37 protein-coding genes (1 of these 37 running past the window's edge) are annotated in these 57671 nt (G+C 54.1%); 22 read left to right on the top strand and 15 right to left on the bottom strand.

The features are described from left to right. The 7 genes from ACFE7X_RS12205 to ACFE7X_RS12175 all read left to right on the top strand — a co-directional run. On the top strand, window positions 1-2221 hold the 3' portion of the coding sequence (locus ACFE7X_RS12205) for a glycosyl hydrolase (RefSeq protein ID WP_375435951.1). The gene continues 1154 nt to the left of window position 1, outside the view; only the last 2221 of its 3375 coding nucleotides appear in the window; the start codon falls outside the window, past its left edge; its stop codon occupies window positions 2219-2221. Then, window positions 2218-3525: an acetylxylan esterase gene (locus ACFE7X_RS12200; protein WP_375435950.1), complete on the top strand. Its 1308-nt coding sequence runs from the start codon at window positions 2218-2220 to the stop codon at window positions 3523-3525. Before ACFE7X_RS12205 ends, ACFE7X_RS12200 begins: the two co-directional genes overlap by 4 nt. 155 nt (window positions 3526-3680) lie before the next feature. After that, complete coding sequence (locus ACFE7X_RS12195) at window positions 3681-4274, top strand: DUF4202 domain-containing protein (RefSeq protein ID WP_375435949.1); 594 nt, start codon at window positions 3681-3683, stop codon at window positions 4272-4274. 337 nt (window positions 4275-4611) lie between these two features. Beyond that, on the top strand, window positions 4612-5043 hold the full coding sequence (locus tag ACFE7X_RS12190) for a hypothetical protein (protein ID WP_375435948.1): 432 nt from the start codon (window positions 4612-4614) through the stop codon (window positions 5041-5043). Between the two features lie 299 nt (window positions 5044-5342). Continuing rightward, window positions 5343-7922 carry a glycoside hydrolase family 2 protein gene (locus tag ACFE7X_RS12185; RefSeq protein WP_375435947.1) on the top strand — a complete coding sequence of 860 codons (2580 nt, stop codon included), beginning with the start codon at window positions 5343-5345 and terminating at the stop codon, window positions 7920-7922. A 1301-nt stretch (window positions 7923-9223) separates the two neighbouring features. Beyond that, window positions 9224-11476 carry a hypothetical protein gene (locus ACFE7X_RS12180; protein ID WP_375435946.1) on the top strand — a complete coding sequence of 751 codons (2253 nt, stop codon included), beginning with the start codon at window positions 9224-9226 and terminating at the stop codon, window positions 11474-11476. Between the two features lie 295 nt (window positions 11477-11771). Then, complete coding sequence (locus ACFE7X_RS12175; protein ID WP_375435945.1) at window positions 11772-12446, top strand: hypothetical protein; 675 nt, start codon at window positions 11772-11774, stop codon at window positions 12444-12446. A 287-nt stretch (window positions 12447-12733) separates the two neighbouring features. Here the strand turns inward: ACFE7X_RS12175 and ACFE7X_RS12170 are convergent, their stop codons facing one another. Next, entirely contained in the window at window positions 12734-13951 is a 1218-nt protein-coding gene (locus ACFE7X_RS12170) for a replication initiation protein (RefSeq protein WP_375435944.1), read from the bottom strand. A 1700-nt stretch (window positions 13952-15651) separates the two neighbouring features. Here ACFE7X_RS12170 and ACFE7X_RS12165 point away from each other — a divergent pair. The 3 genes from ACFE7X_RS12165 (at window position 15652) to ACFE7X_RS12155 (ending at window position 18958) form a co-directional block, all read left to right on the top strand. Next, on the top strand, window positions 15652-16884 hold the full coding sequence (locus tag ACFE7X_RS12165; RefSeq protein ID WP_375435943.1) for a replication initiation protein: 1233 nt from the start codon (window positions 15652-15654) through the stop codon (window positions 16882-16884). An 816-nt stretch (window positions 16885-17700) separates the two neighbouring features. Beyond that, complete coding sequence (locus tag ACFE7X_RS12160; RefSeq protein ID WP_375435942.1) at window positions 17701-18489, top strand: ParA family protein; 789 nt, start codon at window positions 17701-17703, stop codon at window positions 18487-18489. Continuing rightward, entirely contained in the window at window positions 18479-18958 is a 480-nt protein-coding gene (locus ACFE7X_RS12155) for a hypothetical protein (RefSeq protein ID WP_375435941.1), read from the top strand. Before ACFE7X_RS12160 ends, ACFE7X_RS12155 begins: the two co-directional genes overlap by 11 nt. Window positions 18959-19318: 360 nt before the next feature. On the opposite strand, the gene ACFE7X_RS12150 is transcribed toward ACFE7X_RS12155, so the two are convergent. Together ACFE7X_RS12150 and ACFE7X_RS12145 are read right to left on the bottom strand one after the other, a co-directional pair. Beyond that, a complete protein-coding gene (locus tag ACFE7X_RS12150) occupies window positions 19319-19567 on the bottom strand; it encodes a hypothetical protein (protein ID WP_375435940.1) in 249 nt (82 codons plus the stop codon). 1516 nt (window positions 19568-21083) lie between these two features. Further along, window positions 21084-21794 (bottom strand): GAF domain-containing protein, encoded by a 711-nt coding sequence (locus ACFE7X_RS12145; protein WP_375435939.1) that lies wholly within the window; start codon window positions 21792-21794, stop codon window positions 21084-21086. 439 nt (window positions 21795-22233) lie between these two features. Between ACFE7X_RS12145 and ACFE7X_RS12140 the strand changes: the two genes are divergently transcribed. Further along, on the top strand, window positions 22234-22446 hold the full coding sequence (locus ACFE7X_RS12140) for a hypothetical protein (protein WP_375435938.1): 213 nt from the start codon (window positions 22234-22236) through the stop codon (window positions 22444-22446). Between the two features lie 647 nt (window positions 22447-23093). On the opposite strand, the gene ACFE7X_RS12135 is transcribed toward ACFE7X_RS12140, so the two are convergent. From ACFE7X_RS12135 to ACFE7X_RS12120, 4 genes are all read right to left on the bottom strand, one after another. Continuing rightward, window positions 23094-23834 (bottom strand): TIGR00297 family protein, encoded by a 741-nt coding sequence (locus ACFE7X_RS12135; protein ID WP_375435937.1) that lies wholly within the window; start codon window positions 23832-23834, stop codon window positions 23094-23096. A 386-nt stretch (window positions 23835-24220) separates the two neighbouring features. After that, the gene (locus ACFE7X_RS12130) at window positions 24221-24445 is read right to left on the bottom strand and encodes an antitoxin VbhA family protein (RefSeq protein ID WP_375435936.1); all 225 of its coding nucleotides are present in this window, start codon (window positions 24443-24445) and stop codon (window positions 24221-24223) included. A 506-nt stretch (window positions 24446-24951) separates the two neighbouring features. Continuing rightward, window positions 24952-26052 (bottom strand): ATP-binding protein, encoded by a 1101-nt coding sequence (locus ACFE7X_RS12125; RefSeq protein ID WP_375435935.1) that lies wholly within the window; start codon window positions 26050-26052, stop codon window positions 24952-24954. 289 nt (window positions 26053-26341) lie between these two features. Continuing rightward, entirely contained in the window at window positions 26342-26968 is a 627-nt protein-coding gene (locus tag ACFE7X_RS12120; RefSeq protein ID WP_375435934.1) for a CatA-like O-acetyltransferase, read from the bottom strand. 396 nt (window positions 26969-27364) lie between these two features. On the opposite strand from ACFE7X_RS12120, the gene ACFE7X_RS12115 reads away from it, so the two are divergent. The 8 genes from ACFE7X_RS12115 (at window position 27365) to ACFE7X_RS12080 (ending at window position 42288) form a co-directional block, all read left to right on the top strand. Further along, the gene (locus ACFE7X_RS12115; RefSeq protein ID WP_375435933.1) at window positions 27365-30127 is read left to right on the top strand and encodes a substrate-binding domain-containing protein; all 2763 of its coding nucleotides are present in this window, start codon (window positions 27365-27367) and stop codon (window positions 30125-30127) included. A 182-nt stretch (window positions 30128-30309) separates the two neighbouring features. Further along, entirely contained in the window at window positions 30310-31161 is an 852-nt protein-coding gene (locus ACFE7X_RS12110) for a PfkB family carbohydrate kinase (protein WP_375435932.1), read from the top strand. 107 nt (window positions 31162-31268) lie between these two features. Continuing rightward, on the top strand, window positions 31269-34334 hold the full coding sequence (locus ACFE7X_RS12105; RefSeq protein WP_375435931.1) for a SusC/RagA family TonB-linked outer membrane protein: 3066 nt from the start codon (window positions 31269-31271) through the stop codon (window positions 34332-34334). A gap of 32 nt (window positions 34335-34366) precedes the next feature. Further along, window positions 34367-35785 (top strand): RagB/SusD family nutrient uptake outer membrane protein, encoded by a 1419-nt coding sequence (locus ACFE7X_RS12100; RefSeq protein WP_375435930.1) that lies wholly within the window; start codon window positions 34367-34369, stop codon window positions 35783-35785. Beyond that, a complete protein-coding gene (locus ACFE7X_RS12095; RefSeq protein ID WP_375435929.1) occupies window positions 35785-36984 on the top strand; it encodes an alginate lyase family protein in 1200 nt (399 codons plus the stop codon). The genes ACFE7X_RS12100 and ACFE7X_RS12095 overlap by 1 nt, the downstream gene beginning before the upstream one ends. Window positions 36985-37101: 117 nt before the next feature. Next, window positions 37102-39567: a glycoside hydrolase family 2 TIM barrel-domain containing protein gene (locus tag ACFE7X_RS12090; RefSeq protein ID WP_375435928.1), complete on the top strand. Its 2466-nt coding sequence runs from the start codon at window positions 37102-37104 to the stop codon at window positions 39565-39567. Between the two features lie 256 nt (window positions 39568-39823). Next, the gene (locus ACFE7X_RS12085; protein WP_375435927.1) at window positions 39824-40999 is read left to right on the top strand and encodes an alginate lyase family protein; all 1176 of its coding nucleotides are present in this window, start codon (window positions 39824-39826) and stop codon (window positions 40997-40999) included. A 68-nt stretch (window positions 41000-41067) separates the two neighbouring features. Further along, window positions 41068-42288 (top strand): glycoside hydrolase family 88 protein, encoded by a 1221-nt coding sequence (locus ACFE7X_RS12080; RefSeq protein WP_375435926.1) that lies wholly within the window; start codon window positions 41068-41070, stop codon window positions 42286-42288. A gap of 138 nt (window positions 42289-42426) precedes the next feature. On the opposite strand, the gene ACFE7X_RS12075 is transcribed toward ACFE7X_RS12080, so the two are convergent. Further along, window positions 42427-42567, bottom strand: coding sequence for a hypothetical protein (locus ACFE7X_RS12075; protein WP_375435925.1), 141 nt, complete (start codon window positions 42565-42567; stop codon window positions 42427-42429). 127 nt (window positions 42568-42694) lie between these two features. On the opposite strand from ACFE7X_RS12075, the gene ACFE7X_RS12070 reads away from it, so the two are divergent. Then, the gene (locus ACFE7X_RS12070; protein WP_375435924.1) at window positions 42695-44143 is read left to right on the top strand and encodes a Gfo/Idh/MocA family protein; all 1449 of its coding nucleotides are present in this window, start codon (window positions 42695-42697) and stop codon (window positions 44141-44143) included. A 70-nt stretch (window positions 44144-44213) separates the two neighbouring features. Here ACFE7X_RS12070 and ACFE7X_RS12065 read toward each other — a convergent pair whose 3' ends face one another. The 6 genes from ACFE7X_RS12065 to ACFE7X_RS12040 all read right to left on the bottom strand — a co-directional run bounded on the left by ACFE7X_RS12065 (window position 44214) and on the right by ACFE7X_RS12040 (window position 49963). Next, window positions 44214-45068, bottom strand: coding sequence for an arginase family protein (locus ACFE7X_RS12065; RefSeq protein ID WP_375435923.1), 855 nt, complete (start codon window positions 45066-45068; stop codon window positions 44214-44216). A 25-nt stretch (window positions 45069-45093) separates the two neighbouring features. Beyond that, the gene (locus ACFE7X_RS12060) at window positions 45094-46233 is read right to left on the bottom strand and encodes a winged helix DNA-binding domain-containing protein (RefSeq protein WP_375435922.1); all 1140 of its coding nucleotides are present in this window, start codon (window positions 46231-46233) and stop codon (window positions 45094-45096) included. A gap of 104 nt (window positions 46234-46337) precedes the next feature. Further along, a complete protein-coding gene (locus ACFE7X_RS12055) occupies window positions 46338-47348 on the bottom strand; it encodes a pectinesterase family protein (RefSeq protein ID WP_375435921.1) in 1011 nt (336 codons plus the stop codon). 4 nt (window positions 47349-47352) lie between these two features. After that, window positions 47353-48303 (bottom strand): pectinesterase family protein, encoded by a 951-nt coding sequence (locus ACFE7X_RS12050; RefSeq protein ID WP_375435920.1) that lies wholly within the window; start codon window positions 48301-48303, stop codon window positions 47353-47355. After that, window positions 48300-49124, bottom strand: coding sequence for a rhamnogalacturonan acetylesterase (locus tag ACFE7X_RS12045; protein ID WP_375435919.1), 825 nt, complete (start codon window positions 49122-49124; stop codon window positions 48300-48302). The genes ACFE7X_RS12050 and ACFE7X_RS12045 overlap by 4 nt, the downstream gene beginning before the upstream one ends. Window positions 49125-49180: 56 nt before the next feature. Further along, entirely contained in the window at window positions 49181-49963 is a 783-nt protein-coding gene (locus tag ACFE7X_RS12040) for a rhamnogalacturonan acetylesterase (protein WP_375435918.1), read from the bottom strand. Window positions 49964-50683: 720 nt separating this feature from the next. On the opposite strand from ACFE7X_RS12040, the gene ACFE7X_RS12035 reads away from it, so the two are divergent. Further along, complete coding sequence (locus tag ACFE7X_RS12035; protein ID WP_375435917.1) at window positions 50684-52279, top strand: glycoside hydrolase 43 family protein; 1596 nt, start codon at window positions 50684-50686, stop codon at window positions 52277-52279. Window positions 52280-54459: 2180 nt separating this feature from the next. Further along, window positions 54460-56739, top strand: a complete 2280-nt coding sequence (locus ACFE7X_RS12030; protein WP_375435916.1) for an FG-GAP-like repeat-containing protein — start codon at window positions 54460-54462, stop codon at window positions 56737-56739. Between the two features lie 444 nt (window positions 56740-57183). On the opposite strand, the gene ACFE7X_RS12025 is transcribed toward ACFE7X_RS12030, so the two are convergent. Then, window positions 57184-57671 (bottom strand): T9SS type A sorting domain-containing protein (locus ACFE7X_RS12025; RefSeq protein ID WP_375435915.1); only part of this gene is annotated, 488 nt, incomplete at its 5' end.

The following is a 57671-nucleotide window of genomic DNA, read 5'->3' as shown; positions in this document are numbered from 1 at the left end:
GGTGCTCACGTCGAAGATGCAGCCCGATGGCACGCTGAACTGGCAGGTGCCACCGGGCCAGTGGACCATTCTGCGGATGGGCTATTCGCTGACGGGAGCCAAAAACCGGCCCGCCGTGCCGGCTGCTTTAGGCTATGAAGTCGATAAACTTAGTGCCAAACACACCGAAGCATACCTGCAAAGCTACACGGGCCCCATCGCGCAAGCACTGGGTCCCCTGTACGGTAAAAGCCTACGCTACATGCTACTGGACAGCTGGGAAGCGGGTATTCAGAACTGGACCGACGAGATGCTGCCCGAGTTTGAAAAGCGCCGCGGCTACGACTTAACGCCGTTTTTGCCGGTGCTGGCTGGCCGGGTGGTAGGCAGCGCCGATATCAGTGACCGAGTGCTCTGGGATTTTCGCCGGACACTGGTTGACATGTTTGCCGAGAATCACTACGGCACCGTTACCACCTTTTTGCACCAGCAAGGCATTCAGACGTATGGCGAAGCGGGTGGTGTTTCCTTGGAAACCATAGAGGACGCCTTGCTTTACAAGAAGTTCGTTGATATTCCCATGGGCGAGTTTTGGGTGAAAGACCTGCACCCCTCTTCCATGTACTACGAGGACGTGCGCGGGACGGCCTCGGCGGGCCACGTCTACGGCAAAAACTTGGTGGCGGCAGAGGCTTTCACCGGCGGCAACTACGAGTCGCCTTTTACGCTAAAGAAAATCAGTGACTACTGGTTTACGCAAGGCATCAATCGACTGGTATTTCACACCTCCGCCCACCAACCGCTCGATACCAAGCCCGGCAACACGATGGTGGGCACCCATCTGAACCGCAACATCACCTGGGCCGAGCAGGCCCGGCCGCTCATGACGTATTTGGCGCGCAATGCGTTCATGCTCCAACAAGGCCAGTACGTAGCCGATGTGGCATATTTACTCAACGAAGGGGCCCCGTCCACCATGCCGTTTTGGGGCGCGGGACTGCAACCGGCCCTACCCCCCGGCTACGCCTTCGACTACATCAACGCCGACGCGCTACTTACTCGCATGTCGGTGAATGAAAATGGCCGACTGGTACTACCCGATGGCATGAGCTACACGGTGCTGGTGCTACCCGAAACCAACCAAATGACGCTGCCGGTACTACGCAAAGTGCAGGAACTGGTGCGGGGCGGCGCAACGGTGGTGGGTCCGAAACCCGACCAGACACCGAATTACACGAACTATCCGGGGAGTGGCGCGCAACTACAAGAGCTAACCAGTGACGTATGGGGCGACTTGGATGGCCACAGCCGAACTACGCGCCGGCACGGCAAAGGCCTAGTGGTGTGGGGTTTGCCTCTTGCTCAGGTGCTGCCCTTGGCCAGGGTAATGCCGGATGTAGAATGTAGCCGGCCCCTGGGCAGTGAAGTACCCTGGATTCACCGCCGTGTGGGCGATGCGGACGTGTATTTCGTGGTCAATCGCTCGGATAGTGCGCAAAACCTAGTGGCTCGATTCCGAGTGAGCGGCAAGGACGTGACGCTGTGGCACGCGGCCACCGGCCAACTGGAGCCAGCCGCCTACACCACCACCGACGGGCATACGACCGTGCCGCTGTGCTTGCACGCGCGTGAATCAGTGTTTGTGGTGTTCAACCACGCGGCACCCACAAATGCCCGCATCCTGGTGCCGGAGCGTGCCACTATCCTGCATACCGTGGAAGGACCGTGGCGCATTGAGTTTGCCCCTAAGCTTGGCGCCCCGCTTGCCACCACCTTACCACAGCTCGCCCCCTGGACCGATAACTCCGAGCAGGGTATCAAGTATTTCTCGGGCACGGCTACCTATCACAAAACTGTGGAAATCAAGAAAAGTTGGTTTCATGGCGGTCGAAAAGTGCTGCTTGACTTGGGCCGCGTTGGTGATATGGCCGAAGTACGTGTCAACGGTAAAAAGCTGGGGTTACTTTGGCAGGCTCCTTTTCAGGTGGATGTAACGAGTGCCCTGAAACCCGGCAAAAACCAACTGGAAATCCAAGTAACCAATGAGTGGACCAACCGCCTGATCGGCGACAAGTTAGTGGGCCCGGAAAGGAAGGTACTGGATTCGTACACCGCCCCTTTCGGCGGGCAATACCAGCTAAGCGAGTCGGGCTTGCTGGGTCCAGTAAGAATTGTGCGGGTAGAGCAACCTGCAAACTCCGGCGAGAAACCAAAATCCATGACGTTTCAACCTAAACTATGACAATTCGATTCTTTCTTGCTTTTGCAGTTGGAGCTGGCGTTTGCCTGCTGCTTTGTCCGTCGTGGGTTCAAGCCCAAGTAGCTAGCAAGCCCCCAGAGGCGGTGGCGGGTATTCCGGTGAACTACAACGAGGAATTAGTAGGAACCTACCCCCTACCCGATCCGCTGCTGGCAAACGGCAAAACAATTACGGATGCCGCCACCTGGAACAAGCAGCGGCGGCCGGAAATCAGAAACTGGTTCGAGCAAAACGTGTACGGCCGTGCCCCCGAGCGGCCACGTAAGCTGCGCTTTGAAGTGTTCGACAAAGGAACGTCGGCCTTCAACGGCAAAGCCACCCGCAAGCAAGTGACGGTGTATTTCTCGGAGCGCAATGATGGGCCAAAGATGGACCTGTTGGTGTATCTGCCGGCCGGTGCAGCGAAACCCGTGCCGTTGGTGCTTAACATCAATTTCCTGGCAAATTCCTCGTTGGTTGATGATCCGGGCGTGCGGCCTGGGCAGGTCTGGAACAAAGACAAGCAGCGAGTACCTGCCCCGGGCTACAATCCTAATGGCCCTATGAAGCTTACGATAGAGCCTTTTTTAACACAAGGCATTGGCGTAGCTACCGTGTATTACGGCGACATCGAGCCAGATTTCGACGGCGGCATCAAGCATGGGGTACGTAGCCTCTACCTTAAGGCCGGCCAAGATAAAGTTGCGCCCGACGAGTGGGGCGCTATTGGAGCCTGGAGCTGGGGCCTAAGCCGGGCACTCGACTATTTCGAGCAAGACAAAGCCGTAGACGCCAAGCGAGTAGCGCTGCTCGGCGCGTCCCGGCTAGGCAAAACGGTGCTGTGGGCCGGGGCCAACGACCCCCGATTTGCTATGGTTATAGCCAGCGTTTCGGGTGAAGGTGGGGCCGCCATCAGCCGGCGCAACTACGGGGAAACCATTGCTCATTTGGTGGCGCCCACCCGCTACGCGTACCAGTTTTGCCAGAACTATCAGCAACTCGCCAACCGCACCGATGCCCCCATGGATTCGCACATGCTGGTGGCCCTGCTGGCACCTAGGCCACTGTTGCTACAAACCGGCAGCACCGACTACTGGAGCGACCCCAAGGGAGAGTTTCTAGCGGCGGTGGCGGCCACGCCTGTTTACCGTTTATTTGGTAAGCAAGGCGTAGAAACCAGTGTTATGCCAGCCGCCAGCCAAAAGACAGGACAAACGCTGAGCTACTACATGCACGAAGGTGGCCACGGCATTATTGCTTCCGATTACGAAGTATTTGCCGAATTCATACGTGTCCATCTGCTTTAAAGCAAGTAGGGAGAGAAGCTTGCGTGCAGGTTTAGAACAAGGTCAAAACACTATCTTTATACGTGTCTTATAGCTTGCGCGGCGGGATTTGCTTCCCTTACCGTACCGGCATCGCTCATCTGTGGGCAAGCTCCTTACTTGTGTAAAACCTTTATATGAGTTCGTTCTCTCCCCGTTTTACGGCCGCCCTCGAAACGTTTGACGCGGCCAACGCCGAAGATCCTACCCAGGAGAGTGATGCCGAGGGGCACCTTTGGCCCAAGGAGCTTCTTTATGCCCACCGCATGAGCGCCTGCCTCACCCGCGTTGCCCCCGAAGCCCCCGAGGCCGTGCACTTGGCTGCCCGTTGCCAACATATCCGCCGCTGGGCTATTCCGCGCCACGATTTCCCTATGGACCGGGTAGGCTACCACCAGTGGCGCAACACACTCAAAAAGTACCACGCGGAAGTAGCCGGACAGTTGCTAACTGAGGTGGGCTACGACGAAGCTACTATCGCCCGGGTGCAGGCCCTAGTGCAAAAGCAGAACCTGAGTCGAGATACCGATATGCAGTTGCTGGAAGACGTCATTTGTCTGGTGTTTTTAGAATACTACTTGCTGGCTTTCGCCCACCAGCACCCCGAAGAGAAAGTGGTGGCCATCGTGCAGAAAACGTGGGGCAAGATGACGCCTAGAGGCCAGGAGTTGGCCTTGCAATTACCCGTTACGGACGCCGCGCAAGCACTGCTCGCAAAGGCCCTAGCGTAGCGAATTCGTCGCCGGTTGCTATGCCGTGGCTTATGCCCCATCAAAACAGCGAGTCGCCGAGAGTCCGACCCATCACCAAGGCTAGTAGCCATACTGGGCACCTCCCGTCGCCGACAGTATCGATAGTTGGGCTAGGCAAGTAAGGGGTTCCGGCTTGGCCCGTACTGGGTTACTTCAACTCGTCTCGCTATCATGTCTTGCTCTTCTAGGCGTCCTGTTATGCTTGGCTCTTGCTAGCTTTGCAGCAATTGAGTATGCAATAAATCAAAGAACTCAGCCTTGTGATTGGGCTATCTGCCCAATCACAAGGCTGGTTAATTTTCACTTCCGTTTGCCTATGAGAACCAGCCTTCGCTTCCGCCATTGGACTGCAATCCACAGCAGAGGGCATATGCGCGACAACTTGACGGTAGGCGATACAATTGAGCACGAAGGATGCTCTTATCAGGTAACAACTCAGGACCTGAAGGACTACAAAGCCAAGCGTAAGTACCGGCTCATGTTGGCAAGTGGCGTGCTCGATCAGCAAGGCCAAGAACTGTATGAAGCTGATGTTGTGCAGGTGTTTCAGCGGGGAGACAGCCGCGGCGTTTCTTATTTCGCTTACGTAGTGTGGGACCCTACACGCGGGTTCCTGTACCGTAATGCGCAAGACCTGCCCCTAACAGTGGACTGTATAACCCGGGTTTGGACGAACTTTTATGCGCAGCCGCATTGGGTGGAGCAGTTTGGATACCACCAGAATTTCATTCGTGAACACTGGTTCTAGCGTACTTCCGTGGCCGCCTAGGTGGCAAACAACGCCTTTGGCAACCTGCCTCCTAACTCTGGTGCTTACGTTTTAAGTGAAGAAGGTGTAAGAGTACTTACAGCACTTACACCAGAATTAATTAGATTGCCACAGTAATAGCTAAAACGATTTAGCGATTGTTGTCATCTGCTTGCTTTTCCGGTCGTTTACTAGGTACTACTGTAGTGTCTAGAGCAACTTACACAAACTGATTTGTGGTAAAAATACCACTCACCTCTTCCCACCTCACGCACCTTACCCGTACTCTCTGCCATAAAATGCTGATACATACGCTGAAAAAAAATTTGTTGGGGCTGCTGCTCTTCTTACTGTTTCACCCCACTGCAAAGGCCCAACAGCCTCTCCAACTAACTGGCAAGTGGGAGTTTCGCAAAGCCGGTGACAGTAAATGGAGTGCGGCCACTGTGCCCGGCACCGTCCACACCGATTTGCTGAACACCAAGCAGATTCAGGACCCCTTCTACCGCGTAAACGAGAAAGACCAGCAGTGGATTGGCCGCACCGATTGGGAATACCAAACCACACTTAACATCGACGTCAACCAACTCAGAAACGACAAGCTCTACCTGGTTTTTGACGGGCTCGACACGTACGCCGACGTGTACGTGAACGAGGTGAAGGTGCTGGAAACCGACAACATGTTCCGGCAGTGGAAAAAGGATGTGAAGCCACAGCTGAAAGCTGGTACCAATGCACTGCGGGTGTTTTTGCACGCGCCGATGAATAAAGGCGAGGAGCTGTATAAGAGCTTGCCCTTCCGGGTGCCTGCCAGCGACAACGACCAAGCCGCACCGAATGAGCCTAAGGTGAGCGTGTTCACCCGCAAAGCCGGCTACCACTACGGCTGGGATTGGGGTCCGCGCCTGGTAACCTCCGGCATTTGGCGCCCCGTGTATTTGATGCCCATGAACGTGGCCCGAATCCAGGATCTGTTTATCAAGCAAAAAAAGCTAACCACCGAGCAGGCAGATCTGGAAGCCCGCCTGGAAGTTGAAAGCCTGACTGCTGGCCCCAAGCAGTTGGAAGTAACCGTGGACGGTTCCACTACGCCCGTTTATTCTCAACCCGTGTTTTTAGACAAGGGTATGAACAACTTGGTATGCAGCTTCACATTACCCAAGCCCGAGCTGTGGTGGCCCAATGGCTACGGGGCGCAGAAGCTATACACGTTCCGGGCCGTGCTGAAGGATGGCACCAAAGCCCTTACCGAAAAGCAGGTTCGGCGCGGTATGCGCACGGTGGAAGTGGTGCAGGAGACTAGTCCCAAAGCCAATTCGTTTTACTTTCTGGTGAACGGCGTGAAGATGTTCATGAAGGGCGCCAACTACATCCCGCAAGACAACTTTCTGCCCCGGGTGAACAAGGCACGCTACGAGCACGTCATCAACACGGCCGTGGCCAGCAACATGAACATGCTGCGGGTGTGGGGCGGCGGCATCTACGAAAACGACTTGTTCTACGACCTCTGCGACGAGAAAGGCATCATGATCTGGCAAGACTTCATGTTTGCTTGCGCTATGGTGCCTCCGCTGGAAAACCATAAGCAGAACATCTACGAGGAAGCCGTGGAGAACGTGAAGCGCCTGCGCAACCACCCGGCCATTGCCATGTGGTGCGGCAACAACGAAATAGCGGCCTATATGGGCTCCAACTACTGGGGTACGGCGAAGGGCGCGTTCCGCAATCGGCAGGATTCGATGAGCATCGTTAACACGTATAAGGAGGTGTTCCACAGTATTCTGCCCGCCGTTGTGAAGGGCTACGACGACGAGAAATTCTACTGGTCGACTTCCCCGCAGCCAACCAATTGGTCGACCACCAACCGCGACAGCCGCACCTCCGGCGACGTGCACTACTGGGAGGTGTGGGGTGGTAAAAAGCCGATTGAGCTGTACCTGGAAAATATTGGGCCCTTTATGAGCGAGTACGGTTTTCAGTCGTTCCCCGATATGCAAACCATCAAAACCTTCGCCACTCCCAAGGACTACGATATCAACTCCGAGATTATGAAGTCGCACCAGCGTTCCTACGTGGGCAACGGTGCTATTCTGCAATACATGGAAGCCTGGTACAAGGTCCCGAAGGCCTTTCCCAACTTTTTGTACACCGGGCAGGTGCTCCAGGCCGAAGCCATCAAGCTAGCCATTGAAGCGCACCGCCGGGCTAAGCCCTACTGCATGGGGTCGTTGTATTGGCAAATCGACGACTGCTGGCCCGCAGCATCCTGGTCGAGCATGGACTACAACGGCTTCTGGAAAGCCCAGCAATACGAATCGAAACGGGCTTTCGAAGCCGTACTGGTATCTCCAATCGTTAAGCGGGATTCTGTGCAGATCTACGTGGTATCCGATCAGTTGAAACCCATAAACGCGCAGCTACAAATCCGGCTGCTAGACTTCAGCGGCAAGGTGCTCAATGAAAACAAGAGCAGTATCAACGTTCCGGCTAACACCAGCACCAACGTGTACCGGATTCCGGTGCAAGACCTACTTAAAGGTGCAGACCGGAGCAGCGTGCTGCTTGATATCAGCTTGCTCAGCCAAAATCAAGAATTGGCGCAGAACTGCCTATACTTTGAGAAGCCTAAAAACCTGAAACTCAACAAGCCGGCCATTGAGTACACCCTCACCCAAGACAAGGACCGCTACGTGCTTAAGCTCACCAGCACGCAGCTAGCCAAAAACCTGCGCGTTTCGGCCGGTGATGATGCCATCATTTTCTCGGATAATTACTTCGACCTGATTCCTGGCAAGGAGAAGATAGTGACGTTTCAATCCAGCAAAACTTTGAAAAAAAGCGGCATTTCTTTCTTGAGCATCAACGAATCAGCCCGTTGATAAAGCCCGTTGACAATAGATAGGCATATGCCTTAATACGGAAACACCCGCCTACTATAATCGAACAGCAAAAGCCTCGTCTTACGACGGGGCTTTTGCTTTGTACTCAGTAGCTATTTCGGCTTGTAACCTGCAATGATAAGAGCTACGCACGCGCGGCTAGCAATGCAAGAGAATCGTAGTCGGCCTATGAGCTCCTCGGCAAGCAAGCTGCTCTGTGATGCATTTTATTTTGTTTTTCTCCTCTTTGAAACCCAATCTGATTGAGTTCCTCCATCAGAATAGCAGCTAGCTTAACTCAACTTTCAAAAGAGTCAGATTAATAATTATAGGTTAGTACATAAATTATATCAAGTCATTTATTAAATTTAAGCTATACTGCTCTCACCTCCCTATTATGCAACTTTTAAAATCACTATTCTCGGACTTATTTACCTATTTCTGGCCTACTCATCCTATTCCACCCTATCCCCTCGAATCGTGGAAGGAGTTACCGAGTGAGGAATGGCCACTAGGGTATGATCCTATATCAGACTCTTTCCCAGGAGAAGCATCGAATTACTACTCGCATCAAGTTAAAGCAAACAACGCCTCGCTACCATCTGCGCTACTATAGGAAGCACTCAGCTAAGGTGAAATGATATCCGCAAAAGAAGACGGACAAGGTTCAAGCCGCAACTGATTTAGGCCGCAAGCAACGGCCGTAGTAGTTCCAGATGGGTTTTAACGGCTCCTCCAGCTATTTATCAGCTGGGGATAATCGGTGTGAGTTTTGAGAATCAACCCTTTATACCCAATGTTGGCCCGTAACTCCAGCTAATGAAAAAACTCACAGTCCGGCTGTTGTAACAGCTGCGCTTGCTGACGCGTTAGCTTAACGATATTTTGTACTGATTCATACGGGTGTTAAAGTCGAAAAATACTATCTTATCAGAACGGTTTGTTCTCTGTCCAGAGAAGCAAGCCGTTCTAGACAGGGTTGAAACTGCCCGTAGAAGTACCAGGGGAGCAGTTCAATTTATTTGAAGAGCAGAATTAGATTATTACTACCGAAGGAGCGAATGAAATTTAACTGCTTTATGCTCGTTTACCTTGTGCAATGCTAGCTTGTACAGCGCGGCATATGTGCCTTCTGTAAGTCCTCCCTTGCTTAGCAATTATCGACATCCAACCTTTAAGCCAGACTTCTCACTTACGCAAAGTGCCCATGCTTCACTGTTGAGTGTGTGGCTTTGACAGGCAGAACTATCTTGGTGAGAAGCGTAGTCCAAATGGAAATTTTGTTTTTAGTGTTCCAACTCTTGCTTTCAGCAAGCACCTACGCTAAGGTGGAAATGCTGCCTGCTAAGAGTTTTCAACCTAGCGAGCTAGTTGCACCTGCTTCCCCCCTGCCTGCTTCTCCGCCCACTCCCTACGAATGGGCCGGCGTCATTGGGACTACCAGTGACAATTTCTCGGTGAAACCGTGGCGTGGCGCCTCCTTTGTTCGTTCCGTAGCGTACGGTCCGGCAGGTGGTATAGTCGGGGCGGGCTATGCGGAAACGCACGAAAATGTGAGCACCTTCACCGACCAAACACGCAATGCGCGGCTGGCGCTGGCCAATAATATGCTGTCTGTTGTCGACCACGTTGACACGGATGGGACGCTATATTACATAGCCGGCAACAACAATGGCTGGGACAAGAATAACTCGGTGTACGTGGTGGCTCGCCGCTGCTCAGATCGGGGCTTGCAGCCCTTCCCGAAAGGAGTCCGGGCTACTTTTGCGGGCGACAAAGCGCACGACAGCGACGCTGGCTACGATGGGGTGATTAGCCTGACGCAGAAACTGGGGGGCTGGAACCCCGACTTTCAACGTGCCCACTATATCAGCGGCATGCGTGTAGAACGAGGCAACAGCTTGCTGGCAGTTTGCCGAAAAAACCAAGGAACCGTTGCGTTCTATAACAAAACCACCGGCGCGTTGCTCTCGACGCTTCGCGTGCCAGCGCCGGAAAAATGCGTATTCTCCCCATCAGGTGACTTTTGGGTGATAACCCAAGGAACGGTAAGGCGATACGTGAACCGTAGCACCCGCACCACCCCCAATTTTGTCTTGCAAATCACCCTCAAGGGACTGCAACAACCCGTTGCATTAGCTATGCGCCCCAATGGTGTATTGCTAGTGCAAGATGGAGGCAACCACCAGCAGGTGAAAGAATTTCAAGCCAACGGCCAGTTAGCAGGTGTATTCCCGACTACGCCCGGCGGCAACAAACTCAGCCCGGACGTTACCTTATCGAGCTTCCTGTTTGTGAACCGCGAAAGCCTAGGCACCCAGGACACCACGAACAGCGACTATGATAAGCCGCTTGGTTCCATGGATGTAGCCCCCGACGGTTCGATATGGTTGCTCGATGCCGGTAACTACCGCGTCATGCACTATAGCCTGACTTGGAAATACCTTGGACAGTTCGGCTGGCTACCTTGCCATTACAAAATTGCCGTGGACCCAAACGACGTCAAGCGGGTTCACTCGGATTACATGGAACTGGAAGTGGACTGGACACGCCCTATTCGGGGCGGCGACCAAACCCAGTTGGCTCATCCTACTTGGCTTCTGAAAAAGAACTGGGCCGCGCAACTTAGTCGTCAGTTAGGTTCTTTTCTGCACGTAGTAACCTATACCAGCAAAGGGGTGAAACGCACGTTTGCTCAGTGCCACGACGCAGCTTTCAACAACCAAGGCTGGCAAACCGAACTCGTGGAGCTTCCTAGTTCCGGGGTAGTCCGTCGCACGGGCATACATATTGATTACGGCCCCAACACCGGCCGCAGCAAGATTCTTTATCCAGAGGGTATTCGGTGGTGGGAAATAACCGACGATGGGGCCGGCAACAGGCGGCAGTGCGGCTATTTTCAACCATTTGAGGGCTTCGATAGCCACAAAAATCCTGTGTTTGGTTTGGCGCAGAAAAAGGTGGATTTCATTGCCGAGCTAGCCAAGCAAAACAACCGGCCGCTTAGCTACGGCGGGTGGAACCAGCAGGATGAGTGCCCGGTAACAGCCGATGGCACCTGGATTAGCTTCAGAGCTCCTCAAACCGAACTAGGTGCCTACCATTTAGGCGGCATCAAACCTGGGCAAACCAAATGGAATTGGTTGGCCTTGCCCAACAAGCTGATGACCAACAGTCAAGAGATTGTACCGGGTTTTTATCCGGCGCGGGGTTCTGGCTCTGATTTCGGAGGGCACACCGGAGTAGCGGTTCACGCAGTTGGCCAGTACGTGGTGTGTAGCTACGATGGCCAGAACGGTTTTTTTTCCAATCAGCACTGGTTGTACAAGCAGGATGGCACTTACCTAGGCCAGTACGGACGCTACAGCCGCGACCAACCCGAGTTTCATAATTTGGATGCCGCACCCACGGGCTATGCCAACAACACCGGTTACAGCTGCCTGCTGCAATCCGGCAACACGCTATTTGAGCTCACCACCGACGAAGCCTATTTCGGCGGTATTCACGTCCATCGGCTCCAAGTGCAGTCCCAAATACCGGCGCCAAGCAAATAGCTGCCCTTGTCGCCGGCTACGCAACAGGACATTCGGAACAGTAACTACTGTCTGCTGCTTAGCAGATGCTTCTTCAATGACTTCTTAGCGTATTAACGGTATGCTGCGCTTTGATTTAGTTCGGCCCGCGGCACAACTCCGGCATCGGAAACTGCATCAGTCAACGTGTAACCGATTTTAATGTCTGGAGTTATGCAAGCCTATACGCAGCTATAGTTCTGGCGACACACAACTATTTCGATGCAGACGAGTAGGAAAGCGAATTGTCTCAACTTCACTTCTTTAACGCTTTCTTATGCCGCGTCTTCTCTCCTTTGCGCAGTGTCGTTTGTCGTTGTTCATCACTGGCTTATTGCTCATTTTAGGGGTTAGCTCTTGTGGCATCAGCGAACAGGTGCAACAAGCCAAGGCCTTCAAGGATGCCGAGATTCGCCTTGCTTCCGTGGAACAGGCCACTGTGGCGGGCATCGACGTACTACAAATCCGTAAGGTCAGCGACTTAAGTACTTTGAATCAAGCCCGCCTAGCCGCCGCTTACGCGTCTGGTAACCTGCCGTTGCGCATGCGCCTGAACCTAGAAATCCGCAATCCTAACGACGAAATGGCCGCCCTCAATGGCCTAGACTATATTGCTCTAATTGACGGCAAGCAGGTCGCTACGGGGCGCACCACAGAACGTATTGAAGTGAGCCCCAACGGAGGCGTAGCTCTAGCCCCCATCACGCTGGAAAGCAACCTGCGCGACGCATTAGGAGAGCAATCGGGTGAGAGTTTGGCCAACTTTGCTTTCGGCCTAGCTGACCGCAGCCAGGAGCCGATGCGCCTGACCTTGCGTTTAAAGCCTACTTTTATTACCAGTGGTGGCCGTTCTATCTCGCCTACGGGCTATATAAATGTCAATAAAGAATTCACCGCTCGCCAAGCTTTAAATGCTGTTGACCAGCGCGACTCGCTTAAGCGTCGTCCTTGATTCCTCGCCTGTAAGGATAGCTGTTCCCTTTTCCATTCAAGAAAAGCTAGCCAGCACCCAGGCCATAGGTTCAGAAGGCTTGGCAATACGATAGCGCTGTCTTTCGGCCACGCCTAAACAGATGCATTGTCCAAGAGCATTACCAACCGGTACAAATTGGTTGCGCGGCATCTCGATAGTCTAATGCTATTCCTCTTGCCTAACTCGGCTGGCTCTATCTGAACAGACTTATAGCTTCAGCTCATTTTGCTCCACCTAGCACCTATCAAGCTCGCTGTAATGGTAGTTCAGTTCCTCTTAATCGCCCACTTCACTCCTTGGTTGTCGGCTTCGATAATGAAGCCCTGATCAAGGTAAACAGTCTGAAAGTGCTCTTCGAAGCTACGAGCCGTTGTTAAATTTTTACGAACCATCGTTTGGTAGATAGCGGGCAATTCCTCAAGCCGATAGCGGACTTCGGTTGATTCTTGACGAGCAGGCACTGGTTTCTTTGCTGGTATTGCACTACGTCGCTGTGCTTCTTTGTATTCGGCTGTCAAGTGTTTTTTGGTGATGGCCGCAACAATGGAACCAGCTAGGCTCTTGACTTTACCGCCCCGCTGCCGCTCGCGTTGTTGCTGTACTACGAACTGCACATAGCCGGGCTCTACATCACCCCGCTCGATCAGTTCACCCACCGCCACGATGCTAGCCGTTGCCACTCCCGCTTGCAGCAGGGCATCCTCCCAGGCACTGTTAGCGGCCAGCAAGGCCTCCCCTTCTCCGGCCGCCAAGGAAGTGAAGCGAAACTTGATTTCTGCAACGCCTTTGCCCTGCCGAATCAAGTCGTATTCAAAGGGAAGATCGGTCTTTGCCAGCTCTAGTTGGGCTCGATCCAGCACCCGCAGCCGGAACAATGGAAATTGCTTGTACTGACCTTCCAGATTCAGTAGGGCCTTGAGTTGGTCAACGGTAATGGTGCGGGTGCCAAAAGCACTGTATTCTTTGAGCAGCCAGTAAATGCGATAAGAATGAGGACTTTTAAGTTTAAGCAGTTGTACAACTTGTGCCTTGGTGAAATTGCGCTGTAACTGCAGCAGGTAAGGCATCACCTCATCATTGAAGCGCACGTGCAGGGCCCCCTCCTCCCCTCGGTATTTGGCATAAGCCATAAGAGGAATCTTGTCGAAGTCCGGATCAGAATTCCGACGATTAGCCCGCCGTGCAGGATTAGGCCGCTCGATGTGTAGAATGCGACTAACCAGTTGATTACACATACCCGCCACCTGCTGATAATCCTTGCTACTCGGCCGCCGCCCCGACAAAGCAACTACCTCCGTTAGGGGAATGCGCATTTCCCTAAACTCGCTGTCATCACGCCCAATACGTGAGAGCATGGCCATAAACAAGCGCATTTCCACCGTGGAAAGGTCAAACCGGGCGTTAACCAGCGCATTATGTTGCACCACGATCTTGCTGACGGGCAGTTCGGGCGGGGGGGTGGAATCGAACAGATTGGTTTGCATGGATAGTACACCTAATGGCAACCGGCAGTAAGTTCGACAATACGCTCAACTATTACAAGCCTGTCAACTTGTAATAGTTATCCACATTACGAAAGTCCATTCGTGCTTTTGTAATAGGCATTCGTGCTTCTGGTAATAGGGCAACGTGGTTTTTGTAATAGATAACCCATTTTTAGTCGTGGTTCTTGTAATACATCCCTCGTGCTTCTGGTAATAGGCCTGCGTGGTTTTTGTAATAGATGTGCGTGGTTTTTGTAATAGATAGCCCTCCTAACTTTATGGCTGTCAGTGATATACAGCACCCGTAAACCTATAAAGGGTTATAAATAAAGGAAACAACTGGTTTAAACAGGTCGTTTCTTTTTTATGAAAAGGCTTTTAAAAGAGTTTAATGAAATTCGGAAGGAAATAGTGGGTAAGGAATAGCTGAAAGTTGCGGTGTCGTGGTTTTTGTAATAGGCTTTTCACCGAAAGAAGGATCTATTCGTTAAATAATGCCTTTACGGGCCTTCAAAGCCTGTTTAGGAAAGCTCACGTACGCTACAAGTTCTGTTTACTTCTCGCCAAACCCACAAGGAAATAGGCTTCTATTACCAAATCCACGACGCCGTGTTCATTGATTAGCCGTAGCCTGTCGTGTTGTTGCTTATCTATTACAAAAACCACGTAGCAATTTTGACTTCTGGAGGTAGGGTGCTTTCAGTCTACTCGAGAGAAGGCAGATAAGTGGCTTGTGGGGGTGGCTCGTGGTTTTTGTAATAGATGAGAGCTTCTGAGAAATGAGAGACAGACAGCAACTCAAAGTGGAATGAAATCACACACAGTAGAAGCTAGAACTTGTACTGCCAGCCGCGCTCGGGGTGCCCTCCTCCTTTGTTGCCCTTGCCACAACAAGGTAAGTAGATTGCAAAGGCGAAACAGTTAGATAGCGCTATATCAGCAACTTAGCGTACTGTATCAACTCAAGAAACAGTAGCGCAATTGATATCAAACCTGCTTCACAACCAGTTAAATGTAGGGTAGCAGCAACTATCATCATGCAAAGTTTAAGCATGCCTATTACAAAAAGCACGAATCTTCATAGGGTGGGAAGATGTAGCTTCAAAGCAGCTTATGACAAGCTTCGTGCTTTTTGTAATAGCATGGCATAAAGCAAATGAGCCGTTTCGCTCGTGTATTCGTGCTTTTTGTAATAGCACTGCCTCCTGGCTTTAACACTTCGTAGTTAATACGTCGTGTAAGCACTTGAATATAAGATAGTTATAGGTTGTTTTAAGACAAAAAGCTATTACAAAAAGCACGAAAGCAATAGTTAAGCTTGCAGTGCTTCAATTTAGCAATCAATAAGGCCTCCCAAGTTCACTTAATCGATTAGTCGTTAAAAGATTAGGAATATTTTCCCCTAAGAATTTGGCTTTTCCTTTGTCGCTTACCTCTTAGTATAGATAAGCTGAATTGTTGGTAAGTAGTTGACAAATAGCTAAATGCACTCGATGCCTATTACTAAAACCACGACAACATGCTGAGTTAACCTATTACCAAAAGCACGAATGCCTATTACCAAAAGCACGAATGACTCTTAGCTTAGCTGCTTAAGCGAGTAGCTGCACTGCTATTACCAAAAGCACGAATGCCTATCAATGAATTGTTTTTTGTGATACTATTGCCGTATTACTAGCTACCCTTCCCTCCTATCCGCTATGCAAGGAGAACTCTTCGTCAGTGATAAGCCAGAGCCCGTCAGCAAACTGGTTGTGCAGCGCAATGACTTAGTGAATGCGCGTTTTGCACTAACGACGCTGGAGATGAGGCTATTTATGGCCATGCTCGCGCGTATCAACCGAGAGGACACCGAGTTTCATGAGCTACGAATTCCCGTGACCGAGGTAGTTGCTTTATCGGGGCGGCGGCCGAGTAGTAATGACTATCAGCAGTTGAAGGACATGTGCGCGTTGCTCGCTTCCCGGGTGATTTACATTGAGCGTCCGAGCAAGAAAAAGGCGAAACGGGCCGGCCAGGCAACAGATGAGGCTCCAAGCTTCTCGAATACCCCCCTAATGGCCTATGCCGACTACAGCAGCGAAGAACGGGCCCTAGTCGTCCGTTTCAACGACCGAGTACGTGAACATCTGTTGCAACTTAATGATGGCAATTTCACGCAGGCGCAGCTCATGCAGCTCCTCAAGCTTAAAAGTGCCCACTCTTACCGCATTTATTGGCTGCTGAAGCAATATGGCAGCTTTGGCACTCGAACCATACGGGTTGATGAACTGAAGCGGGTCCTTGACCTGGAAGGTCAGTACAAGCAATTTCCGCTCTTCAAGCTCCGGGTATTGGACCGAGCTCAGCAGGAGCTCTCACAAACCAACTTAGCGTTCCAATACGAGTTGATTCGCGGTAAAAGCAATAGCGTAGAGGAAATTCGATTTCATTTCACGCCGGTTACCAGCGAAGTCCTTTTGCCTTCCCTACCGGCCACGAGCGAGTGGCAAAAAGCTTTGCTTGAAGTAGGAGTATCGGCCAGTAGCATTGCAACCATTGGCGACCTCATCGACCGGAACGAAATGGAGCCTGGTTACGTGCAATACGTAGTTCAGCAGCAGCGTAGCAAGAGTAGTGAAGGGAAGATCAAAAGCTTGGCCGGGGCCGTGTTTACTGCCCTCACCAAAGGGCATCTGGTGGAAGAGTACCGTAAAGCCCTTCAGCGCCAGAAGAGCACCCCTCGCAAGCCCTCAGGGGCTAGTTCTTCCCCACCCCCACAGCCTATTCGCTACCGGCTCGAAGAAGCCCAAGCGGCATACGAACTAATGGTGCGTCAAAAAACAGCTAAGGGGGCGACATTTCAGGAGAACCTAACGCTGGTTTACTTGTCCCAAGGATTTCGGCAAGAGCAAGACGCTGACGGGGTAGAATGGCTAATTAAAAGCCTCTAAGTACCTTCCCTTAGCCTGATTTTCATGACCTTTCAGGTGTTTCACGTAAACCGACTGAATGGAACTAAAATCGAGGAAATCTATACCTGTATTATTCTATACCCTAGAGTAGCTTCACTTCTAAAACAGCAAGCACGAATTTCTTGCAAGTAAGTTGGCTATGTGCTCACGCAGTCGACGGTAAGAACCTTTCCTATGGGCAGCTATTCCATAATTGAGAATGGTAATGACTAGCAGATAGTTCTCTAAAACAAGGTCTTACTACAAAATTTACATACTTATGTTTATACGTATTTACATAAATACGTATAAACATAAGTATGTAAATACGTAATAACGTAAGATATCCAAAAAACAATAATATTTGTGAACTAAGCGTTTATACACACGTACGTTTGTACATATAATATATACAATACGTCCTTATGTATAAACGTATGTATGTACTAATCTGTTTTACAAGATGCTGGCTTCGCAGGTGAAAAAACACCTGGCATTGCATTTTAACACTTATGCTGCATACGTATAAGTGTTGTAATGCGTGAACGTTTACACGTAAAAATGTTCAAACGTATAGACAGATTAATGCGTAACGTTTAAACGTATATATGTTATGGCGTACGTATTATGGTTTTGTCTACACTCCTTGCTAACCCCCAGCTACAAGAAATAAAATCTGCTACAAAGCTTGGCAAAGATAGATTCATGATTATGCATTAGAACGTTTAAACGTATAGAGATAAGTATGCTTAATCGTCTCAACGTCTTTATGTAAAAATTCTTTACTTGCGGTTGCTCATCATTATTTTGCCTGTTATGCAAACTCTTTGTTTCTCAAATAACAAGGGAGGGGTAGGGAAAACTACTTCGGTCCTCAACGTTGGTCTTGCCTTAGCGCGGCGAGGTAAACGGGTCCTGTTTTGCGACTGTGACCCACAGCGCAGTCTTACTATCTCGTTCGAAGGAGCCGATATTCCAGAACACGTAGGCATGCTGCTTATGCGTAAAGGCGAGTTTTCTCTCGACGATATTCACGCGGTGATTCGGCCGGTAGGTGACAATGCCGACTTGCTACCGGCTAGCGCAGAAATGGAAGCCAACGAGGCCCAACTTCCGGGCTGGGATGCCGAGCACTCAACCCGCCTGGCCGACATTCTAGAGATGGTAGCCTCTGAATACGATTATTGCCTGATTGATACCAAAGGCAGCATAGGTACCCTTACTTGGATTGCCCTCGCTGCCACGGATCTGCTTTATATCCCAGTTGACCCCGAATTCTACGGGTTTGAAGGCTTAACTAACCTAATCAATACGTGCACCCGGCTACGGCGGCGGATTAATCCAACATTGCAAGTTGGTGGTATCTTTTTCACCAAATACTCTCCGGCTTACCGGGCTCGTCTGCGCCACGATGTCGTTGATTTAATCAAAGACCATTACGGCAAGGAGGTGCCGGTATTTCAAACCACTATTCGCCAGAGCACCGCTATTCCCAATGCTCAAATGGCGGGTACTGGCCTGTTTGACTATGCTCCGGATTCCACGGGAGCCGAAGATTACGAAGCTTTAACAGACGAAATTTTACTGCACCTCCATGCCAAATAATTCCGCCAAAACTACGTCGCGGCCTGCGCTGGACCGCTACAAAGACAAACCCCGGCCAACCTTATCGGAGAATCCTGCTGGCACACCGCCACCGGTACCAGTTATTGAGGCCCTTCGCGATACACCACCGGCCCGCCAAGAAGTAGCTGAGAGGAACTCGTTACCTGCACGCAAGCAACCAGTCTCCGATAGGGGAGGGGAGGGGCCAGGGATAGTTCCCTTGGCCAATAGCCCCGTTCCCTCATCGGTGCCGGAACAGGTGCCCTTCAACTCGCAAATAAAATTTGAAACCTATCTGCGCATCAAGCAGGCGCAATTTTACGACCGGGTCAAGATCAAGGATCTAACAGATGAAGCCCTGAATTACTACCTTGATCAATTTGAGGGAGCCAATACTCCATTGCCTCCCAAAGTACTACAGGAAGTGCTCAACCAAGGCAAAATTAAAGGCTACAAGAAAAGGGACTGAGGCAGTAGCAAAACAATCTAGGGTTGCTCGAACAATCTTGTTGGTATTCTTATCAAAGTGAGAACTCGCAGGCCCTTCATTTCATAGCAGACAACGGCCCGGTGAAACAACTTCTTAGTTGCTTCACCGGGCCGTTGTCTGCTATGAGGACGAACTTGGGTTAATTTCTTTTAGTGTCTGGATTGATGCATGTGGCTGCCGGTAACCGGCCTCCTTTGCGGATAACACTATCCACTAGCTGTGCTCTAACTAGTTTGAACGCAACCGCGCTAGCTGCTAGCATGTCACGAAGCTCGAAAACAATGTTACTTATGAGAGAAAGGCAGCCAACCTGCTAAGGAGTTCAATTGAGTATGTTGGTCAATAAAGCGAAACGAACTGGTAGGAGGGATAGTGCTCCAAGCAAGCACCCACAGGTAGAATTCGGAGTCGCTCGGGTTCTAGGCATTCTTGTTCGAGCCACCGCTCACAGTAAAACGAGCCGAGGGCGTAGAGCTCGATGCTGTAATTCTCGTGCCAGCGGTGGGCTAAGAATTGGCCGTGCTCGTGCACGTATTGGTCTTGTTGGGCCGCAGATAAAGTCTGAAAGCCTGAATGATTGAGTTTCATAGCGGCGAATAGAGGTGCAAGTAGGACGGCAGGCAGGCTTTTGTGCTTCTTCGGTGGAGGAAGCTATAGAACCAACCTGAAAAGGGGGCACGAAAACAATTTGGCAGGTCGATTACCTAACTGAAAATTGCTAACGGCCAGATCATTACTGAACTGGCAAATACCTCGGTTGCAAATCAGGTACCAATCTTTCCGAGGTTAGAAAGACGCTCTTAGGCAACAGATAACAGAACAGACACTTTTCGTCCGCAAGATTCCTCTACAAAAAGGGTATATGGCAGTGGATGCCTTACTTTCCTTGTATCTAAGCTTCTCTATATAGTTGTAGAAAAGTGCCACAATCATGCACTTGCTGAATCCGTGAACTTCCTCACCAGCCTAGCTGAAAGTCCAGAGACGTGGGTCGTGCTCACAGGTATCGAATGATGTGTAAGACGGATTGAAAGAAAACTGGATTCGGAAGTTGTAGCCGAGCGCTCAACGTCCGTCTTAGGGGAAGAGCAGCTTACTAAATTCGGGTACACTCATGTATAAAACAGGGCGCTTGCAAACAAGAACAAAGTGCCACGCATCGCTGAGAAACAGACCGCACCTTCTGTTTGAGTAGTAGACTTTTCTTAGAAAGAAGCATTTTTACTTAAAAACTAACAGTGCTCTTATAAAACTGCCCAAAGCTATACTAGTTGGCCTCACGATATGAACCACGGGCTAGTCCTGTGACACACTCTTCTGGGCCAAACAAATGCCTGAGAGGTTCACTGATCTGTTACGCACCTACAGCCAGCAAAAACGGCTGATTAGTTATGGGATGTTCTTTACTCCGCTCGTACGACGAGCTAATTAAGGTCTGCCCACTGAACTGAGTGCGGGAAATACATACTTCCGGAGGTAGGTAGAAGGATTCAGCCTCAGGGCCAAACCAGAAAGTAAGCCGAGACACGCACAACGATGCCATGCCGGAGGAGGTGTTCTACCTCGTATAACTTACCATGCAGAAGTGCCCTCACTTGAAATATGTTGTGCTAGGCAATGAGAAACGGCTGAAAGACGGATAATAGTAGAATCCGGTTCCGCCACGACTCTCTCAGGATAAAAGCAATGGTAGAGAAACATAGAAGTAGCCTAGCCGGACATTTCGACAAACCGATTCTGCCGTTACAATCCCTTTCACTTGGCCCATTCTAGAAGATGAGCAACTTCGCGAGCAACAGGTGCAACTCTCGCACATTTCAGAAACGACTCTTCTTTCGAAGTAGCTCAGCGTTTGCTCCACACTTCGTCGTTGGACAACATCAGCTGGAACATAGAAAAACGGGAAGCCCATAGGCTGGAAACTGCTATCCACACTGCGCACAAATGGAAGAAGTAACGCCCACGCCTATACTATTAAGGCAGGAAAGTTATGATGTTACTCTGCCTTTCCAGGAAAGGCAACAGAGTGAGATATTGCGTAGTTGCGAGGTGTTGCTTCTAGCCTTTGCTCTTGAAAGAACTCGAATCAGGTAGTATTGGCGGACTAGAAAGCTGTTACCGTTTCCTCGTTAAGAATACAGGCAATTAATGCGGTTTCATCGCGCACGGCTTTGTGGTAGAACTGCACCACCGTCGTATCGGGGTTTTCGTGTCGGCAGATGAGTTCGGCTAGTGTTTGGATGCGCGTTAGCGGAGAAATAATGCGGCTGTAAATACCCGACCAGAGCGCTGGCGCAGTCTGCGGGTCCTGCGCTAGGCAGGCGCGCAGGTTGAGCAGGTGCATCACCACCTTCGCCAACGACGCCAACAAGTTTTGTTCCGGCACCGAGAAAGCCCGGGCCCGCCGGTCAATTACGCACAGACTACCAATGGCGTGGCCTTGCGACGTGCGCAGGGGGTGTCCAGCATAGAATTGCAGGTTTAGGGATTTGATTATCCACGGGTCAATTAGTACGCAGGGGTCGTCGGATAGGCTTTCGAACACAGTGGTTGCCTGGTTTAAAATAGCCACCGAACACAGGCTTTCATGCCGGCCGATCCGCTCAACGCCCGAATGGCCCACGTAGCTAGCTAGATGCACCGTTTCCTTCTCCACCAACGACACTAGCGCAATAGGAGCCGCAAACAGCTTGGCCGTCAGCTGCACCAAATCGTTGAAAAGCTCTCCGCCTAAAGCACTTAGATGTTGGTACTGATTAAGGGCTTCCAGCCGGATGTCATCATCACCAGGAATCAATGAGGAAAAAGGACTCATAAGCACGAAAAATAAAAACCAAAAGCAGCGATTAATACAAACACAAGCAATTTCGAATTAACCCGACCTTAAAACGAAGACACTATTTAATACCAACCCGCTCCCACATAATTCTGCTGTTATCACTCTGTGATACTCCGTTTGCGCGTGCTAGGTTCACCTTTTTGAGTGTTAATTATTTGCCCCGCATTTTTGCGGCCTCGTCCTCCGTCAGTCCAACATCAGACAAAAAAGAAGTTACAGAGCTACAATGTCCTTTTTGTGCTTCAAACAACCAATTTAAAAACGGCGCTTTGTGCTCGCTGATTGGACAGATATCTTGTTGTACTAGAATGGGTTGAAGAGCAGAAGCAGGGAGAAAAATCTTTGCCGCAAAGATTTTTCTGCTATACATGTGGCCTGAAATGCACCCTTTTGCACATTCTGCCGTTCCCTAGGCATGTCAACACCCGTTAAACGCCCCCGTCCTCGCAAATCCAGCGAAGTTGCTGCTCCTATCGTTTCGCATGCCGACCAATTGGTTGCGCTGCACCTTCGGGAGGAAGGTAAAGTAGTTATGTACAAGCAAGATGCCTGGGGCCATATTGAAACCCGCTTTGTGCGCGCCCAGAATGTGAAAGCTTGGGAGGCCAAAGGATTTTTTGTGCGCTAATTGCCGCAGTACTCCCTCTCCCCAACTTCGAGTTACTTACTCAAGTTTTCTTAATGTGCTTGTGGTACCATTAGTACCACGGCCGTTGCCAGTATAGCTTTTAGCTCCTGCTGCCCAAGACACCGACCCAACCAGCCACGCGGCACTGAGTCGGTGGCGAAGCTGTGTCCAGCCTATAGCCTCTTATCGTTGTCTATCTAAGTTGTATTGGTACGAGTCGGGCATGAGTATAGTGTCCCCATAACTTGCCTTTCATCACGGATATGCTCCCTGGACTGATAGGTCAGCTGTGGGGCCAAACTGCTACGGCAGGCATCAGCGTCCTCACCGTTGGGCGGTATGAGAAGAGTACCCGAAGCTGCTTTCAATACGCGAACCAGATTACGTAAACCTGTTCTCCGCATCAAGCAGGCTGTTCACTAAGAATCGACATTCGACTGAAAAGAGCGTCTTCGAACTTCTTCAAGAGTTTTTGCAAGAATCGGCTTACTAGGCTTGCTGAATCGTTACTGGCTTTCAACCTCTGATGCGCTCTTGCTTGTAGATTCCTTTGGTGCTTTTTCGGTGTTAATTTATAGCGTAATCCATAGTTCCTTGGCGTAGCCTTGCTAGTCAGGTAAAATCATGTGGGCTGAAACTGGCGCGCTTCATAACCGTACGAACAGTGCATAGCAGAGCGCGGCTGTGCCTGCTCCTACAAGGGTATTGAGTGTGTTTACGGCGTTATTGGAAAGTAAGCCTTTCCGCTCTAGCGTGGCGCCAAGCACGGAATCAGCTAGATTACCGACTGCGCCAGCGAGCAGGACCCACCCAAAGTTTCGGTACTCGCCCAACCCGATACTGTAGACGGCCGCAATGAGGGCACTGCCACCCAATCCTAGTAAGGTGCCTTCCAAACTGACCACCCCATCACGCCCCCGTACATCAGGGCGCAACGTAAGAATATGGTAGAAGCGGCGGCCATACACGTTGCCTAGTTCAGACGAAAGCGTGTCGGCAGTTGCGGCGGCCAAGCTGCCAGCTAGTAGAAGCTGGAAAAACGGAGCATACGCGCAAATCAGCCAACTCAACAGCCCTGCTATACTGGCCACACCCGCATTGGCTAACGCTTGAGCAGCGGTACGGCGCCCCTGATTGGCTTCAGCCAGCCCTAGGCGTTGCTTGTCGGCACGTCTCCAAGCCGAGGCAGCCGAGCCAAATAGGAAAAAAACACTCAACAATACTAGGCCGGTAAAGCCGGCACCCAAAAAAATTAGAATGCCCAACAAGCCTCCGGTACCGGCGCCTCGCAAAGTGAGTTTGCCGGTCCGTAGACTGTAAATCATACCCGCGCTCAACACAAGTAGCGCAACAAACCAGGAAATCAACGGCGAAAATAAAGCAGACACAGGCAGCAAGCACAAGAGCTGCAAGGTATGGTATCAACAAGTAGCAATGCAATAATGGCAAGCTTTGCTCCCATACTACTTGTGAAAGCGAACTAGTCTCTGTATGCTTTCGGGGACCACACCCAAGTCAACTAGATACTTGGCACGCTCAGTTCTGGTTCCCCGTGAGCCGCGTCTTTGCCGTCGTTAGCACGTTACGCTATCCGAGCAGTTTGTTTGAAAAACTGCCTCCTGATGGATTTTAGATGTCACTTGTTTAATTGAACGGCCATCGATCTAGCTAGCCTTACCTGTGGCAAAAAAGCCAGCGAGAACCGATTGACGTTCCTGCAAAAGGAATACGACTGCGTGAGTTAGAATAAACGGCCTATTCCTGTTACGTCGTTTCAGTAGCGTGGTAAGCGTTGGGATTGCAAGCGGACAACTTGCTCCAAGGTCAGCTCGCCACGCACGTAGCGTTGGAGTAGATCCAGAGTTGCCAAACTAACTTGGGGTATTCCTGCGTCGGCAATACCTACGAGGCTCTCGGCTTTTTTCAGGCGCTGAAGCCAATGCTCCTGCTCACTTGACGAGAGAACAGCCGGTGGAGCTTGGAAGAATAATGTAGTCATTGGCAAGGTAAAATACAATAAGCTGTATTTGCTTTCTATAAATATAAACAACTAATAGTAGCCTAAACAGGAGCGAGAGGTAATTTTTAGCAATCAATGCTAACAACTCTCAATGTAGGCAAATATGCTTTCAGTACTATGCAATAATCGAACCGAATACAACTCTTCCTGTAACTGAACATGTAAAATCAGGTCAAGTTGCAACTAACATTTACTTACCCTAAGCTCTCTTTCTTACCTGTCACCTTCCCGAATGAGGTGCGCCAAGGCTAGCTGCTGCCTGCCCAAAACAGGTAGTCGTTGCAAGAAACCGTTGTTGTGGCCCGTATCGGTTCGTTCCAGCATAGACCATAAAGGCTAGCTGCTACCGTTGCCACTGCTGAATGGGCGCTAAATTATCAGTCGTTGAGCTAGTTCTACTCTATGAATAAAGCGGAGGTAAAGACAGCCATCCTGTTCAATTAATTGATTGAAAGGATGGCTGTTACCTTCATTCCGCCCTTGTTTTAACTGGTCGATGAAGCTGCCTTAGGTAGCTTCACAGTGAAAGTGCTGCCTTGGCCTTCAACGCTGACCACCGTGAGCGTACCTTGGTGGAGCGAGACAATAGTTTGACACAGCGACAAGCCAAGGCCAGTAGTGGGCTCCCCCCGCAGCCCCGGACGCCGGGCTTTGGTGAAGCGCTCAAACAAAAGCGGCTGTAGTGCCGCAGGAATACCGATGCCTTCGTCTGCTACGGTGATAAGCACACCATCGGGGGCAGTCTCTACACGCACGGTAATGCGGCCTTCGTCAGGCGTAAATTTCAAGGCGTTGCTTACCAAGTTCGAAACAACTTGCATGAGCTTACTGGTATCTACGTCGGCATACACTGGTTCGGGCGGCAGGTGCCAACTCAACTGTTTGGCTTCGCGGCCACCCATACGCTGAAACGGTTCCAGGCACTGCTGCACTTTTTCCCGTAGGTCCACCCGCTCGCGCTTCAGGGGAATGGTGGCCGATTCGAGAAACTCCTGATTCATAAGGTCCCGAATCAGTTGCACGCCGCGCTGGCTCGTGTTCTGCATCAGGTGCAGCATTTCGCTCACTTGCGGGCTTGTTTGCGCACTCATTTCTTCGCGCACGTAGCTGGCTAGCTGCTGAAGCGAGACGAAAGCGCCAGCTAAGTCGTGCGCTAAAATTTCCAGTACGGTATTTTTCTTGGAACTGTACTTGACGTTGGTTTGCTGGGCGCGTTTGCCGACTGTGATGTCGCGCAGGGTACCCCCGAGCCATATCATACCATCCGCGTCCTGCTGCCAACTAGGTAGCAGGCACAGCCACTGGTCGGGTTTGCCGGGGCGAAGCAGGCGCACCTCTACCTCATCGGAGAGCCGCCCTTGAACCCAGAGCTGCCAGCAGCGACGCAACCACGGCAGGTCGTCGGGGGGGAGATGCGCCAGCAGAGTTGGCAGCTCGTCGTTGACTTTTGCCTGGCTGCCATGCAGCACTCGTTCGTAGGCCACATTTACGTACTCGACGCGCCGGCCCTTCAGGTTGTAGATAAAGTGAATCTGCTGAGAACTAGCTTCGGCTTGGTTAAGGAAAAATGCGGCAGGATTTAACATTGCGCAAGAGGTGAAAGAAGGAGCCTGAGCGCATATACCGGTAGCTGGCAGGTTTGGTTTGAAAGGCCCTACCAGACCCAGACAAAGTGAAAAGCACAGATGGATACTGCCAGGCGCTACTGCACACTCCCTACTTCATCGAGCAAGCTTCTTTTTCTATCAAGCACAGCGTGCTTACCATCAACGTCAGTGGCGTTCAGGCCACGGAAGCCAGGCCGCTGGGGGCGCCCCGTGCACCGCAAAGCCCACGGCACTGCTGCTTGCTCCTCCTTCGTCGCCGAAGGCGCAACTAGCCCAAGCGGCGCTGAAATGCCGCCAAAAACAAACCAACATGGTACCCATCAGCCAGGGCGTGATGCACGTTCACCGATACGGGCATACGCTCAGTGGCGCCGTCCAGGTAGGTTTGGCCAAACGAAATCTTGGGGGCGCTATCGGGGCGCTGGAAGCTACGGGCGTGGGTAAGGCCCGTAAAGCGTACCCACGGCACGGCCGAGCAATGCACCACGTCGGGCCGGGCAGTGGTTTCGTTTAACCCCAAGCCACTGGTTTGCTGGACGCTGGCTATAACTGCGGTGGCAGCAATTATGAAATCAGTTAAGTTGTCCTGCTGTTCGATAAAGGAAAAGCTGAATGTGTGGTCCGGACGACCGATGGTAGCCGAGGCGTGAATACGGTCGTAGCAGTAGACTTGGCCTTGGTCGATGCGGTAGCGGAACGCTTCCACTTCGTTGGCGGCCTGCAATGCTTGATAGAGGTAATACAGAAAAAACGATACGCCCAGCCGCTGCGCTTCAAGCCGGGCGCGGGTGCAGTCCACCTCGGCCACCAGCCCGAAAAACGGTTCTTCGAAAGACGAGAAAAACGTGAAATGCTCGCGGCGCGGCCAAGTGGCCATATCTATCAAATGCTTCATGGGCGGCAAGTTCGGCAGGTTTTCAGACTTCGGCGGCTTGCCCGACGCTGACAGCACTTGATTTTCTCACGTAGGCTTGCGCCTCGCACAAGGTCTTTGCCTTCGGTACCGAAGCTACATTTCCACTCGGCCAGCTATCCATTGAACAGGCGGAAACACCACCGGCCGCGAGGATAGCTGCCAATAAACGGGCCTTTACTGGGCAAACGGATTCCCCGAAAACAGTCAGTTTTCCCTGGCAAGACATTCTGCTTCAAGCCGACCAAGCTGGCTTATTCCAAGGCTGCTGGCTCGCCTGAATCTTCTATCTTTGATTACGTTGCTTGGTTTCCCACCTTTTGCTCCGCGCAACTTTCTTTGAATAGCGTGCTACTACTCCGAATACGACTGCTTGTATTGTTGACGCCCATTTGGTCGTTGTTGGCAGGTTGTGCGCAATCGGTGCAGCGGCCCGCCTACCGGATTGGTTTCTCGCAGTATAGTGTGGCCGGTCCGTGGCGCCGGGCCATGCTGGAGGGCATGGAAAGAGAGCTAAGTTTCCATCCGGAAGTGCAGCTGCAAATGCTGAACGCGGAAAACAACAGTGGCCGCCAGCGGCAGCAAATAAAAGAGTTGCTGCGCAGTGACATCGACTTGCTCATCGTCTCGCCCTATGAAGCCGCGCCACTGACACCAGCCGTGGAGGAGGCCTTCCAGCGCGGGATTCCGGTGGTGCTGCTCGACCGGCGAATCACCTCTGATAAGTACACGGCCTACGTCGGGGGCAATAACCAGGAAGTCGGGCAGTTGGCCGCTCAGTTTGCCGCCCGACTTTTGCACCAGCAAGGCAACATCATTGAAATATTGGGGTTGCCGGGCTCCTCGGCTGCCTCGGGCCGTCACCAAGGCTTCATTCGAGCGCTGGCGGCTTCTCCTGGGATGCACGTCGTGAGCCAGATAAATGGCACCTGGGAAAAAGCAGACCTGAAGCCCGCTCTAACCGCCGCGCTGAAGGCCCACCCGGAAGTAACCCTGATTTTTTCGCACAACGACGGCATGGCCCGCGGCGCCTACGAAGTATGCCAGGACTTAGGCCTTACCAAGCAGGTGCGCATTATTGGCGTGGATGGGCTCGTGGGCAAAGGCCGGGGCTTGGACCTGGTGCAGCAAGGCGTGCTGACGGCCACGGTGCAATACACACCCGGCGGGGAAGAAGCTATTCGTACGGCGCTGAAAATATTGAACCAAGAGCCCTACCAACGGGAAAACATCCTGGGCACGTTGCTGATCGACTCGACCAACGTGCTGGCCATGCAGCAGCAAACCGATAAGCGGGATATCGAGCGCCAGCATCGGTTACTGCAGAGTTTGCGCGCCACGTATGCCAGCCAGCAAAGCATACTGTACGGCTTGATTGCCACCCTCTTAGGTGCGGTGGCCCTGGGCGCTATGGCCTGGCATTCGGCGCGGCGTAACCGCCAGATCAACCAGCAGCTAGCCGATCAAAACGCCGAAAACGTCAAGATCAATCACCAGCTGGTAAAGCAGAACGAGGAAATTCTGTCGCAGCGCAATCAGTTGGAAGTGCTGGCCCAGCAAGCCCGCGCCGACACCGAAGCCAAGCTGCGCTTCTTCACCAACTTCTCCCACGAACTACGCACGCCCCTGACGCTGATTTTGGGCCCTGTAGAAGAACTCTTGACCAGCAGCCCCGACCTGACGGCAGCCCAGCAGCAAGATCTGACCCTAGTGCGGCGCAACACCCAGCGCCTGCTGCAACTAGTGAATCAGCTCCTGGACTTCCGCAAAATCGAAGTCGGAAAAATGGCCGTGCGCGCCGCCGAAGGCAATCTGGTAGCCTTCGTGCGCGACATCGTGGATTTGTTTGAGAAGCCGGCCCGGCAGCGAGGTGTGCGCATCAAGTTTTTGGCGGCCGAGCCCGAGCTAATAGCTTGGTTTGATGGCAACGTGCTGGACAAGGTGTTTTTCAACTTATTGTCTAATGCCTTGAAGTTCACGCCCGACCAGGGACAAATAACCATCAGCCTGCAAGCCAGCGACAGTGAGCGGGCGCTGCGGGTAAGCGTGGCCGACACGGGCTGCGGCATCAGCGACCAAGACCGGGCCCACATTTTCGAATGGTTTTACCAGGGCGACCAGGACGCCGGCGCCAAGGGCTCCGGCATGGGTTTAGCCTTGGCGCAGGGCTTGGTCCGCCTACACCAGGGCCAGCTCACGTTCAGCAGCCGAGTTGGGCAAGGCAGTACGTTCGTGGTAACGCTCCCCCGCGAACTGCCCGAAAACTTGCGCGCCACGGGCACTCTGGCTCCCGTCAGCTTTGCATTGCAGGAGCCCGAGGCCATCGTCAGTAGTTTCGGCACCGAGGTGAAAGAGCCGGCTTCGGAAACGGAAAGCGAGACGCTGGTACTCGTTATTGAAGACAACCCCGAAGTCAACGATTTTGTGGCCCGGAAGCTGCGTACCCATTTCCGGGTGGAAAGCGCCACTGATGGCCATACCGGCTTTCGGATGGCTACTGACTTGATTCCGGACCTGATTGTGTGCGACGTGATGATGCCGGGCCTGACGGGGCTGGAAGTGGTCACGCAGCTACGCGACGACTGGCGGACCTCGCACATTCCGGTGGTGTTGCTTACGGCCCGCAACGCGCCCGAGCAGCAAGTGGAAGGTGTGCAAGCCGGCGCCGACCTGTACCTAACCAAGCCTTTCAACCCCACCTTTCTATTAGAAAGCCTCCGTACGCTGCTCGCTAATCGCAACCGGCAGCGCGAACATTTCCGCCGGCAGTTGTCGGTGGAGGCGGTGGTGCCGGCCGCCAACGCCGACCAAAAATTCGTGGCCGAGCTAACAGCCATAGTGGAAGCCAACTTCACCAAAGCCGACCTGAGCGTGGAGGACGTGGCCCGCAGCTTGGGCATCTCGCGAATGCAGCTTTACCGCAAAGTCAAAGCCGTACTCGGCACCGGCGTCACCGACTTCATTCAGAGCTTGCGCCTAAGCAAAGCGCGTGACTTGTTGCTCGATGATTCGCTTTCCATTACCGACGTTGCCTACGAAACCGGCTTCTCTTCCCTGTCTTATTTCTCGACCAGCTTCAAGGCCCGCTACCAGCTTTCGCCCTCCGAGTTTCGCGCTTTGCAACTGGCCCCGCCCAACTGAAAGATTTGTTGAAATGCGTGTTACAAAATCGCAAACGAGTCTAAAACAGCCTCCCTTTTTAGTTTAGCAACAAACTGATTATAAACAGGTTGAATAAAGTTGCCGGTTTGAACAATCTTTGAAACAAATCAGCAAACAGCGAGCAGGGTGAGTGGTGCACATTTGTAGAAACCACCGCCGCAATGAGTTCATCTGCCACCATAGCCTGCTTCGGGGATATTCTTTGGGACATGCAGCCAACCGGCCGGCAACCGGCCGGCGATGCTCTACGCCTAGCTCTGCACCTGCACCAACTCGGCCAGTCGGTGCAGCTTATTAGCCGCATCGGCGACGACGAACTGGGCAGAGAACTACTGGCTTTTAGTGCCGGCAAAGGCTTGAAAGATTGCTTGATTCAGTTAAGCAAAACCCACCTGACGGGCGTGGTCAAAACCACAGCTTACCAAGATCGGGAAGCTAGCTGCAAGATAGTTGAGCCCGTAGCCTGGGACTACATTCAGTATTCGGCGGCGATGCGCACAACGGTGCGTGAGGCGCGGATGTTGGTTTACACTTCGCTGGCGGCCCGCAATTTTACTTCGCGCGAAACGCTTTATCGGCTGCTGCTTGACGCCCCTCTCAAGGTGTTCGATGTGAACCTGCGGCCGCAACACTACAGCCGGGAGGTGGTGAAGTACCTGTTACAGCAGGCCGACTTGGTGAAGCTGGAGGGGCAGGAGCTAACGGAAATTATGGGGTGGCTCGGCCAACCTGCCGACCCCGTAACCGCGCTGCCTTGGCTAGCCGGGCGGTTCGGGTTGCAGGCTATTTGCGTGCTTCAGGAAACGGGCGGCGCCCTGCTGTGGACCAACCATGAATTGTTCACTTGCCCGCCAGCAACCGAGCAGGAAAAGCCGTTCAACAGCGCCGCCTTTCTGGCCTCCTTCCTCGTCGATTGGCTGCAACAGCGCGACCCCGCCGAGTGCTTGCGCCGCGCCAGTACGGCGCATGCGCCACCAGCACAAACCGAACGCCACTTCATTTCCTTTAGCTGACCATACTAGCTCGCAGCTTTGCTTTTTCTGTGACTAGCTTGAATTACAACCAGTTAATTCGAGCTAACCGAGAACTCCTTTCTTCCTTCCCACAAGCTCTGAGTCCCATGCAAAAAATTACCCACCTGCTGCTCCCAGCCGCATTAGCAGTATCACTTTCGGCGCACGCCCAAACCAAGCAAGTAACCGGAACTGTATTGAGCGCCACCGACAAAACCCCTCTGCCGGGCGTGTCGGTCATCATCAAGGGCACCACCACCGGTACGTCCACCGACACCAACGGCAAGTTCACGTTGCCAGTGGCAGCGGGCAACGACCCAGTGTTGATTTTCTCTTTTATTGGGTTCGAACCAACCGAAGTGCGCGTGGGCAGCAACTCGGTGGTGGAGCCTGTGCAGTTGAAAGAGAAAACCACCGAACTCGATGATGTGGTGGTGGTCGGCTACGGCACCCAGCGCAAGCGCGACGTGACCGGCTCGGTGGCTTCTATTTCCGCCGAGCAAGTATCGGAAACGCCCATAGCCCGCGTCGACCAGATTTTGCAGGGCCGCGTGAGTGGGGTGCAGGTAACGCAAACCAACTCCGAGCCGGGCGGCAACGTCTCGATTCGTATCCGCGGCACCAACTCCATCAATACCGGCAACGAGCCGCTGTTCGTGGTGGACGGCTTTCCCGGCGCCGGCGACCTGAACTCCATCAACCCCTCCGATATCGAGTCGGTGGAGATTCTCAAGGATGCCTCGGCCACCGCTATTTACGGCTCGCGCGGGGCCAATGGCGTGGTACTTATCACCACCAAGAAAGGCAAAGCCGGCCGCAACACCATCAACTTCGAAGCTTATACCGGGGTGCAAGTGGTGCGCAACAAGTACGAACTAATGAACGCCCCCGAGTTTGCCGAATACCTCAACGACGTGCAAGCCCAGGGCAACGAAGGCTCCGCCAGCCCGTTGCCGCTGCCCTACACCCAGGAGCAGATTGATGCCCTAGGGGAAGGCACCGACTGGCAGGATGAAATCCTGCGGCCGGCCCGGATGAGCAACTATCAGCTCGGCTTCAACGGTGGCAACGACGAAACCCGCTACAACCTGAGCTTCAACTATTTCGACCAGCAGGGCATCATCCTGAACTCCGGCTTCCAGCGCGGCACCATCCGCCTGAACCTGGACCGCAAAATCAGCCGCAAGCTCAGTTTCAGCTTGGCCAGCCAGATTGCGGGCACTCTGGAGAAACGGGCGCTGGTCAACTCGCAGGGCGGCAGCTTCGGCGGGGTCCTGCTTGATGCGCTGCGTATCAGCCCCATTGTGCCAGTGCGCGACGAATTCGGCCAATATATCTACTCCAATACGCCCTTGCCCTACGTGGAAGACGTGGGCAACCCGGTGGCGTACGCCAACAAAACCAAGGACAACCGCACCACCGGCCGCGGGCTGTTCAACGTAGCCGGCAACTACGAACTCCTGGCAGGTTTGACTTTGCGCGTGACGGCAGGCCTCGACTACCGCACCCGGCAAACCGACGTGTACCGGCCTTCCGACATCTTCCTGGGCCGCCTCACCAACGGCTCGGCCACGCGGGGCGAGGAGAACCGCTACAGCTGGCTCAACGAAAATACGCTCACGTATGACCGTAAGCTCAACGAAAACAACGCGTTGAATGTGGTCGGCGGCCTCACTTTTCAGCAGTTCTACGGCAACGACTTCGGCACAACCGCCAACAACTTCTTCACCAACACGCTGGGCTCCGACAACCTAGCGTTGGGTGCCAACATCCTGACGCCGAACTCGGGCCGGTACACCAACTCGCTGGCCTCGTACTTCGGGCGCCTCAACTACCGCTTGTTCGAGAAGTACCTGTTCACGTTCACGATGCGGGCCGACGGCTCGTCGCGGTTCGGCCGCAACAACAAGTGGGGCTACTTCCCCTCGGCGGCCTTTGCCTACCGCCTCATCGATGAGCCCTTCATGAAGGGCGCCAGTTTCCTGAGCGACCTGAAGCTGCGGGTCGGCTACGGCGTGACTGGCAACCAGGAAATCAGTAACTACCAGTCGCTGGCGCGCTACGATGTGGGCGCGTATGCCTCGGGCAGCAGCCGGCTGGTAGGGTTGGTACCGCTCAACATCGTGAACCCGGACTTGCGCTGGGAATCCACGGCGGCCAGCAACGTGGGCGTGGACGTAGCCTTCCTGCAAAACCGCATTTCCATCACGGCTGACGCCTATTACAAGAAAACCACGGACCTGCTGCTGCAAGTATCGACGCCGCGCACCACCGGCTACAACAGCATTTATTTGAACGCGGGCAGTGTGCAAAACAAGGGAGTCGAGTTTGCCTTGAACACCACCAACTTCGACAGTGAGAAGTTTTCGTGGAACACCAACCTTAACTTCTCCTTGAACCGCAACGAAGTGTTGGACCTCAACGGCGAGTACGAGCGGTTTGTAGGCAGCTCTAGCTCCAGCTTGTTTGTGGGTTCGGGGTTGGGCCAGACCAGCATCCTGCGGATTGGCGAGCCGATTGGCTCGTTCTACGGCTACGAGTTTGATGGCATCTGGCAGTCGGTCGAGGAAATCCGCAACAGCGGCACCCGGACCGTGGTGCGTCCCGGCGACCCGCGCTACCGCGACCTGAACGGCGACGGCGCCATTACGGCCACCGACCGCACCATCATCGGGCGGGCACAGCCTAAGTTCATTTACGGCGTAACCAATGGGTTTAAGTACGGAGGTTTCAACCTGAGCGTGTTCATTCAGGGCGTGCAGGGCACCGACGTGCTGAACTTGAACCGCTACGAGTTGGAATCGGGCCTGACTTCAACCAACAAGCTGAAAACGGTAGTTGACCGCTGGACGCCCACCAACACCGACACCAACATTCCGCGGGCGGGCAGCACCATTCGCCGCTCCACCGGCATCGTGAACGACGTGCTGGAAGACGGCAGCTTCGTGCGCCTGAAAACCGTGACGCTAGGCTACACCCTGCCCAAATTCAGCAAGGTTATAAAGTCGGCCAGCGTGTACGTGACGGCCCAAAACCTGGTGACCTGGACCGACTACTCCGGCTACGACCCCGAAGTCAATTCGTTCGGAGCCGACAACCTGAGCTTGAACACCGACTACAACGCCTTCCCGAGCACCCGCACCTTTATTGCCGGCCTGAAGCTGGGCTTCTAAACCCGCGCACCCACTTTCCCACCTGACTCCCGATGAAAAAATATACCATCCTGCTGGGCCTGGCCATGCTGAGCCTGTCTTCCTGCGAGAAATTCCTGGAAGAAAAGCCCTACGACTTCATTGCCGCCGAAAACTTCTACAAGAGCGAAGGCGACGCCGTGGCCGGCCTCAACGGCGTGTTCAACGCCTTGCTGCCGCAAACCTATTTCGGCCGCACCGGCTGGCAAATCACGGAGCTGCCTGCCGACCTAATCCGCGTAGGTTCCAGCACTGACGAGCGCGCTCAGCTTTCGCGCTTCACTTACACGTCCACCAACACCGAAATCAACAGCTGGTGGACCAACACCTACCGGATGATCAACCGGGCCAACGACGTTATCGAGAAGGTGCCCACCGTGAGCATGGACGAGGCGCGCCGCAACAACATCGAGGGCAATGCGCGGTTCCTACGGGCCATGGGCTATTTGGATTTGGTGCGCTGCTTCGGCGACGTACCGCTGGTGCTAGCCACCGTGAAAGGCCCTTCCGACGATATCCGGCCGCCCCGCGCCCCTTTGGCACAGGTGTACGAGCAAATCATTACGGACTTACAGTTTGCCGAAGCGAATTGCCTGCCTGAAAGCCAGATACCCGCCGGCGAGAAAGGCCGGGTATCGAGTGGGGCAGCCACCGCCTTGCTGGCTAAGGCGTATCTAACCCGCGCCGCTAGCTCCGCCGCGCAAGGCAGCGACAACCAAAACGCCCTCAGCGCCTGCAACAAGGTTATTGCTTCCAACACCTACCGTCTGCTGCCGGTGTACGGCGATGTATTCGACCCGGACAAGGAAAACGGCCCCGAGCATATCTTCTCGATTCAGTTTGATTTGCCACCGAACACGGGGAGTATCATTGTGCGGCAGTTTTTGCCTTCGCAACTGGCTGGTTTGGGGACGTTCACTGTGGAAGATGCCTTCGTGGCTTCCTATGCCGCCACCGACGTGCGCCGGGCCTGGAACATCAGCAACCAAGCCGGCACCACCACGCTGCCGCGCTACTACTTCAACAAGTTCCGCGACCCCAAGCGCATCGTCAACGATTCGCGCGTCAACTACTTGATTACGCGCTACGCCGACGTGCTGCTCATGCAGTCGGAGGCGCTCAACAACCTGAATGCCAATGACCCCACCAAGTACCAAGGCATCAACGCTGTGCGCACTCGTGCTGGTTTAGCTCCGCTAACGGGCACGACCACCAAAGACGCTTTCGTGGATTTGCTGGTGAAGGAGCGCGCTTGGGAACTGTGCCAGGAAGGCCACCGCTGGTTTGACTTGGTGCGGCTCAAGCGCCTGCGCCAAGCTGTGCAAGCCAGCACACCCACGCGCATAGTCGACGACAAATACTACCTCTTTCCGCTGCCGCAACCCGAGCTGCTGCTGAACCCTAACCTAACGCAAAACCCCGGACACATTTAATGGGCACTCGTAGCAAATGGCCCATCAGCTTCCTGGTCTGGATCCTGTGGGCCGCAGTTGGGGCAGCGCAAGCTGCTCCAGTTCAGCCCTTCCTGCTGCTCGATGCCACCAAAATGGCGGCCTACAAAGCGGCTTACAAGCGCGGCGACAAGCAGGAAACGCAGCAAGTCAAGTCCCTACTTAATCAAGCCGATCAGGCGCTTGCACACGAGCTGTACACCATCACCAACAAAACGAAACTGCCACCTAGCGGCGACAAGCACGACTTCATGTCGCAGGCGCCCTACTTCTGGCCCGACCCCAACAAGCCCGACGGCAAGCCCTACATCCAAAAAGATGGCCTGGTAAATCCGGAGGCGAAGGCCATGAAAGACGATGCCAACCTAGCGGGCGTGTGCAAAGACGTGAAGACCCTGGCGCTGGCGTACTACTTTTCCGGCGACGCCAAGTACGCAACCAAAGCAACCCAGCAGCTGCGCACCTTTTTCCTGGACCCGGCCACCCGCATGAACCCGAACCTGAACTTCGGGCAAGGCATACCTGGCACGACGGATGGCCGCAGCTACGGCATCATTCAGACGCGCCACTTGGTAGAAATTCCGGAGGCGTTGGCCTTGCTTGACGGTAGCGCCAACGTGGATGCGAAGCTGGTATCTGGCCTGAAAACCTGGTACGGCCAGTACACCGAGTGGCTGACTACCAGCAAACTCGGCAAGGCGGAGGGCAACAACAAAAACAACCACGGCACCTTCTACGACCTGCAAGTGGTGGACTTTGCCTTGTTCACGGGCAATAAAGCCTTGGCCCGCCGCACGCTCGAAACCCAAACATTGCCGCGCGTGACCGTGCAGTTCGCGCCCGATGGGTCGCAGCCGCTGGAGCTAGACCGCACCCGGCCCTGGAACTACACCTCCATGAACCTGCAAGGATGGGTGCAGCTAGCTGTTTTGGCCCGGCACGTAGGCGTTGATTTATGGAACTACAACACGCCCGATGGCCGCGGCCTACGCAAAGCCGTGGCGTGGTTTCAACCCTACTTGCTGCGAGAAAAGCAGCTAGAGCGCGCCGACGTGACTCCAACTTCCAACGAAACGGCGCTGATGCTTTTCCAGCGTGCGGCGCAGGAATATTCTTCGCTGAACGCCGCGCAAGTACTGGCGCTGTACCCAGATTTTCAGTCGGCGCCCTGGGCTATCTAAAGCCCTTGCTAATCGGGACCCCATTACTAGAACACTTCAAATCTTCGGCTGCCTGGCTTGGCTTCGGCGTGTAAACGCTAGGCCGTGACTTGACAGCCGAACAGGAAAGGTATTATTGTGTTAAAAGCTAAACTGATTGCCACTCTGCTCGTTGCGCTTGCAACGCTAACCCCCACCTTGGCTCAGCGCGTCAACCGCCTGACCACCGGGTGGGAATACGTGCAGCAGGAGTTGGGGGGCGTGTGGGAAGCCGTGCGGCCCGTGGGTGCCGGCAACCCCGAAAGTGTGCCGCTTTGGGAAGCCGTGACGCTGCCTCACTGCTTCAACGCCCGTGACGCCGTGGACCCTAGCGCCAACTACTACCAGGGCCCCGGCTGGTACCGCACCCAATTGGACATACAGAACCCCTACGCCAACGGTCGGACCCGTCTGCATTTCGAAGGCGCGGGCCAGAAAACTGACGTCTACCTCTACACCACCAAAGTGGGCAGCCACGTCGGCGGCTACGACGAATGGACCGTGGACCTCACGCAGGCCATAGCCGATTTTCAAAAGACCCCAGCCTACAAAGACCAATTCAAAGGCAAAATCCCAATTAGCATCCGTTGCGACAATTCCCGCGACCTGGAGATGATACCCTCCAATTTGTCGGATTTCAACGTGTACGGGGGCTTGTATCGCTACCTGAATCTGGAGTACCTGCCAGCCGTATCGATGGAGCGTTTGGCGGTGAAGGCCGAGGTTGATGCAATGGGCAAAGCGGGCTCATTGACGTTGAAAGCTAGCTTCTTGCCTACTGCCGTGCCCAATGTCCAGGTTCTGGTGGTAGTGCGTTTGCTGGACCCACGAGGCAAGCAGGTCGGCAAATACCAAGGCAAGCTACCGGTATCAACCGAGGAAATAGACGTGCACCAGTTTGCGGTGAAAAACCCGCAGCTTTGGTCACCGGAGCGGCCGCAGCTTTACACCGTGGCCGTTACGGTGGGCACTGGCCCGCAGGCGTATCAGCGGCAAGAGAAAGTAGGGTTCCGGCACGCCGATTTTGTGGAGAAAGGACCCTTCAAGCTCAACGGCCAGCGTCTGCTGTTGCGCGGCACGCACCGCCACGAAGACCACGCCGGTGTGGCCGCCGCCATGACCGAACCCATGATTCGGCAGGAGATGATAATGATGAAGCAGATGGGCGTCAACTTCATCCGCCTAGGCCACTACCAACAGTCGCGCATCGTGCTCAACCTCTGCGACTCGCTTGGCATTTTGGTCTGGGAGGAAATTCCGTGGTGCCGTGGTGGGCTGGGCGGGCCGGTGTATCAAGCGCAGGCCAAACGCATGCTCACCAATATGGTGCAGCAGCACTACAACCATCCGAGCATCATCATCTGGGGCTTGGGCAATGAGAACGACTGGCCCGGCGACTTCCCCGAGTTTGACAAGCAGAAGATCCGAGCCTTCATGACCGAGCTCAACGACTTGTCGCACCAACTAGACCGCTCGCGCTACACCGCTATCCGCCGCTGCGACTTCTGCAAAGACATTGTGGATGTGTATTCGCCCTCGATATGGGCTGGTTGGTACCGCGGCATCTACACCGACTATAAAGAAGCCACCGAGAAAGAATTTCAAGGTGTGAAGCGCTTCCTGCACGTAGAATGGGGCGGCGACAGCCACGCCGGTCGCCATTCCGAAAACCCCGATAACGCGCTGGCGGAAATCACGGCCAGCAAAGAAGCCGATGAGCGCGCCGGCGACGCTTCCCTATTCGGGGGCAGTGCCCGCGTCTCCAAAGACGGCGACTGGAGCGAAAGTTACCTTTGCAACCTGGTAGACTGGCACCTCAAAGAACAGGAAACCATGCCCTGGCTGAGCGGGACTGCCTACTGGCCGTTCAAGGATTTCTCCACGCCCGTACGCCCCGACAACCCCATTCCCTACATGAACCAGAAGGGCGTAGTGGAGCGCGATTTTACGCCTAAGGAGGCGTACTACGTGTTCCAGTCCTACTGGACCACGGCGCCTATGGTGCACCTCTACGGGCACTCTTGGCCAGTGCGCTGGGGTGCAGAAGGTGAGTTGAAAATGGTGAAAGTGTATTCGAACTGCACCGAGGCCGAGCTGTTTGTGAACGGCAAAAGCTACGGCGTGAAAAAGCGCGACAGCCAAGACTTCCCGGCGGCGGGTCTGCACTGGAACGTGCCCTTTATATCCGGCGAAAATCAGTTGCGCGTAGTGGCCCGCCAAGGCAAACAGACCGTGCAAGACAACATCAGCTTACGCTACCAAACCCAGAAATGGGGCAAGCCAGCCAAGCTCACCTTGCAAAAAGTAGCTGAAGCCAATGGCCTGACCACTGTGGAAGTAAAGCTGTTCGATACCGCGGGCGTGCCTTGCTTAGACGCTGCCAACTGGGTGGAATTTTCGCTGGCCGGCGCGGGCAAATTGCTCGATGATTTGGGCACTAGTAGCGGTTCGCGCAAAGTGCAGGTCTACAACGGCCGGGCCATTATCCGGCTGGCGGCGCAACCCGGCAAAACAGCCGTGGCCGTGCAGTCGCCGGGCTTGGAAACGGCATTGCTAACGCTATGAAAAAGCGGTAAAATAGGAACGATGTAGAGACGCGATACTTCGCGTCTCGGCGTTGCTGACATTGTCTAATTGGCTGTAGCGCGGAGCTCTGCTTCGCGTGTCGTTGAACGATAATCGTTGCCACGGTCTGGAAGTCAGCAATGACACGCGAAGCAGAGCTTCGCGCTACAGCCTCCGAAGGTTGGGGCAGTTAAATATCGAGTCTCTACACCGTTCAAAAACAACGATAAACCATCCTGTTTGCAAGTCACTTCCAATGAATCGAAAGGCGTTTTACCTCGTGCTGCTCTTGCTTGCGTCCTTCCTCAGCGAAGCTCGACGCCCGGACCGCAAGCTGGAACGGCAAGCGGTAGAAGTACTGCGTGCGCAGGTGCTGAAGCAAGCCGCCTGGGCTTTACAGCAAGCGCCCGTCACGGTGACAAGCAGTACCAGCCCGCGCAGTGCGGGCGGCCCCCACGACTTCTTTTCCGAAGGAGACTACTGGTGGCCCGACCCTGCTAACCCCACCGGCCCTTACATCCAGCGCGACGGCCTTACCAACCCCGATAACTTTGTGGCGCACCGGCAAGCCATGATCCGCTTTAGCCGCATCATCGGCGCACTGGCTTCGGCTTATCAACTCACCCACGACGCGCAATATGCGCGCCATGCTTTGGTGCATCTGCGGGCTTGGTTTACGGACCCGGCTACGCGCATGAACCCATCGTTGCAGTATGCGCAGGCCATTATGGGGAGCTTCACGGGCCGCGGCATTGGCATCATCGACACCATTCAGCTGATGGAAGTGGCGCAGGGTGTGTTGGTGCTAGAGCAGGCCAAGGCCATCAACAGTCAGGACTTGATGGGTATCAAAAACTGGTTTGCGCAGTATCTGACTTGGCTCACAACGCACCAATACGGCAAAGATGAAATGAATGCCGCCAACAACCACGGCACGTGTTGGGTGATGCAGGTGGCAGCCTTTGCCCGGCTTACGGGCAACCAACAACTCCTAACCTTTTGCCGGGAGCGGTACAAAACGGTGCTTCTACCTACTCAGATGGCGGCCGACGGCTCCTTCCCTTTGGAAACCAAGCGCACCAAGCCCTACGGTTACTCTTTGTTCAACTTGGATGCCATGACCATGATCTGCCAGATTTTAAGCGACAAGCGCGAAAACCTGTGGGTTTATCAGACTCCCGACGGGCGCGGTATCCGCCGGGGCATCGAGTACCTGTATCCCTACGTGGCCGACAAGCAAACGTGGCCATCCGCCAAGGACGTGATGTACTGGGACAACTGGCCGGTAGCACAACCCTTCCTGGTGCTGGGAGCAGTGCAATTCGGCAACAAAGAGTGGTTTGCCACTTGGCAACGCCTCGAGCACGCTCCTGAAGTGGAAGAGGTGATTCGCAACCTGCCCGTACGCAACCCCCTCATCTGGCTGAACTAATACCCCAATTCTATTTTCTTACCTGTTTCCGGATGTTGTGCGGAAACTGTACCCAAGAGCAACCCAAAATGAAGACTATACGCATCAGCTTAGTTTTAGCATTGCTATCCGCCCAGGCGTCGGGCCAGACGACGTTGCCCAAGAAAACCATGAAGCTGGCTGAAACGCAGGCTACTCTTCTGCTTAAACAAGTGCCCCAAGCCGCGCAAGCCAAACCCGCAGCCCCTGGCAAACCAGCGCTGGTGTCGCCGCGCACGCTCACACCCACCGGGGAAATAGTGCTGGTAGCCTCGCGCGACTGGACCAGCGGCTTCTTTCCCGGCTACCTGTGGCTGCTTGCTGAAGCCACCGGCCAAGAGAAGTGGCGCACCGCAGCCAAAACTTATACCGCCAACATCGAGCCAGAGAAAACCAACGCCACCACCCACGACATGGGATTCAAGGTGTACTGCAGCTTCGGGACGGGCTACCGCCTCACGCAAGACCCCAATTATCGGGCGGTCATCCTGGAGTCGGCGCGCACGCTGAGCACGCGCTTCAACCCGAAGGTGGGGGCGCTGCGTTCCTGGGACCACCACCGCGAAACGTGGGGCTACCCGGTCATCATCGACAACATGCTGAACTTGGAATTACTCTTTGCCGCCGCCCGCCTCTCCGGCGACTCCTCGTTCTATAAAATAGCCGTCAGTCACGCTAACGCCACGCTCCGCAACCACTTCCGACCCGATTTCAGCTCCTACCACGTCGTTGATTACGATACGCTCACGGGCCAGGTGGTCAAGAAAACCACGCACCAAGGCTTCGCCAATGAATCGGCGTGGGCGCGTGGGCAGGCCTGGGCCCTCTACGGGTATACCATGTGCTACCGCGAAACCAAAAACAAAGCCTACCTCACCCAAGCCGAAAACGTAGCCCGCTTCCTGCTCAATCACCCCAATCTGCCCAAAGACCTAATTCCTTATTGGGACTTCAACGCCCCTAGTATTCCCAACGAGCCGCGCGATGCGTCGGCAGGGGCGGTTATGGCCTCGGCCCTCTATGAGCTGAGTACCTACAGCTCCAGCGGTGCCCTGTACCGCAGCAAAGCCGACAAGATGATCGGCAGCCTGACCAAGCACTACCTGGCCAAGCTCGGTGGCAGCCGCGGGTTTCTGCTTTTGCATAGCACCGGTTCCAAACCCGCCAACAGCGAAGTCGACGTGCCGCTTATCTACGCCGACTATTACTTCATGGAAGCCCTGCTACGCCGCAAGAACCTTGGCGTTGTTAATGATCTATCAAAACGCTAACAAGGATTATCCTGGTAGCTCAGTTGTCATCATCGTCGTCTTTGCGCTTTCGCTCTAGCTGCAAGAAGACGTCGAGGACCGGGGTAGGAATTGCCGGGAAGTAGTCTGACAGGAGCAGGGCGGCGGTATCGTACTACCTTATAGGCGATAAGCCCGGAATCGGCTCCATGTGCGCAACACGCCGGAGGTGGAGTGGCGGGTGTAGGGGCTGATAACAAAGGCCGGCGAGCGGTGTGCATCCACATGGTCGGGCCCTTTCTGCAATATATCGCATGCCACTGCCGGAGTAGTACTTCTATGCAGTAAATCAACAAAAGAGCCGCGGTAGCATTGGCAAGAGAAAAAGTGAGACAAATCCGTATCTTTTCCCACTATCTTCTCCCACCTTCCGTTCTTCCCAAGCGCTATGAGTCAGACCCCCAATTCCCCGTCCCGCCGCGAATTTGTCAAACAGAGTGTCGCGGCAGTGGCCACGTTCATGATTGTCCCGCGCTTTGTGCTGGGCGGCCGGGGTTACACCGCCCCGAGCGACCAGCTGGTGGTGGCTGGGGTAGGAGTGGGGGGCAAAGGCCAAAGTGATATAGCAGCGTTTGCCAAAACCGGTAAAGCCCGCATCGGCTACCTCTGCGACGTGGACGACCGGCGCGCTGCCAACTCGGTAAAAGCCTTTCCGCAGGCCAAATACTACAAGGATTGGCGGGAGATGCTGGACAAGGAAGCCAAGAACATCGATGCCGTTTCGGTGTCTACGCCCGACCACAACCACGCCGTCGTGACTCTGGCGGCCATGCAGCTGGGCAAGCATGTGTACGTGCAGAAGCCGCTCACCCACGATCTGTTCGAAGCCCGGGCCCTGACCGAAGCCGCCAAACGCTACAAGGTGGTAACCCAGATGGGCAACCAGGGCGCGTCCAACGACGGTGTCCGGCAACTACGGGAGTGGTATGATGCCAAAATCATCGGCGACGTGCACACCGTGTACTGCTGGACCGACCGGCCCGTGTGGCCCCAAGGCATAGTGTGGCCTACTACCAAAGCCAGTACGCCAACGGAACTAGACTGGGACTTGTGGCTCGGTACGGCACCTTACAAAGAATATGTCGATAAGCTAGTGCCCTTTAACTGGCGGGGCTGGTGGGATTACGGCACGGGCGCGCTCGGCGACATGGGCTGCCACCTGCTCGAAGCGCCGTTTCGCGTGCTGAACCTACAGTATGCCACGGCCGTGCAAGCCAGTGTGGGCAGCGTGTACGTGGACGAGTTCAAGCGCGGCTACTTCCCTGAAAGCTGCCCGCCCTCCAGCCACGTCACGCTCACTTTTCCGAAAACCAACAAGACCAAGGGCGAAGTAACGGTGCACTGGATGGACGGCGGCATTCAACCCGAACGGCCCGACGAACTCGGGCCCAACGAAGTGTTCGGCGACGGCGGCAACGGCATTTTGTTCGTGGGCAAGAAAGGCAAGATGATGGCCAGTACCTACTCCGCCGATCCGCGCTTGCTGCCCACTTCGCGCACCCAGGAAGTGCAGGTAAAGCCAACGTTAGCGCGCGTGCCCGAAGGCGCCAATGGCCACTATGCCCAGTGGGTGGAAGCTTGTTTGGCCGGTTACGGCAACAAGGAGGTTAGTTCGCCCTTCGAGCTGGCCGGCCCCCTAACGGAAGCCCTGCTCATGGCCAACTTAGCTATTCGGGGCTACGACCTGCAACGCCCAAAAGCCGACGGCCAGGGCATGGCGTATCCTGGTCGCGGCATCGAACTGCTGTGGGACAACCAGCAAATGAAAGTTACCAATCTAGACGAAGTCAACCGCTTTGTTAAGCGCGACTACCGCCAAGGCTGGCACCTGGGGTAAGCCCCACGGCACTTGGTCAACTCAATCGTGCAGGTGGGGAGGTTGGCCAACCGTATTATAAGCTAAACAGTTAAGAGGCTGGTAGTAGTTGCTGGACGATGCGCAAAGTAGCGGCCAGCACTCGCCCGTCTGTATCTGCTTGCGGATCATAGGAGGCAAAGGTGACTGCGCAAATGGAGAGATGCTGCTGCACGGTTTCCAAAATACCAAGCACCTGGGGCAGCGTCAAGCCGCCGGCCGAAGCATACGGGTTGGCTCGGCCGACTTGCTCGGCATCAAGCACATCCAAGTCTATGTGCACATAGCACTGCGTTACCTGCGCGGCCAGGGCCGTTACCAGCGGTTCGAGTGTGCTCATGGGTTTTTGCTCGTTTAGCTGCTGGGGTGCTACCAGTGTTACGCCCGCGCGTTGGAGAGCGGCCAGTTCCAGCGTGTCGAAATTCCGTCCCCCAACGTGGAGTACGCGCGTTGGGGGCACCAACCGAAAACCAGACACCGAACGGGCTAGGGGTTGCCAGCACTGCCCCGTAAGGACAGCTAAGCCCATGCCGTCGAGAAAACCGCTTTCACTGGTTTCGGGGGTGTTGTAGTCGCCGTGCGCGTCCAGCCAAACCACCCCAACATCTTGATGAAGTAAGCCTGCTACGGCGCCCAGCGCCGCCCCGCAGTTGCCGGCTAGCACCAGTGGAAAACGGCCCCGGGCCTGCGCCAACCGAACCTGCTCGGCCAATTGCCGATTTAGGGCGAAGCTAGAATTGATTTCCGTTGGAAATGCGTCTTCAAGCTTGATTACTTCCGGAATAGGAGTGTGGCCGGCTTGGCGTAATTGCGGCTCCAACGCCGCCAGCAAGCGCGCTGGTCCTGCGCCCATGCGCCATGCTTCACGGGCAGAATCGTAAGGCACTACCAATAAAGAAACATCCATACAGTAAATAACGGAAAGTGAGCGTCTAGTCAGTTGCATCTTCGCTGAGCGTCACCGTTCCGGGAGGCAAGCCCAAAAAGTGACAGTACTGCACAGCAGCGGCTTCAATTGCGGCCTGCGGTACCTGTGCCGGCAAGAAAAGCTGCGCTGCAACAGCCACCTTGCCTTCACTGATCTTCGGTTTCCACGTGCCCACAATTTGCCCGTCAACCACCAGCATCGGCTTAAATATCCCGTTGCCGCCGGGGCAAATGTGGTTGGCGTGTTCAGTGGCCAAAACCGCGCTGCGGTCCTTGTACCCAAGAAAGTACTCATCGAATCCGGGCAGCAAACAAACCCTTGGCAGCCCCGACGGGGCAACAACGCTCGTCAGTGCGGACAGCCACTGGGTGCTGCCCGCTACTTTCTCGGTTAGTAGTCCGGCTTTTATGGCTTCGTGTCCTCGCCGGGCCTCGGCCATGGGCAAGCCTGTCCAACCAGCGAAGTCGTGTAGACTGGCCGGGCCGTGGCTGGTAAAGTAGCGAGTGGCAAGCTCCGCTACTGCTTCTTCCTTCGATAAACTTCGTGGGTTTGGCACCCATTCCTCTAACAGCACAAACGTCTGCTCGTGGTGGCGACGAGGACCGAAGCAGATGAGCCCTTCCAATGCCAACGACCACAGCAGATGGTAGCCGCGCTGCCCCTTCGGACTAATGCCGGCTTGCTCCAGCAATTGCATAAAGGCTGCCCGAGTCAATTGCTGCCCGTCCCGCAAAGCCCGGCAAAAAAGAGTTTTGGTTCGGTCAATAAGTGCTTGATCTATCTCTAGCTGCTGACGGCGCGTGCCAGCGGCCGCCAGCAGTCTCGGTCCGAAAAGCTGGCTCATCCATTGGGCGTCCTCGGCAAACACCAGGTGAATGGTGCCCCGCATCAGCCAGGTAATCACGATGCTTCGGTGGGCAATAGCCTGCTCAACCTCTAACACGGACGAAGACTGCGTGCGCAACCCCACAGCCCACATCACCTGCCCGTAATCCTGCGCCTGCATCGCTCCCATCCAGCGCACCACTGCCGCCGGATCAATTCCCTTTTCGGTCCCGATGCGTTGGCTAATCAGGCGCTGCTGCGCGATGGCGGAGGGTGCTAGCTCTGGTTCGAGCTGTTTCCCTAGGATGAGGTCAGGCATAGGATTGTCAGGTTAAGGGACATCCATACTTCTAGCAATTGCTGCTACGCTTGTTGGTGCAAGGTTGCCGCATTCAAGCAGCTTACTTCGCTAGGCTATTCAAGCTATTTCCGTTGCGGCACCCACGCCGTGGACCCAGCGAAAATGTGCTGGAGCGTATACGGCTTCACTTCTTTAACCTTGAGCTGGTGCGACCAAGCCACTCGGCCTGTGACTGAAGCGCCGGGGCCGCGGGAATTGAATTCGGCGTAGTAGGCGGTCTTCTCGTTGTCGGGGTTGCGCCAGTTTTCCCAGCCAGCACCAGTGATGTGGGCGCCCATATCGGTGTTGAGGAACACGGTTTTGGCGTGGGGTCGCCAGGGCCGGCCCAGGTACACCTTCTTGGCCTCTGGCGCGGCCGTGAGCTGGCAGTCCAGGAACACGAAGCCGAACTTCTGGCGTGGCGTGGTAGAGGCGGCCGTGATGTAGGAGTCGCGCTTGCTGAAGATGATACAGTGCTCGAACACGGCCGTGCTGGCGCCGAAGATGAAGTCGGTGGTGCCTTCGATGTAGCAGTCCTGGTAGTACTGGCGGCTGTTCTCGACGGCCAGAAACAAGGTGTCCTGGTGGCCGAGCATGCGGCAGTTACGGAACGTGGCCCGGTCGCCTTCCACGTGCAGGGCCACGGCTTGGCCCACCGGACCGGCCGAGTTTTCAAACGTGATGTTCTCGGCCGAGAAGTCGTTGCCTTGCACGCGCACGGTGGAGGAGGAGTAGGTGGTGTGCTTCTCGGCGTCGCCGGAGTAGTCGCCGTAGGTGATGACCACGCCTTCCTTGCTTTCGCCGAGCAGCGTGATGTGCGTCTTCTGCGAGGGCACCACCAGCTTTTCCTTGTAGGTGCCGTTCTTGAGGAAGATGGTGGCTTCGACCTGCATAAAGTCGCGCACGGCCATGACGGCCTCCTGAATAGTACGGTAGTCGCCCGAGCCGTCCTGTGCCACCGTTAGCCGTATGGTTTTGTTGAAGGAGGGAGCTTCCGCCGGCTTGGGCGTTGCCGCTGGGGCCACGACCTGCGCGAGCAGGGGCGAAGTGGTTGCCAGGAGGGCGGTGGCTACTATATATTTCAAACGAAGCATCAATTTAATCTTGGGTGGGGTTCCAGTGACGAAGCACCAAGTCAAGGGTGTACTGCCGGGCCTCTTGTTCAGTGAGCTGGTGCGACCAGGACACACGCTGCTTGGGCTGCGCGCCTTTGCCTCTGTTGTTGTACTCGGCATAAGTAGCAGTTTGCTTGTTGCTGTCCTTGCCCCAAGGGTCCCAGCCGGCCGGGTTGATCTGCGGCCCTAACTCGCAATTCAGGAACACAGTTTTAGCGTAGGGCCGCCAGGGCCGGCCGAGGTAGAAGCTGCCTGCCGGCGCGTCGCCCGCGACGGTGCAGCGGTTGAATACGTAACCGTAGCGGGTGCTGTCGGGCGTGGAAGCCGCCGTAACGTAGCCGTTCTTCTTGCAGAAGATGGTACAGTTCTCAAACCAGGCCGTGCTACTACCGAAAATGAAATCCACGGTGCCTTCGATGTAGCAATCCTGGTAGTATTGCCGGCTGCCGTAGCCGTAAGTGTACAACGTGTCCTGGAACCCGAGAAAGCGGCAGTTCCTGAACCGCGCTTTGTCGCCAGCCACCCACACGGCCACGGCCTGCCCAACTGGCCCAGAGGAGTTTTGGAACGTGATATTCTCGGCCGAAAAGTCGCCGCCGTAGATGTAGATGCTCGCTGAGCCTGAGGTGCCTTTGTCTTCGCCAAAGATGTTCTTTTTCTGATTGTAGTCGTCGTACGTCAGCACCGTTTTGGTGAGGTCTTCGCCGATGATTTTCACGAAGCTTTTTGAGCCGGCCAAAATCAGCTTCTCTTTGTAGATGCCTTTCTTGATGAAAATAGTGGTGACCTTCTTCCGAAAATCGGGCACGGCATTGAAGGCTTCCTGCACGGTACGGTAGGTGCCGCTGCCATCCTGGGCTACCACGAAGTCGTACCCAAATGCTCGCCCGAGCATCAACCAGCTCAACCACACAAAAGAGAGAAAGTGCTTCATGGAGTGGTGGGCTGCGAGTCTTTGCTGGTAGTGGCGGGCGGCACGGCATTTTTGGGCAGCGGCTTAGCCATGCGCTCCACTAAGGGCAAGTGTTGTGCTTTCATTTCGTTTACGGCCAGTTGGGCCATCTTACGGGCGCCCAGCTCACTGAAATGGGTGTTGTCTTGCCGGCCGTAAGGATAGTTGGGATGGTCGCCGGGCGCGAGTTGCAGGTAAAGTAGCTTCGATTGCTCGACGCCGAACTGCTGCACCAACTCCCGGCTCATCTTGTCGAGGTCGATGAGCGGCACCTTGGATTGTCTGGCTACTTCGGTTGTTACTCGCGAGTAGGCTACGTGGGTTTCCGTGATGCGGCCGTCCTTGTCGAACTTGCGGCGCGTGATGGGGGTGAACAGCACGGGGTTGGCTTTTTTGCGTTGCGTCTCGGTCACGAACTTAAGTAGGTTCTTGCGGTAGTCTTCGGGCGGGGTGTAGCGGTCGGGGTAGTTTTCGGCTTCGTCGTTGTGGCCAAACTGAATGAACACGTAGTCGCCTTCCTGCAAGGCCTCAACAATGGGCTGCCAGCGGTTCTCGGCCAGAAAGGTGCGGGTGCTCCGGCCGTTCTGCGCCCGGTTGTCCACTACTACTGTGGTATCGAAAAACGTGCTTAATGGCATGCCCCAGCCGGTTTCCGGGAAGGTCTGTTTAACCTTGTTAGCCATCGTAGAATCGCCAACCAAGTAGAGCTTGATCTTCCGGGGGCTAGGCGTGGCAAAAGCTGTCAGCAGCAAAAGCAGACACAGCAGCAGGCCGTAGGTTCTAACGAAACCAGAAGTGGGCATAAGCAAGAGCAATAGAGAATTGAAAGCAAAGATGTTCGCACTGAGAACCTTACACGCTAGCGCGCCTGCGGATCAACGGTTTTGGCGGCGGCCCGCTGTACAATGCGGTTGGCCAGTTCCAACTGGAGGGTGCGGATATCGGCCAGCACGATTTCAGCCATTTTGCGGGCCCCGAGTTCGTTGAAGTGGGTGTTGTCTTCCTTGCCATCGGGGTAGTTGGGGTGCTCGCCGGGGGCGAGCTGGTTGAACAGCAGCCGCGAGTTTTCGGGCCCGAACTGTTGGAGCAGTGCCTGGCTTTCCCGGTCCAGATCGATAAGGGCAACTTGCTGTTCGCGGGCCGTGGCGCGGACAATTTCGGCGTATACGGCGTGTGTTTCCTCTATTTTACCGGCCGCGTCGAACTTGCGCCGCGCCACGGGCGTCAGGAGTACCGGCGTCGCTTTTTTAGCACGGGTTTCGGTGATAAAGCGAACCAGATAATTCTTGTAGTCCGCTTCCGGCGTGTAGCTCCGCTTGGTTGGTACCTCGTCGTTATGGCCGAACTGAATGAAGACGTAGTCGCCCTGCTTGAGGGCACCGGCCACGGGTTGCCACCGGTTCTCGGCCACGAAGCTTTTGGTGCTGCGGCCGTTTTGGGCGCGGTTATCCACGGTAACAGTCTCATCGAAGAAGAAAGCAAAGGGCATGCCCCAGCCCGTTTCCGGATACGCCTTCACTTCCTTTACCGACAGCGTAGAATCACCAATAAGATAGACCGTGATTTTGTTGGGTGGCGAGCTGAAGGCGGTTAGCCAGAATAAGCTCAGCCCGGCGACAATTTTCAGCAGGTAGTAGCGCATAAGAGGGATGTTAGATGCAAACAAACGCAAAAGGCAACTTAAGCTACTTACTGGCTTGATAAAACCTGTTTCCAGTAGCCTAAACTTAGTGAAGGGTAGTCGGCCGTGAGGCGCAAGAAATATCAAAAATACCCTGTGCCATGCCCACTCAGGTGGTGTAAAACGAGAACGAAAACAAGAAAATACACCAAGGTTTATATTCGTGCGCAATAAATATAAATAGAACTTTTAACGGAAATATATAAATGCCACTAAATAAGCTTGGCAACGTTGCCGGCAACGTTGCCAGTGGATTATCTACTCCGGAAAACGATGAGTTGTTACACTTCATTCGCTCTCGTATATTTTAGTTGGATAATATATAAATCACTGACAATCAAAATACTAAATCTGTATTTCAAATGCAGAGCAGCTTCTGACTGTTAAACCGGGTTTTAAGTTAAGTAATGAAAATTTATTGCGTTTTATAGAAAAGCTGTGCTTTCAATAAAGTATAATTTCACTTGATAGAAGTTGATAGCTTATCCTGCGGGATAATTTTCAGTTAAATGGATTTGTAATAATCCTTTACCTTGCCGCCGCACATTTTCTTTCTGGTCACTAGGCGCTTTATCTCGCCTCTTAAATATGAAGATTTTACACGTTCAACTTTCGCTACCTAATGTCTTGGCAAAAGCAACCTGCTGGCTTAGCAGGTTGCTTGGTCTGTTACTGTTTGTTTTGTTGCCGAATTTGGTAGAGGCGCAGGTTTCTTCGTTGTCGAAAGTGTGGGTGCCGGACCTGGGCAATGGCACGTATAAAAATCCGGTGCTCTACGCCGACTATTCCGACCCCGACGCGGTGCGGGTCGGCGACGATTTCTTCCTGGTTTCGTCGAGCTTCAACGCGGTGCCGGGCTTGCAAATCCTGCATTCCAAAGACCTAGTTAACTGGTCAATCACTGGGGCCGTATTTGAGCAGCAGCCTCCACTGGCTCGTTACCGCGTACCGCAGCACGGCAACGGTGTGTGGGCTCCGGCCCTGCGCTACCACAACAAAGAGTTTTACCTCTACTATCCCGACCCCGACTTGGGCATTTTCGTGACGAAAGCCAAGAACCCGGCTGGCCCGTGGTCGGCCCCTGTTTGCGTGAAGGAAGCAATTGGCTGGATTGACCCCTGCCCACTTTGGGACGAAGATGGCAAGGCTTACTTGGTGCACGGCTTCGCTGGCAGCCGGGCGGGCATCAAAACTATTCTGGCCGTGAGCCCCATGAGCCCAGACGGACAACGCCTGATTGGCCCCGATGCACTGGTATTTGATGGGCACCGCAACCATCCTACGTTGGAGGGCCCCAAGTTTTACAAGCGCCAGGGCTACTACTACATTTTCGCGCCGGCTGGTGGGGTGCCGACCGGCTGGCAACTGGTTTTGCGCTCGAAAAACGTGTATGGCCCTTATGAGGAGCGCATTGTGATGGATCAAGGCAAAACCACTATCAATGGCCCGCACCAGGGCGCCTGGGTGAGCACCAACACCGGTGAAGACTGGTTTCTGCACTTCCAGGATCAAGGCCCGTATGGCCGCGTGGTGCACCTGCAACCGATGGTCTGGAAGAACGACTGGCCGGTGATAGGCGAAGACCCCGATGGCGATGGTAAAGGCCAGCCGGTGCTTACGTACCGCAAACCGGCCATCAAAGGCAAGGCGCAGCCGTTGGCCACCCCGGCCACCTCCGATGAGTTCAGCGGCCCTTCGCTCGGGTTGCAATGGCAATGGCACGCCAACCCGCAAGACTATTGGGCTTACCTCAACGGGCCACAAGGCTACCTGCGCCTGTACTCGGTGCAGTTGCCCGAGGGGTTTAAAAATCTCTGGCAGGCACCCAACCTGCTTTTGCAAAAGCTGCCGGCCGACGTGTTTACCGCCACGGCTAAGCTAACTTTTATGCCGCGGGTAGAAGGCGAAAAAGTGGGGCTATTGATGATGGGAATGAATTATGCCTATATATCCATCACCTATCAAGGCGGCAAGCTGCAACTCAGTGAAAGCACCTGCCTTGATGCCGACAAACTGTCCACAGAAACAAGTACCCCAACAGGGGAAGTGCCCGCTGCTTCCGCTGGGCAGCCATTGTATCTACGCGTTTCCAGAAAAGCGGGAGCCAAATGTCAGTTCAGCTATAGCCTCGATGGGCAAACGTTTCAGTTGTTAGGCACGGAGTTCCAAGCTCGGGAAGGGAAATGGATTGGGGCCAAAGTTGGCGTCTTCAGTACACGCCTCACCAAGTTCAACGACGCCGGTAACACGGATATCGATTGGTTTAGGATCGAATAATTGAGCCGTCGAACTACACGCACAGCGAGGGTTTAAGAGGCAAACCGCTTCATTTATTTGGGCATACTTCCTTGAAGCAATAACAACATTGTGGCTTTAGGTTGAGCTTCAATTATTAAAAGACCAATAGCTGAAAGCTGTTAGACTATAGAAGGTTCTTAGTAAGTCTTAAGAAGTGAATAAGTGCTGTATGAATAATGCCTAAATTGTATTTAAACAGTTTTATTGAATTATTAATAGTTGATATTATATCAAGCAAATAGCAGTTATCTTATTAAACAACAGATGTTTAATAAGATAACTGCGGCTCAAGTACAGCGGACTATATTATTGTAAGTGTTGGGAAACACCATAGCAGGTGTCAACTACTTTTTCGGTTTTAAAACACGTAAATGGTGCCATATCCGAGGTTACGTTGGGGGGTGCAATTATCCAAAAACTGCGTGTAAATGGATAAATAGTATGACTCTATCAAGTTAAAATAGAATTAAAATAATTTACTGCTGATAAAATATTCTATCTTCGCTTTACACTAGCCTTCTTACTCCAATGTGAACCGTGCCGTACGGGCGTAATGCCATGAAATCTGTTTAGCCGAATTTTTACCGGCTGGCCCTTATTTGGGGCTGGGTTTTCGAGGTACGTCCCTGCGGCACCGTGGGTGAGCGGTTGTGCGTTCCGGTTTGTTCCGGTCCCGCTCGTGGTTTTAGCTGTGTATTTTCCAAAGTGTTTTGTGTTCAGTTAGCTCTTGCTGGAGAACTGCCTATTATGTTGTAGGGAGGATCTTGCGCACACTTGCTACGCTGAATGGCTGACTTCCTGCGAATCAATGCTATGCTTGGCCATGCAGTGTCAATTTCCGTTTCCCTGCTTTTCAGCAGGTTGCCTATTAAGCCTAATTGGCTTAATAGGCAACCTGCTGCGACTTCGCTATTTGGGTATGCTTGCCCTTAGCATCATTCCACTGACTTCAATCCCTTACATGCTTTCCCCCATGTATTGCTTTAGTTCTTTTCCTCGATTTTTGACTTTTCCAGCTCCTTATATCAAGCGCGCCGATGCTTTCTGGCGCAGTTTAACCATGACCCCGACTAACTACCGGGGCTGGCACGTAGTTTTCGAACCTGTTCGTTTCCGGCTGAACACCAATGCTTTACGGCACGGTAGTAACCACTTGGCGGCGCTGATTCAGCATCATAAGGGAGACTTTGGCTACCTGTCTAGTTGGTCTAGCACTGCAATTCAATAATTACTCGTGGCCTGCTATAAAGCTAGCGCCTAGAGAGGAAAACAGGCTGAGAATGGAGTGCATACAGCACTGCTGTCCCGCAACGGACAAGCGCCGCCGTGTCACATATTAGCTCCAAGAGGGCTTTTAACTAGCTCTTTCAGCTTCAAGCTTACGTCACCCTGAGGTTGGTCCTAGCCGTTTGTGTTGTCGCTTTCGCAAGAGGCGTGCAGTTTTTCTTAGTGCTCATTTTTTAGGAAGTATGTACTGCGCATTCTTGCAGTTCACGGAATGAGTTGGCTTAGTATATAGCTTTGTTTCAGCTTATTACATACTACCGCCGCGCTAACTAAAACTGCACGTCAGCGCCACCTTAGTTACTGTTTGCTGACTGTGGTTCCTAGAAGCAGTTCACTTATCGATACCACTATCGAGTTGTCGGCGTCAACTCAATAGTGGTATTGATTAGTGGTCCTATGCCCATTACTGGTCCTGCCGATTCTGCTTTCCAAGCAGGACCGATTCACTGTGCCCATCCTTATCGACGCTAACTGTGCGAGTTGTGCCCACTTCACTTGTGGAGCTAGCTGATCTAGGTGCTCTGGCTAGGACGAGGGAAACGCACAGCCATCCTAACTGGACGGAGCCGCCTAGCACCGACCTAAAGACAAGAATACACGACGACTCTTACCAGTGGGTATGGGTTAAAATTTGCTTGTACTGTATTGCGGCGGAAGTTGAAGCCCGGCTCAGCGTGGCTCCTAAATGCGGAAGATGCATAGGAGCCACACGCTGGGCCGGATTCACGACGAGATGTGCAAAAGCGAAGTAATATTTATATAATATTTCAAATATTTAACTAGCCTTTAAAGGAGGCGTTTTTTAGCTTTACTCGCCCCTGGGTGATGCCCACGGCTTCCAAAACCACTTGTTTTACTGATCCTATCCGCCTATGCTTCCTTTCTTACCCCCACCCACCATTACTTCGGGGCAGCTTGATTCCAGCGCTGATTCTGCCTCTAGCAGTAAGCGCTTAGGGTTTTCTATGCTGTTGCTTTTAGCAACCGTTGGTGCTCACGCGCAGGGTCTGTTCGTTTCGCGCACCTTCCCTGACCGAAATTCCTTAACTGCGCCCGCATTTGGAGGTGTAGGAGTGGAGTTCAATCAACTGCTAAGTGAGAGTCTAGCTACTCGCCAAGCATTAGCGGTATTCAGCCAGCAAAGCGGCGGCAAACGAGCCGGCAACACCGTCGTAGCAGGTAGCAGGCTTGACCTCGTTCCCAGTGCAAACTTTCGGGCCGGCGAAACAGTTTCTGCCACCGTGACTACCGCGGTGCAAAGCACCAGCCAGCAAAATTTGGCCAAGCCTTTTGTGTTTCAGTTCACTATTGCAACGGCTCCTAGTTCCGCAGTTTTCCGCAGCAGACCAGACGTGCCACTCGGCAACCTGTACGGCATCACCGTGGGCGACGTAGACAGCGACGGTGACCTCGACCTGCTCGCGGCCAACCAGGTTACCACCGGCACCACCAGCACGGTAAGCGTCCGCCTCAATGCTGGCGATGGCACCTTTACCCTGGGCCAAGAAGTGAGTGGGACGGGCACAGGCAACGTGTTGCTCGGCGATTTGAACGGCGATGGCACCCTGGACATGATAACCAGCGACGGGGTGCGCCTCAACAACGGGGGCCTATTCGGCGACCAGGAGGCTGGCGGGTTAGGGGGCCGGACGCTCGGCGACATAGACGGCGACGGCGACCTGGACTTGCTAACCGAGGGCACAACGACCAACTCGCCAACCCGCAATCCGGTGGTGCGAGTCCGCCTAAACAATGGCAGTGCCGGCTTCAGCGAAGGTCAATTGGTGCCCGTCGCCACGAATTCGGCCAACGTAGTGTTAGGCGACGTCAACAACGACGGCTCCCTCGACCTGATAACATCCAGCATTAGCAATGGCTCCATTAGCGTGCGGCTCAACGATGGGCTGGGCACCTTTGCGAGCAGCGGGCAGCAACTCAGTGTGGCAACCATGCAAGAAGGACTTCTGCTCGGCGACGTCGATGCAGACGGTGATTTGGACCTAGCCGCTGTTAACACCGGCAGCACCGTAACGATACTCCTCAACGATGGCCTAGGCCTGTTCAGCGTAAGCAGCTTCGTGAACCTGGGTTCCCGTTCGGTGTTTGGCAAGTTCGGTGATGTAGACGGCGACGGTGACCTAGACTTACTTGCTGGCGGCCCGCCCAACTCCGTTAGCGTGCGGCTCAACGACGGCCAGGGCAATTTCAGTGGTGATAATACCGTCATCGTAAACGACAATCCGCGCACCTTGGCCGTGGGTGACCTCGACAGCGATGGTACCTTGGACTTCATCACCGCGGCTTCCCCGAGTGTGAGCGGCGGTTCGGCTAGTGTGCGCCTCAATTCCCGCACCGAGCCCCAAGTGTTCTACCAACTGAAATCGGGCGGCGGGCGCGTGGAAACAACGCGCGGTTCCTTTTTGGCCGATCAGTACTTCGCGCCTCTGCCCGGCAACACGTTTGCTACCACCAACCCCATTGCCGATACCAACGACCCAGCACTCTACCAAACCGAGCGCTACGGCCAAGGGGCAGTTTTTTCCTACGCCTTGCCTTTGCCCAACAACCAGTACAAGGTTACGCTGCACTTTGCAGAAATTTACTGGGATACGCCCGGTCAGCGCCTCTTCGACGTGACAGCGGAGGGTACGAAAGTGCTCGATGACTATGACATCTTGCGCAAAGTAGCGCCCAACACGGCCACCACCGAGACCTTCCTCGTCACCGTTACGGACGGGGAACTCAACCTCGATTTCAGCGCTCTAGCCGCCGACGGCGGCATCGATAACCCCAAGTTGGCGGCCCTGGAAGTGGTAGTACCCCCTCCAAGCGCACTGGCCAAAGAACTTACAGTTCATGCGCCCACGAAAATCAGCCGGCAGGTGGCCGCTGCCCCCGTATTGGAGGCGTATCCTAACCCCTTCACCACGCGCACCAGCCTGCACTGGCGCATAGCTGAAACCGGTTATGCCCGCCTGCAAGTTTATAATCTCTTTGGGCAGGTAGTAGCAACCCCGTACGAGGGCACCGTTGAAGCGGGGCACGACTACCAATACTTGCTGACAGCTAAGGGCCTCCAACCAGGAACTTATATCTGCCGACTACTACTCAACGGTAAAAGCTACAGCCAACGGCTCATGGTAGGGCAATAAGCTCGAGGCAAATCAACAGACGAAGGGCCAGCCACTGAGATGCGGGCCTCCGCTAGCGTAGAAAGCAGCAGAGGCCCGCATCTTTCTGTGTATCAACCCCCATTGTTTCGAGGATTTTGAGCGCCATCTGCGCAACAACACGCGCTAGGCGCGGCTAGCTTTTACGTCCAACTCTGGCGAAGCCGACCCCAACAACAAACGCGTCGAAGCCAACACAGCAATGCCAACGAGAGCAGCCAGCTAGGGAGGTAAGAACTATACGACTGTGCCTTTAGGGCAACGTTCCAAATAATTATGCGCCTAACGCAGCATATAAAAAAAGCTCCGACCAAACGGCCGGAGCTTTTTTGAATGTTGGGTAACAACTGTATCAGTAAGTGAACGACTTCATTCTGTTTGCTAAAGGGCCGCGCACTGCTGCTATGTTTCGCCGCTAGTGCGAGCTTATTTACGCAAGAGCTTGATGTGAGCTTGCGCTTTAACTCCGGTTAATTGTAGGTGGTACATGCCTTCAGCTAATGCAGTCTGCGAGAAGTCGAGCGGGAGAGTGTTGCCGCTGAGCTTGGCCTTGCCGCTACGCACGAGTACGCCCTGGGCTGAAACCAATTGGTAGCTAACCTCGCCCTGTTGGAACACAGCGGGCAACTGCACTTGGTAGCGGCCATCCTCGGATGGGTTGGGGTATACCTGTACCTGGGCGCTTACGTTCTGTAGCGAGACAGCCTGCACCGACTGTCCTGCGGCTAATGAGCCAGGGTTGACACTGGTGCGGGCAGCGCCAGTAGTGAGCACTTCGATAGCGGAGACCTTGGGCTCATCCGCGCCCGCCGCCCCCTTGCTGAAAGCCAAGGTGAGCTGGCCGTCCGTAACGTTCACCGTGAAGGTCTCGACCGTGGCCGTGTTGCGGCCCACCTTCCTGAGAATATCGTAGG

It is taken from the genome of uncultured Hymenobacter sp. (genome assembly GCF_964242765.1).
Classification (GTDB): domain Bacteria; phylum Bacteroidota; class Bacteroidia; order Cytophagales; family Hymenobacteraceae; genus Hymenobacter.
This window is presented reverse-complemented; position numbering and strand designations above follow the sequence as displayed.

Bases quoted from the DNA above. Each gene is read 5' to 3' on its own strand.
- ACFE7X_RS12120 (WP_375435934.1), bottom strand. From the start codon at position 26,968: ATGAAGCATTTGATAGATATGGCCACTTGGCCGCGCCGCGAGCATTTC.
- ACFE7X_RS12175 (WP_375435945.1), top strand. From the start codon at position 11,772: ATGCCGCGTCTTCTCTCCTTTGCGCAGTGTCGTTTGTCGTTGTTCATC.
- ACFE7X_RS12065 (WP_375435923.1), bottom strand. From the start codon at position 45,068: ATGGATGTTTCTTTATTGGTAGTGCCTTACGATTCTGCCCGTGAAGCA.
- ACFE7X_RS12150 (WP_375435940.1), bottom strand. From the start codon at position 19,567: ATGAAACTCAATCATTCAGGCTTTCAGACTTTATCTGCGGCCCAACAA.
- ACFE7X_RS12160 (WP_375435942.1), top strand. From the start codon at position 17,701: ATGCAAACTCTTTGTTTCTCAAATAACAAGGGAGGGGTAGGGAAAACT.
- ACFE7X_RS12145 (WP_375435939.1), bottom strand. From the start codon at position 21,794: ATGAGTCCTTTTTCCTCATTGATTCCTGGTGATGATGACATCCGGCTG.
- ACFE7X_RS12130 (WP_375435936.1), bottom strand. From the start codon at position 24,445: ATGACTACATTATTCTTCCAAGCTCCACCGGCTGTTCTCTCGTCAAGT.
- ACFE7X_RS12060 (WP_375435922.1), bottom strand. From the start codon at position 46,233: ATGCCTGACCTCATCCTAGGGAAACAGCTCGAACCAGAGCTAGCACCC.
- ACFE7X_RS12045 (WP_375435919.1), bottom strand. From the start codon at position 49,124: ATGCCCACTTCTGGTTTCGTTAGAACCTACGGCCTGCTGCTGTGTCTG.
- ACFE7X_RS12040 (WP_375435918.1), bottom strand. From the start codon at position 49,963: ATGCGCTACTACCTGCTGAAAATTGTCGCCGGGCTGAGCTTATTCTGG.
- ACFE7X_RS12140 (WP_375435938.1), top strand. From the start codon at position 22,234: ATGTCAACACCCGTTAAACGCCCCCGTCCTCGCAAATCCAGCGAAGTT.
- ACFE7X_RS12170 (WP_375435944.1), bottom strand. From the start codon at position 13,951: ATGCAAACCAATCTGTTCGATTCCACCCCCCCGCCCGAACTGCCCGTC.
- ACFE7X_RS12200 (WP_375435950.1), top strand. From the start codon at position 2,218: ATGACAATTCGATTCTTTCTTGCTTTTGCAGTTGGAGCTGGCGTTTGC.
- ACFE7X_RS12030 (WP_375435916.1), top strand. From the start codon at position 54,460: ATGCTTCCTTTCTTACCCCCACCCACCATTACTTCGGGGCAGCTTGAT.
- ACFE7X_RS12165 (WP_375435943.1), top strand. From the start codon at position 15,652: ATGCAAGGAGAACTCTTCGTCAGTGATAAGCCAGAGCCCGTCAGCAAA.
- ACFE7X_RS12155 (WP_375435941.1), top strand. From the start codon at position 18,479: ATGCCAAATAATTCCGCCAAAACTACGTCGCGGCCTGCGCTGGACCGC.
- ACFE7X_RS12100 (WP_375435930.1), top strand. From the start codon at position 34,367: ATGAAAAAATATACCATCCTGCTGGGCCTGGCCATGCTGAGCCTGTCT.
- ACFE7X_RS12080 (WP_375435926.1), top strand. From the start codon at position 41,068: ATGAAGACTATACGCATCAGCTTAGTTTTAGCATTGCTATCCGCCCAG.
- ACFE7X_RS12195 (WP_375435949.1), top strand. From the start codon at position 3,681: ATGAGTTCGTTCTCTCCCCGTTTTACGGCCGCCCTCGAAACGTTTGAC.
- ACFE7X_RS12110 (WP_375435932.1), top strand. From the start codon at position 30,310: ATGAGTTCATCTGCCACCATAGCCTGCTTCGGGGATATTCTTTGGGAC.
- ACFE7X_RS12055 (WP_375435921.1), bottom strand. From the start codon at position 47,348: ATGCTTCGTTTGAAATATATAGTAGCCACCGCCCTCCTGGCAACCACT.
- ACFE7X_RS12105 (WP_375435931.1), top strand. From the start codon at position 31,269: ATGCAAAAAATTACCCACCTGCTGCTCCCAGCCGCATTAGCAGTATCA.
- ACFE7X_RS12085 (WP_375435927.1), top strand. From the start codon at position 39,824: ATGAATCGAAAGGCGTTTTACCTCGTGCTGCTCTTGCTTGCGTCCTTC.
- ACFE7X_RS12185 (WP_375435947.1), top strand. From the start codon at position 5,343: ATGCTGATACATACGCTGAAAAAAAATTTGTTGGGGCTGCTGCTCTTC.
- ACFE7X_RS12070 (WP_375435924.1), top strand. From the start codon at position 42,695: ATGAGTCAGACCCCCAATTCCCCGTCCCGCCGCGAATTTGTCAAACAG.
- ACFE7X_RS12095 (WP_375435929.1), top strand. From the start codon at position 35,785: ATGGGCACTCGTAGCAAATGGCCCATCAGCTTCCTGGTCTGGATCCTG.
- ACFE7X_RS12125 (WP_375435935.1), bottom strand. From the start codon at position 26,052: ATGTTAAATCCTGCCGCATTTTTCCTTAACCAAGCCGAAGCTAGTTCT.
- ACFE7X_RS12050 (WP_375435920.1), bottom strand. From the start codon at position 48,303: ATGAAGCACTTTCTCTCTTTTGTGTGGTTGAGCTGGTTGATGCTCGGG.
- ACFE7X_RS12190 (WP_375435948.1), top strand. From the start codon at position 4,612: ATGAGAACCAGCCTTCGCTTCCGCCATTGGACTGCAATCCACAGCAGA.